The 56,419-nt window shown below is 60.9% G+C and carries 55 protein-coding genes (1 of these 55 cut by a window edge); 28 read left to right on the top strand and 27 right to left on the bottom strand.

Annotated features, from left to right (window positions below; translation table 11 throughout):
• The 5 genes in view from GSQ88_RS22260 to GSQ88_RS22240 are tightly spaced (at most 7 nt apart) and all read right to left on the bottom strand, a layout consistent with a single transcriptional unit that may run on beyond the window.
• Positions 1-505 carry the 5' portion of an ABC transporter ATP-binding protein gene (locus GSQ88_RS22260; protein WP_159009888.1) on the bottom strand. Its footprint begins 212 nt before the window's first position, so only the first 505 of its 717 coding nucleotides appear in the window; it begins with the start codon at positions 503-505; the stop codon falls past the left edge of the window.
• Positions 502-1,260 carry an ABC transporter ATP-binding protein gene (locus GSQ88_RS22255; RefSeq protein ID WP_159009887.1) on the bottom strand — a complete coding sequence of 253 codons (759 nt, stop codon included), beginning with the start codon at positions 1,258-1,260 and terminating at the stop codon, positions 502-504. The genes GSQ88_RS22260 and GSQ88_RS22255 overlap by 4 nt, the downstream gene beginning before the upstream one ends.
• Positions 1,257-2,210, bottom strand: coding sequence for a branched-chain amino acid ABC transporter permease (locus GSQ88_RS22250; protein ID WP_159009886.1), 954 nt, complete (start codon positions 2,208-2,210; stop codon positions 1,257-1,259). The genes GSQ88_RS22255 and GSQ88_RS22250 overlap by 4 nt, the downstream gene beginning before the upstream one ends.
• A complete protein-coding gene (locus GSQ88_RS22245; RefSeq protein ID WP_159009885.1) occupies positions 2,207-3,106 on the bottom strand; it encodes a branched-chain amino acid ABC transporter permease in 900 nt (299 codons plus the stop codon). Before GSQ88_RS22245 ends, GSQ88_RS22250 begins: the two co-directional genes overlap by 4 nt.
• Positions 3,107-3,113: 7 nt before the next feature.
• Entirely contained in the window at positions 3,114-4,370 is a 1,257-nt protein-coding gene (locus GSQ88_RS22240; RefSeq protein ID WP_159009884.1) for an ABC transporter substrate-binding protein, read from the bottom strand.
• 181 nt (positions 4,371-4,551) lie between these two features.
• Here GSQ88_RS22240 and GSQ88_RS22235 point away from each other — a divergent pair, with 181 nt between their 5' ends.
• From GSQ88_RS22235 to GSQ88_RS22215, 5 genes are all read left to right on the top strand, one after another.
• A complete protein-coding gene (locus tag GSQ88_RS22235) occupies positions 4,552-6,048 on the top strand; it encodes an AMP-binding protein (RefSeq protein WP_159009883.1) in 1,497 nt (498 codons plus the stop codon).
• Positions 6,045-6,704: a TetR/AcrR family transcriptional regulator gene (locus tag GSQ88_RS22230; RefSeq protein ID WP_159009882.1), complete on the top strand. Its 660-nt coding sequence runs from the start codon at positions 6,045-6,047 to the stop codon at positions 6,702-6,704. The genes GSQ88_RS22235 and GSQ88_RS22230 overlap by 4 nt, the downstream gene beginning before the upstream one ends.
• Positions 6,694-7,467, top strand: coding sequence for an SDR family NAD(P)-dependent oxidoreductase (locus tag GSQ88_RS22225; RefSeq protein ID WP_159009881.1), 774 nt, complete (start codon positions 6,694-6,696; stop codon positions 7,465-7,467). Before GSQ88_RS22230 ends, GSQ88_RS22225 begins: the two co-directional genes overlap by 11 nt.
• A 15-nt stretch (positions 7,468-7,482) precedes the next feature.
• Positions 7,483-9,393, top strand: a complete 1,911-nt coding sequence (locus GSQ88_RS22220; RefSeq protein ID WP_159009880.1) for a flavin-containing monooxygenase — start codon at positions 7,483-7,485, stop codon at positions 9,391-9,393.
• Between the two features lie 87 nt (positions 9,394-9,480).
• Entirely contained in the window at positions 9,481-10,110 is a 630-nt protein-coding gene (locus tag GSQ88_RS22215) for a 2-hydroxychromene-2-carboxylate isomerase (RefSeq protein ID WP_159009879.1), read from the top strand.
• 50 nt (positions 10,111-10,160) lie between these two features.
• On the opposite strand, the gene GSQ88_RS22210 is transcribed toward GSQ88_RS22215, so the two are convergent.
• The 4 genes from GSQ88_RS22210 to GSQ88_RS22190 form a co-directional block, all read right to left on the bottom strand.
• Positions 10,161-11,177 carry an NAD-dependent epimerase gene (locus tag GSQ88_RS22210; RefSeq protein WP_159009878.1) on the bottom strand — a complete coding sequence of 339 codons (1,017 nt, stop codon included), beginning with the start codon at positions 11,175-11,177 and terminating at the stop codon, positions 10,161-10,163.
• Positions 11,178-11,311: 134 nt separating this feature from the next.
• Positions 11,312-12,631 carry a UDP-glucose dehydrogenase family protein gene (locus tag GSQ88_RS22205; protein WP_159009877.1) on the bottom strand — a complete coding sequence of 440 codons (1,320 nt, stop codon included), beginning with the start codon at positions 12,629-12,631 and terminating at the stop codon, positions 11,312-11,314.
• Positions 12,632-12,710: 79 nt separating this feature from the next.
• Positions 12,711-13,505, bottom strand: a complete 795-nt coding sequence (locus GSQ88_RS22200; RefSeq protein WP_159009876.1) for an FkbM family methyltransferase — start codon at positions 13,503-13,505, stop codon at positions 12,711-12,713.
• A 335-nt stretch (positions 13,506-13,840) separates the two neighbouring features.
• A complete protein-coding gene (locus GSQ88_RS22190; protein WP_159009874.1) occupies positions 13,841-14,650 on the bottom strand; it encodes a sugar transferase in 810 nt (269 codons plus the stop codon).
• A 496-nt stretch (positions 14,651-15,146) separates the two neighbouring features.
• On the opposite strand from GSQ88_RS22190, the gene GSQ88_RS22185 reads away from it, so the two are divergent.
• From GSQ88_RS22185 to GSQ88_RS22120, 14 genes are all read left to right on the top strand, one after another.
• Positions 15,147-15,356 (top strand): hypothetical protein, encoded by a 210-nt coding sequence (locus GSQ88_RS22185; RefSeq protein WP_159009873.1) that lies wholly within the window; start codon positions 15,147-15,149, stop codon positions 15,354-15,356.
• Positions 15,357-15,494: 138 nt separating this feature from the next.
• On the top strand, positions 15,495-16,229 hold the full coding sequence (locus GSQ88_RS22180; protein ID WP_159009957.1) for a metallophosphoesterase family protein: 735 nt from the start codon (positions 15,495-15,497) through the stop codon (positions 16,227-16,229).
• Between the two features lie 120 nt (positions 16,230-16,349).
• Positions 16,350-16,949 (top strand): polysaccharide biosynthesis/export family protein, encoded by a 600-nt coding sequence (locus GSQ88_RS22175; protein WP_159009872.1) that lies wholly within the window; start codon positions 16,350-16,352, stop codon positions 16,947-16,949.
• 58 nt (positions 16,950-17,007) lie between these two features.
• Entirely contained in the window at positions 17,008-18,093 is a 1,086-nt protein-coding gene (locus GSQ88_RS22170) for a glycosyltransferase (RefSeq protein WP_159009871.1), read from the top strand.
• A gap of 84 nt (positions 18,094-18,177) precedes the next feature.
• The gene (locus tag GSQ88_RS22165) at positions 18,178-19,230 is read left to right on the top strand and encodes an acyltransferase family protein (RefSeq protein ID WP_502706758.1); all 1,053 of its coding nucleotides are present in this window, start codon (positions 18,178-18,180) and stop codon (positions 19,228-19,230) included.
• Positions 19,231-19,233: 3 nt separating this feature from the next.
• Positions 19,234-20,667, top strand: a complete 1,434-nt coding sequence (locus GSQ88_RS22160; RefSeq protein ID WP_159009869.1) for a lipopolysaccharide biosynthesis protein — start codon at positions 19,234-19,236, stop codon at positions 20,665-20,667.
• 297 nt (positions 20,668-20,964) lie between these two features.
• Complete coding sequence (locus GSQ88_RS22155) at positions 20,965-21,819, top strand: WecB/TagA/CpsF family glycosyltransferase (RefSeq protein WP_246784915.1); 855 nt, start codon at positions 20,965-20,967, stop codon at positions 21,817-21,819.
• Positions 21,816-23,096, top strand: coding sequence for a glycosyltransferase (locus GSQ88_RS22150; protein WP_159009868.1), 1,281 nt, complete (start codon positions 21,816-21,818; stop codon positions 23,094-23,096). The genes GSQ88_RS22155 and GSQ88_RS22150 overlap by 4 nt, the downstream gene beginning before the upstream one ends.
• Before the next feature lie 9 nt (positions 23,097-23,105).
• Entirely contained in the window at positions 23,106-24,317 is a 1,212-nt protein-coding gene (locus GSQ88_RS22145; RefSeq protein WP_159009867.1) for a glycosyltransferase family 4 protein, read from the top strand.
• Positions 24,314-24,721 (top strand): hypothetical protein, encoded by a 408-nt coding sequence (locus GSQ88_RS22140; protein ID WP_174248080.1) that lies wholly within the window; start codon positions 24,314-24,316, stop codon positions 24,719-24,721. Before GSQ88_RS22145 ends, GSQ88_RS22140 begins: the two co-directional genes overlap by 4 nt.
• Positions 24,722-24,871: 150 nt before the next feature.
• Positions 24,872-25,612, top strand: coding sequence for a class I SAM-dependent methyltransferase (locus GSQ88_RS22135; protein WP_159009866.1), 741 nt, complete (start codon positions 24,872-24,874; stop codon positions 25,610-25,612).
• A 519-nt stretch (positions 25,613-26,131) separates the two neighbouring features.
• Positions 26,132-27,559, top strand: a complete 1,428-nt coding sequence (locus tag GSQ88_RS22130; RefSeq protein WP_246784914.1) for an outer membrane beta-barrel protein — start codon at positions 26,132-26,134, stop codon at positions 27,557-27,559.
• Positions 27,540-29,858 carry a GumC family protein gene (locus GSQ88_RS22125; protein ID WP_159009865.1) on the top strand — a complete coding sequence of 773 codons (2,319 nt, stop codon included), beginning with the start codon at positions 27,540-27,542 and terminating at the stop codon, positions 29,856-29,858. The genes GSQ88_RS22130 and GSQ88_RS22125 overlap by 20 nt, the downstream gene beginning before the upstream one ends.
• A complete protein-coding gene (locus tag GSQ88_RS22120; protein ID WP_246784912.1) occupies positions 29,855-31,276 on the top strand; it encodes a VpsF family polysaccharide biosynthesis protein in 1,422 nt (473 codons plus the stop codon). Before GSQ88_RS22125 ends, GSQ88_RS22120 begins: the two co-directional genes overlap by 4 nt.
• 1 nt (position 31,277) lies before the next feature.
• Here GSQ88_RS22120 and GSQ88_RS22115 read toward each other — a convergent pair whose 3' ends face one another.
• Positions 31,278-32,402, bottom strand: coding sequence for an endo-1,4-beta-xylanase (locus GSQ88_RS22115; RefSeq protein ID WP_159009864.1), 1,125 nt, complete (start codon positions 32,400-32,402; stop codon positions 31,278-31,280).
• 90 nt (positions 32,403-32,492) lie between these two features.
• Between GSQ88_RS22115 and GSQ88_RS22110 the strand changes: the two genes are divergently transcribed.
• The 3 genes from GSQ88_RS22110 (at position 32,493) to GSQ88_RS22100 (ending at position 35,462) form a co-directional block, all read left to right on the top strand.
• Positions 32,493-33,479, top strand: a complete 987-nt coding sequence (locus GSQ88_RS22110; RefSeq protein ID WP_210253862.1) for a class I SAM-dependent methyltransferase — start codon at positions 32,493-32,495, stop codon at positions 33,477-33,479.
• 257 nt (positions 33,480-33,736) lie between these two features.
• Positions 33,737-34,528, top strand: coding sequence for an alpha/beta fold hydrolase (locus tag GSQ88_RS22105; RefSeq protein ID WP_159009862.1), 792 nt, complete (start codon positions 33,737-33,739; stop codon positions 34,526-34,528).
• A 40-nt stretch (positions 34,529-34,568) separates the two neighbouring features.
• On the top strand, positions 34,569-35,462 hold the full coding sequence (locus tag GSQ88_RS22100) for an MBL fold metallo-hydrolase (RefSeq protein ID WP_159009861.1): 894 nt from the start codon (positions 34,569-34,571) through the stop codon (positions 35,460-35,462).
• 186 nt (positions 35,463-35,648) lie between these two features.
• Here the strand turns inward: GSQ88_RS22100 and GSQ88_RS22095 are convergent, their stop codons facing one another.
• The 4 genes from GSQ88_RS22095 to GSQ88_RS22080 form a co-directional block, all read right to left on the bottom strand.
• On the bottom strand, positions 35,649-36,620 hold the full coding sequence (locus GSQ88_RS22095) for a HEAT repeat domain-containing protein (protein ID WP_159009860.1): 972 nt from the start codon (positions 36,618-36,620) through the stop codon (positions 35,649-35,651).
• Between the two features lie 2 nt (positions 36,621-36,622).
• Positions 36,623-36,856, bottom strand: a complete 234-nt coding sequence (locus GSQ88_RS22090; RefSeq protein WP_159009859.1) for a 4Fe-4S dicluster domain-containing protein — start codon at positions 36,854-36,856, stop codon at positions 36,623-36,625.
• Between the two features lie 47 nt (positions 36,857-36,903).
• The gene (locus GSQ88_RS22085) at positions 36,904-38,646 is read right to left on the bottom strand and encodes a fumarate reductase/succinate dehydrogenase flavoprotein subunit (RefSeq protein WP_159009953.1); all 1,743 of its coding nucleotides are present in this window, start codon (positions 38,644-38,646) and stop codon (positions 36,904-36,906) included.
• Positions 38,647-38,811: 165 nt separating this feature from the next.
• Positions 38,812-39,585 carry a ferredoxin--NADP reductase gene (locus GSQ88_RS22080; protein ID WP_159009858.1) on the bottom strand — a complete coding sequence of 258 codons (774 nt, stop codon included), beginning with the start codon at positions 39,583-39,585 and terminating at the stop codon, positions 38,812-38,814.
• A 324-nt stretch (positions 39,586-39,909) separates the two neighbouring features.
• Here GSQ88_RS22080 and GSQ88_RS22075 point away from each other — a divergent pair, with 324 nt between their 5' ends.
• The 5 genes from GSQ88_RS22075 (at position 39,910) to GSQ88_RS22055 (ending at position 44,613) form a co-directional block, all read left to right on the top strand.
• Positions 39,910-40,209, top strand: a complete 300-nt coding sequence (locus GSQ88_RS22075; RefSeq protein WP_246784925.1) for a gamma-butyrobetaine hydroxylase-like domain-containing protein — start codon at positions 39,910-39,912, stop codon at positions 40,207-40,209.
• Between the two features lie 112 nt (positions 40,210-40,321).
• Positions 40,322-41,098 carry a Crp/Fnr family transcriptional regulator gene (locus tag GSQ88_RS22070; protein WP_159009857.1) on the top strand — a complete coding sequence of 259 codons (777 nt, stop codon included), beginning with the start codon at positions 40,322-40,324 and terminating at the stop codon, positions 41,096-41,098.
• Positions 41,099-41,378: 280 nt separating this feature from the next.
• On the top strand, positions 41,379-42,800 hold the full coding sequence (locus GSQ88_RS22065) for an ABC transporter substrate-binding protein (protein WP_174248079.1): 1,422 nt from the start codon (positions 41,379-41,381) through the stop codon (positions 42,798-42,800).
• A 92-nt stretch (positions 42,801-42,892) separates the two neighbouring features.
• Entirely contained in the window at positions 42,893-43,723 is an 831-nt protein-coding gene (locus tag GSQ88_RS22060; protein ID WP_246784923.1) for an ABC transporter permease, read from the top strand.
• Complete coding sequence (locus GSQ88_RS22055; protein ID WP_159009855.1) at positions 43,720-44,613, top strand: ABC transporter ATP-binding protein; 894 nt, start codon at positions 43,720-43,722, stop codon at positions 44,611-44,613. Before GSQ88_RS22060 ends, GSQ88_RS22055 begins: the two co-directional genes overlap by 4 nt.
• 18 nt (positions 44,614-44,631) lie before the next feature.
• On the opposite strand, the gene GSQ88_RS22050 is transcribed toward GSQ88_RS22055, so the two are convergent.
• From GSQ88_RS22050 to GSQ88_RS22035, 4 genes are all read right to left on the bottom strand, one after another.
• The gene (locus GSQ88_RS22050; RefSeq protein WP_159009854.1) at positions 44,632-45,333 is read right to left on the bottom strand and encodes a hypothetical protein; all 702 of its coding nucleotides are present in this window, start codon (positions 45,331-45,333) and stop codon (positions 44,632-44,634) included.
• 141 nt (positions 45,334-45,474) lie between these two features.
• Positions 45,475-47,517 (bottom strand): phospholipase C, encoded by a 2,043-nt coding sequence (locus GSQ88_RS22045; RefSeq protein WP_159009853.1) that lies wholly within the window; start codon positions 47,515-47,517, stop codon positions 45,475-45,477.
• Positions 47,518-47,823: 306 nt separating this feature from the next.
• Positions 47,824-49,200, bottom strand: coding sequence for a cytochrome c peroxidase (locus tag GSQ88_RS22040; RefSeq protein WP_159009852.1), 1,377 nt, complete (start codon positions 49,198-49,200; stop codon positions 47,824-47,826).
• Positions 49,197-49,982 (bottom strand): EfeM/EfeO family lipoprotein, encoded by a 786-nt coding sequence (locus GSQ88_RS22035; protein ID WP_159009851.1) that lies wholly within the window; start codon positions 49,980-49,982, stop codon positions 49,197-49,199. The genes GSQ88_RS22040 and GSQ88_RS22035 overlap by 4 nt, the downstream gene beginning before the upstream one ends.
• 336 nt (positions 49,983-50,318) lie before the next feature.
• Between GSQ88_RS22035 and GSQ88_RS22030 the strand changes: the two genes are divergently transcribed.
• Positions 50,319-50,810 carry a prepilin peptidase gene (locus GSQ88_RS22030; RefSeq protein WP_159009850.1) on the top strand — a complete coding sequence of 164 codons (492 nt, stop codon included), beginning with the start codon at positions 50,319-50,321 and terminating at the stop codon, positions 50,808-50,810.
• Positions 50,811-50,925: 115 nt separating this feature from the next.
• Here the strand turns inward: GSQ88_RS22030 and GSQ88_RS22020 are convergent, their stop codons facing one another.
• The 9 genes from GSQ88_RS22020 to GSQ88_RS35770 all read right to left on the bottom strand — a co-directional run.
• On the bottom strand, positions 50,926-51,540 hold the full coding sequence (locus GSQ88_RS22020; protein WP_159009849.1) for a hypothetical protein: 615 nt from the start codon (positions 51,538-51,540) through the stop codon (positions 50,926-50,928).
• Entirely contained in the window at positions 51,537-52,055 is a 519-nt protein-coding gene (gene gspM, locus GSQ88_RS22015) for a type II secretion system protein GspM (protein ID WP_159009848.1), read from the bottom strand. Before gspM ends, GSQ88_RS22020 begins: the two co-directional genes overlap by 4 nt.
• Before the next feature lie 41 nt (positions 52,056-52,096).
• Entirely contained in the window at positions 52,097-53,176 is a 1,080-nt protein-coding gene (locus tag GSQ88_RS22010) for a PilN domain-containing protein (protein ID WP_159009847.1), read from the bottom strand.
• A complete protein-coding gene (locus GSQ88_RS22005) occupies positions 53,173-54,090 on the bottom strand; it encodes a type II secretion system minor pseudopilin (protein ID WP_159009846.1) in 918 nt (305 codons plus the stop codon). The genes GSQ88_RS22010 and GSQ88_RS22005 overlap by 4 nt, the downstream gene beginning before the upstream one ends.
• A complete protein-coding gene (locus tag GSQ88_RS22000; protein ID WP_159009845.1) occupies positions 54,087-54,836 on the bottom strand; it encodes a PulJ/GspJ family protein in 750 nt (249 codons plus the stop codon). Before GSQ88_RS22000 ends, GSQ88_RS22005 begins: the two co-directional genes overlap by 4 nt.
• Positions 54,833-55,237: a prepilin-type N-terminal cleavage/methylation domain-containing protein gene (locus GSQ88_RS21995; protein ID WP_159009844.1), complete on the bottom strand. Its 405-nt coding sequence runs from the start codon at positions 55,235-55,237 to the stop codon at positions 54,833-54,835. The genes GSQ88_RS22000 and GSQ88_RS21995 overlap by 4 nt, the downstream gene beginning before the upstream one ends.
• Positions 55,218-55,682, bottom strand: coding sequence for a prepilin-type N-terminal cleavage/methylation domain-containing protein (locus GSQ88_RS21990; protein ID WP_159009843.1), 465 nt, complete (start codon positions 55,680-55,682; stop codon positions 55,218-55,220). Before GSQ88_RS21990 ends, GSQ88_RS21995 begins: the two co-directional genes overlap by 20 nt.
• A complete protein-coding gene (gspG, locus tag GSQ88_RS21985; protein WP_159009842.1) occupies positions 55,675-56,181 on the bottom strand; it encodes a type II secretion system major pseudopilin GspG in 507 nt (168 codons plus the stop codon). The genes GSQ88_RS21990 and gspG overlap by 8 nt, the downstream gene beginning before the upstream one ends.
• Positions 56,182-56,199: 18 nt before the next feature.
• A partial coding sequence (locus GSQ88_RS35770) for a type II secretion system F family protein (RefSeq protein WP_246784911.1) occupies positions 56,200-56,419 on the bottom strand: 220 nt, incomplete at its 5' end.

Raw genomic sequence — 56,419 nt, 5'->3', positions numbered from 1 at the left:
GCCCTTCGCTCGGCTCGTCCAGCAGCAGCAACGCCGGATTTCCCATCAGCGTGCGCGCGATCGCCAGCATCTGTTGCTCGCCGCCCGATAGCCGGCCCGCGATCCGGTTGCGCAACGGCTCCAGCAAGGGAAATACATCATAGACGCGCTTGATCGACCACTCATCCTCGCCGCCGACGCCCTTCTTTCGGCCGATCACGAGATTGTCCTCGACCGTGTGGTCCGGAAAGATCTGGCGATCCTCGGGCACAAAACCGAGACCGGCGCGGGCGATGTGATGCGGCGCCAATCCGGAGACGACGCGCCCATGCAGCATGACCTTGCCGCGCCGCGCCGGCGCAAGGCCCATGATCGCCTTCATCGTGGTCGATTTGCCGGCGCCGTTGCGGCCGAGCAGCGCCATGGTCTCACCTGCTCGCACCGAAAGCCCAACGCCGAACAGGATCTGGCTGGTGCCGTAATAGACGTCGAGATCCTCGACCTGAACGACTGCTTGCGGGCTCATGCAGCCTCGCCGGAATGCTCGGCGCCGAGATATGCCTCGATCACCGCGGGATTGTTGCGGATCTCGGCAGGTGTGCCTTCGGCCAGGACGCGGCCGTAGCATAGAACGCGAATGGTACTGGCGATCTGGAAGACGATGTCCATATCGTGCTCGATGAAGACCAGCGTGAGCTTTCCCCGCTCCCACAGGCCGCGCACGCGTTCGATCATGCGCCAGCGTTCATCAGGGCCCATGCCGGCCGTCGGTTCGTCGAGCAACAGCACCTTGGGTTCAAGCGCGAGTGCGATGGCGATATCGAGCAGTTTCTGGTCACCATGGGAGAGGATCGCAGCCTCGACGTTCGAAACCTTGTTCAATCCCACCAGTTCCATCACCTCTTCGGCGCGCTCGCGTACCCCGGGTGGTGGAAAGCGTCGGGAGATATTGCCCCACTGTCCGACATGGGCGGTGACGGTGGCCATCAGGTTCTCCGCCACCGTCATGGTCGGAAAGCAGCTTGCCACCTGAAAGGCCCGCCCGATGCCCCGGCGCATCCGTTCGGCCTTGGAAAGACGCAAGACATCCTGGCCTTCGAGCAACACCTCGCCGGAGTCGGCCGGGAACGCGCCACTGATCAGGTTGAAGAAGGTGCTTTTGCCGGCGCCGTTCGGACCGATCACCGCCGAAAGGGATCCCGACGGAAAGGTCAGCGACACATCGTCCATCGCCTTGATGCCACCGAAGGCCTTGGTGAGATTTTTGATCTCGAGTTTCATCGCGCGCGTCCGGGCCAGGCCAGTCTGAGGAAATCGAGCACGCCGCGGCGCAGGCCGACGGCGAAGGCCAGGATAACGATCCCCAGCACCAGCCCGTAATATTCCGTGAAGCGCGTCACCACATCGTTCAGCGCGAGCAGTATCATCGCGCCCAGGACGGGTCCGAGGAAGCTGTTGATGCCGCCCAGCATCACGGCAAAGATCGCCTGCCCGGAATTCGGCCAGTCGGCGAGTTCGGGATAGGCGCCCGAAACGAAAAGCGCGGCCAGCACGCCGCCGAGACCTGCGAAGGCGCCGGCGATCGTGAAGGCCCGGAGCCGGGCTTGCCACAGCACGACGCCGAGGAAGCTCACCCGATTCTCGTTGTCGCGGATCATGCGCAGGGTCTGGCCAAACGGGCTGGTCGTGATGTGGCGCAACGCCAGCAGGCCGAGCACCGCGACGACCGTGCAGAACTGGTAGAGATGAAGCTGCGAGGCCAGCTCGAAGCCGAAGATCTCGCGGCGCGGAATGCCGCCGCGCAGGCCCTGGTCGCCGCCGGTGAGGCTCTGCCAGGAGATGATAATGCTGAAGAACAGCATCTGCACCGCGAGCGTGATGAAGGCGAAGTAGTCCGTGCTGAGGCGTACGCAGATGGCGCCGACGCAGAGCGCGGCAAAGGTCGTGAACAGCACCGCGAGCACGGCAGCGACCGGTAGCGAGAGGTCGGTCATCTGCATCGTAAGCGCGAAGGCATAGGCGCCGAGGCCATAGAACATGCCGTGACCGAACGAGACCATGCCCGTGTTGCCAACCAATAAATTGAGCGAGGTCGCAAACAGCGCCATCGCGCTCAAGCGGATGACGAAGTCCTCGAAGGCTGGACTGCGATGAAACAGCGGGATCGCCAGCACGACGATCACGGCAATCGCCGCAATCACCGCGTCACGCCATGCAGGGTGCGCCTTCATGACCGGCGTCCGAACAAGCCCTGCGGGCGCAGCAGCAGGATGATGATCATCATGATGTAGATCAGTCCGTCGGTGAATTGCGGGAAACCGATCGTACCGAAGCCACGAACGAGACCGATCAAGAGTGCGGCGACCAGCGCTCCCGCAATCGAGCCCATGCCGCCAATCACCGTAACGATGAAGCTCTCGATCAAGACCGAGAATCCCATGCCGGGCGAAAGCGAACGCACCGGAGCCGCGAGCGCGCCCGCCAGCCCGGCGAGCCCGCCACCTACGGCAAAGACGATCGCAAAAAGCAGCGTCGTATTGACGCCGAGCGCCGAAACCATCTGGGGATTGATCGCGGCGGCGCGCACCGTCTTGCCGATGCGCGTCATCGAGAGGCCGAGACTGAGCACAATAGCGATCAGCGCCGTGATACCGATCAACGCGATGTAAAACGGCGGTACCACACCGCCCGCGATGAAGAGCGGCGGCACCTGGAAGGCCGGCGGCATTCCCATGGCGTGGAATTCCGGCCCCCAGACGATCTTCACGACGTCGTCAAAGATCAGCACCACGGCGTAGCAGACCAGAAGCTGCATCAGCACGTTGGAGCCGTAGACGCGGCTGATCAGGAAGCGTTCGAACAGCACGCCGAACAGCGCGGTCGCGAGCGTTCCCGACAGCACCGCTAAAGCGTAGCTGTCGGTCACATTGAGCGTTGTATAGGCGACGTACCCGCCCAGCATGTAGAAGGTGCCGTGGGCGAAGTTCACGATCTTCAGCACGCCGAAGATCAGGGTCACGCCGGCGGCGACGAGGAACAGCAGCATGCCGACGATCAGCCCGCTGGTGGCCTGGGTGACCACGCAGGCAGAGGTCGTGAGGCAAACGCCAAGCGCAGTGAGGTCCATCTGAGGCTCAGATGTACTTCTGCTGCTTCTTCCACTCCGTCTCAAGTTCAATGATCTTGCCCCAGTCCGCGGGCTTGATATCCACCATGAACGGCTCCTTCGGCGTGGTCTGGCCCCAGCCGATGGCGTAGTTGATCGTCGTGTGATCATCGCGCATCGTGATGGTGCCGTCGGCGCCGAACGGCGTATTGATCTTCAAGCCCGTGAGCGCGGCGGACAGCGCCTTGGCTTCGAGCGTATTGGCCTTCTTGATGCCCGCCTCGTAGAACTGCATTGCGACCGTGCACTGCCACGACCAGGTGGTTGGCCGCTCGTTCCATCTCTTGTGATAGGCTTCGCCCCATTCCTTGTTGGCTGGCGTATCGGGGAATGTCTCGAGATAGCGCGTCGCCGACTGAATGCCGGCAGGCAGATTCTTGATGGCGGCCATGACGGGATAGTCCACGTTGGGCGTCGCGACAGTCATCTGTGAAAACAATGCATAGACGTTGGCCTGGTTCACGAACGCCGAGAGATCGCCGGCGTAGAGCAACGTGAACAGGGCTTGCGGCTTGGCCTGGATCAGTTTGGTGATGACTTCGGTGAAGTCGGGTTGGCCGAGCTTCGGCCAGGCGTCGGTGACGACCTCGATGTCTGGATTGAACTGCTTGAGGAATTGCAAATATTGCGCGGTGGTATCGCGGCCATAGGCGTAATCCGGCGAGCAGGTCGCCCATTTGTTGAGCTTCCTGGCTTTGGAGAAATCCGCCAGATAGATGCTGCCGGCGACGGCGTCGTGCACGCCCTGGCGCGCGACACGGAAGGCGGTCGGTGCCCGGATCTTGGGATCGGCGGTCAGCGCCGAAGTCTCGCTGTTGGTGTGGATGCAGACGACGTTGCCGAGGTCGCGGATGACTTCCTGGACTGCAAAGGCGCCCGACGAAGCTTCGGAATCGACCAGCAGCTCGCAACCCGAGCTGTTCACCAGCTCGCGCGCGATGCGTGCGGACTCCTGGGGCTGGCCCTTCGAATCGCGGAAGAGGAATTCGATCTGACGGCCGAGAAAGCCGCCGGCCGCATTGATACGATCCTGCTCCATCATCAGCGCGTTACGCGAGGAGTTCCCGAGCAGCGCGATCGGCCCTGACAGGATGCTTTGCATACCGATACGCAAAATATTGGCGTCGGCGCGCGCCACCCATGGCGCGGCGAACGTCGCCGCGCCGGCGCCCATCAGCGCCAATGTCGATCGGCGGCTGAGGCCCGGTTTGCGGGTTGTCGTCATCTTCCCCTCCCTATCGGGTTCGCGTTCCCAAAATCCCTGTCGGAGATCGTTGCGTCTCCGTGACGATGAGAGTTCCAGAAAAAACGGGATGACGTCAAGGCAAATATGAATTACGAGTCAGAATTCATATTGCCTGTTTTGAAGGCTTTCGAGGCGAATCTAGCGCGGATTCCGGCGGGTTATGATCAATCTTTCAAGCTTCATCGCCTTTCATGCGCGCCGGACTCCGCACCGATGTGCGCTGAAATATCGCGGCGAAGACATCTCTTATGCCGCTTTCAACGCCCGGATCGGCAAGGTCGGCGGATGGCTCGCCTCGCGCGGCATCGGCCCCGGCGACGTGGTCGCGGTGCTGATGAAGAACAGCGCAGCATTCGTCGAACTGGTATTTGCCGTCAGCCATATCGGCGCGGTGTTGCTGCCGATCAATTACCGGCTCTCCGGCGACGAAGTCGGTTACATCGTCGGCAATTCCGATGCGCGCCTTCTGATCGCCGACGAAGAGTTCGCCGCGATCGCGGCCGGCGCGGCACCGATCGTATTGCTCGACGAAGCCGCGCAAGCCAGTGCCGTCAATCTCGCGCCGGACATCGCGCCCGTACCGATGCACCCGCGCAAACCTCGCGACCTGATGCGATTGATGTACACCTCGGGTACCACCGATCGCCCCAAGGGAGTGATGCTCAGCTACGAGAACATGTACTGGAAATCCGCCGACCAGACCCTGGCGCTGGGGCTGAATGCCGAGACGCGCCTGCTGGTGGTCGGTCCGCTCTACCATGTCGGAGCGCTCGACCTGCCGGGCATCGCGGTGCTCTGGCATGGCGGCATGCTGGCCATTCATCGCAATTTCGATTGCGAGCAGGCGCTCGCAACGATCGAGACGGAGAAGCTCAATGCCGCGTGGTTCGCGCCGGTCATGACGACGGCCATTCTCACCTCCCCCAACCGGGACCGCTACGACGTGTCGAGCTTTCGCTGGGCAATCGGCGGCGGCGAGAGGACGCCGGAGGCGCGCATTCGCGCCTTCTCCGAGTTCTTTGGGAACGCCCGCTATATCGACGGCTATGGCCTGACCGAAAGCTGCGGCGGCGACACCTTGATGGAACGCGGCCGCGAGATCGAAAAGATCGGCTCGACCGGCCGTGCCCTCGCCCATGTCGAGATCGAGATCCGCGACGAACAAGGCAACCGGTTGTCACCCGGCGAGAACGGCGAGATCTGCCTGCGCGGACCCAAGGTCACGCAAGGGTACTGGAGAGATCCGGAGAAGACCGCGGCCGCCTTTTCCGGCGACTGGTTTCGTACCGGCGATGTCGGGTACCTCGACGAGGAAGGCTTCCTGTACCTGACCGACCGCAAGAACGACATGATCATCTCCGGCGGCGAGAACATCGCATCTTCCGAGGTCGAGCGCGTGATCTATGAAATGGCCGAAGTACACGAGGTCGCCGTGGTCGGCATGCCCGACGAGCGATGGGGCGAAACGCCGGTTGCGGTGGTGGTGCTGGCGGAGGGCGCCGCGCTGACATTGCTGGACCTCACCGACCATTGCCGAGGGCGACTTGGCGCCTTCAAGGTGCCGAAGCGGTTGATCATTCGCGACAGCCTGCCGCGCAATCCGTCGGGCAAGGTGCTCAAGCGCGTGTTGCGCAGCGAAGTCGAGGCCAACGCATGACCGAGGCGCCCGAGACCACAGCCGGCAAACTGACAAAACTCAACCGCGCCGAACGCAACGCCTGGACCAAGCGCAGGATATTCGATGCCGCGACCAGGATCGTCGGCAAATATGGTTACGCCGAAGCCTCGGTCGCCCGTATCACCGAACAGGCCGGCGTCGCACAAGGCACGTTCTACAATCATTTCGAAAATCGCCAGGAGCTGCTCGATCAGTTGCTGCCGAAGATCGGGCGCGACATGGTGCGTTTCATCCACGAGCGCACCGGCACCGCCGACGCGGCGCGGCAGGAGATCGAACGGTTCGGCGCATTTTTCGATTTTATCCGCGAGGTCCCGGAGTTCCTGCGTATTCTCAACGAGGCCGAATTTTTTGCACCGAGCGGCTATCAAAAACACCTCGACAATATCTCCACGGCCTATGTGCGGATCCTTAAGCGCGCCCGGCATGCCGGCATGATCGATGATTTCAGCGATGCCGAATTCGAGGCCATCGTTCACATCCTGATGGGCGCGCGGGGCTATCTCAGCCGCCGCTATTCCTACGCCGACGGCGCCGTCACCGCGGTTCCCGACCACGTCGTATCGGCTTACCGGAAGCTGATGACGCGCGGACTGTTCAACTCGCCTGGCAAGGACAAAGACCATGAACGTTGACGGCATCGTACTGGTGACCGGCGGCAGCCGTGGCATAGGTGCTGCGACGGCCACCCTGCTCGCGCATCAGGGTCAGCGCGTGGTGATCGTCGATATCGCACCGGAGCCGTTGGCGGGGACGCAAGCAATCCTGTGGCCCGCACCCTTCGATGTCGCGAGCGAAGGCGCGGTCGTGAGTGGCATCGCCGATATCGAGCGCGCCCATGGACGGATCACCGGCCTGGTCAACGCCGCCGGTGTGTTCGGCAAAATGCACGCCGCCGCGCGCGTGCGCATGGACAATTGGGATCGCGAAATCAACATCGATTTGCGCGGCACGTTTCTGATGGCTCGCAGCGTCGGCGAGCGAATGGCCCAACGAGGCGCTGGTGCAATCGTCAACGTTGCTTCGGTAGCCGGAATGACCTCCGGCCCGATCCACGCCTACACCGCCGCCAAGGCCGGCGTTATCCAGATCACGCAAACGCTCGCGGCGGAATGGGGCCGCGCCGGCGTAAGGGTCAATGCGGTGTCGCCAGGATTCACGCGCACGGTCGCGCTGGAGGCAGGAATAGCGTCAGGCGCGCTGAACAGGGATCGCCTGGTCCGCAACACCGCGATGAACCGGCTGGTCGAACCTGTCGAAGTCGCGCACGCCATCGCTTGGCTGCTCGCGCCCGCAAGCAGTGCCGTGACTGGAATTAATCTGCCGGTCGATGCCGGGTTTATCGCGGGCTCGACGTGGGACGCCTATGGCGGATGGCCGGAAACTCCGGATGCATAATTGGAACAGCAGAGCATGAACATCGCGACACCGCGCAAGAAACTCGATCTCTCTTCAGCGATCGCCGAAGGCGATATCCGGGTGTTGCTGATGGTGCTGGTCCACATGACCGGCGACGAGCGCTGGCTGGAACCGCCTTACCGGCCGAAGCGCGATGTCCGCCTGATCCCCAATCCCCAAGCCGGCGTGGTCCGGGAAATCCAGGACGAAATCCGCGCAGCCGTGCTCGAATTATTCGCCAATGGCGAGCCCAGACCCGTGATCACCGATCCCGGCAACGAGCTGATGCTGAAGATGATGCGTGCCTGCCTCGGCGAAAACGTCGCGCCCGAATACGCGCCATTGATGCGCGAGGAAATGGCATTCACGCCGCGGGAGGCGCAATGGAGCCGCGGCACGGAGAACAAGGTTGCGAGCGCGCAGCAGGTCCTGATCGTCGGCGCCGGTGTTTGCGCCATTGCGCTTGGCGTGTCGCTCGGCCGGTTGGGTATCCCCTACACCATTGTCGAAAAGAACGCCGAACTCGGCGGCACCTGGTACGTCAATCGCTATCCGGGCTGCGGCGTCGACACGCCGAACCATTCCTATTCTTTCTCGTTCGGCGCGAGGAACCCGTGGACCCGTTACTTCGCCCAGCGCCAGGAACTGCTCGATTACCTCAAAAAGGTCGCGCTCGAACATGACGTGCGCAGCCACATCCGCTTCAACACCCAACTGACATCGTCGCGCTGGGACGAGACCAGCCGGCGCTGGATTTCGACGCTGAAGACCGATAGCGGCACCGAACAATTCGAATCTTCGGTGCTCGTCAGTGCGATCGGGCAGCTCAACGATCCCTCGCGGGCTCGCTTCAATGGCGAAGAGGACTTCAAAGGACAAATTCTGCACTCCGCGCTGTGGTCGGAGGACATTGAGCTCGACGGCAAGCATGTCGCCGTCATCGGCACCGGCGCCACCGCCATGCAGCTCGTGCCCTCGATCGCCGATCGGGTTGCCTCGCTCACCATTTACCAACGATCCGCGCAGTGGTCGCGCCCGGTCGCGGGTTACTCCGATCCGATCAGCGAAGGCGCGCAGTGGCTGCTCGCGCATGTGCCGTTCTACGTGCAGTGGTATCGCTTCAATATGTTCTGGCGTTATGGCGATGGACTTCTGCCGTTCCTGCGCAAGGACCCGGACTGGCCGCATCCCGATCGCGCCGTCAACAAGGGCAACGACCGGCATCGCGATGAACTCACGGACTTCATCCTGTCCGAACTGAACGGCCGCCCCGACCTGATCGAGAAATGCGTGCCGAGCTACCCGCCCTACGGCAAGCGCATCCTGCTCGACAATGGCTGGTTCAGGACGCTGACCAGACCGAACGTTGAACTGATCACCACTCCAATCGACCACTTCACACGAGAAGGCATTGTCGCGTCGGACGGCAAGCCGCGGCCCGCCGATATCATCGTTGTCTCGACCGGCTTCAAGGTCACGGAGATGGCGGCGCGCCTCAACATCACCGGACGCGACGGCAAGCCTCTCGCCGAGGCCTGGGCCAATGACAACCCGACCGCCTATCTCGGCCTCACCGTGCCGGGCTTTCCAAATTTCTTCACCATGCTCGGGCCGAACACCGGCCCGGCGCATGGCGGCAGCGTGATCTTCCAGTCGGAGTGCCAGTCGCGCTACATCACCGCCTGTCTTGTCGAGATGATCGAGCGCGACATCGCGGCGATCGACGTTCGCCAGGATGCCCACGACAGATATATCCGCGAGGTCGACGCCGAGCATGAGCAGTTGATCTGGACCCACCCGGGGATGTCGACCTACTATCGCAACAAGCAGGGCCGGGTGTTTTCGGCGATGCCTTGGCGGTTCGTAGACTACTGGCGAATGACGCACGACCCCGATTTCGACCAGTATCGCCAGACCGAGGCCTAGAGGATCGCGGCGATATCAAAACAGGCGACCATGGAAGTGAAAACGCTCTCACGAGAGAGCCCGCGACCGGAACGACAAGGAGCAGCGATGCAAAAGCCGCGCGTACGCGTCTATACCGACTACAAGAGCCCGTATGCCTTCGTCGCCAATAAGCGGCTTTTCGAATTGGAAGAAGACCACGGCGTCGAACTCGAATGGCTGCCCTACACGCTGCGCATCGCCGAATTCATGGGCTCGGTGGAAGAACGTACGCCGCATTTCTGGCGCAAGGTGCGTTACGCCTATATGGACGCACGGCGCTATGCCAATGCGCAAGGGCTCACCATGAAGGGGCCGCGGCGCATCTACGATGCGTTCTATTCCAGCGCCGGCATGCTGTTCGCACAGCGGCACGGGCTGTTCCGGCCCTACCATGACACGGTGTTCAGACGCTTCTGGAGCCACGATCTGGAAATCGACGAACTGCCGGATATTTCAGGCGTGATTGCCGCGATCGGCGGATCGGCCGGCGATTTCGAGGCCTATGTGCAGGGACCGGCGCGCCCGGAGCATGATCGCATCATCGACGAAGCCGAGGCACTCGGTGTGTTCGGCGTGCCGACCATGGTGTTCAACGGCGAATTGTTCTGGGGCAACGACCGCATCGACCTGTTGATCGAGCGCATCAAGAATCCCGAAAGCATCACGACCGCGTTGGGAAGCCGACATCGGAAGTGAGCGCGCTAACGCACTCCAGTTTCGAAACGAATCTTTCGCGGCAAAGACGATCACAGGTTGCGATAACCCTGATACCACGCGACAAATTTTCCAATTCCCTCTTCGATCGACGTGGCCGGCCGGAAACCGACATCGCGGACGAGGTCATCGACGTCGGCATAGGTTGCCGGAACGTCGCCGGGTTGCATCGGCAGCAATTCCTTTTTCGCCTTGCAGCCCAGCTTCTGTTCAAGGATAGCCACCACGCGCATCAACTCTTCCGGCTTGTTGTTGCCGACGTTGTAGATACGCCATGGCGCGGCGCTTGACCCCGGGTCAGGAGCGTCACCCGACCAATCAGGGTTGCCGCGCGGCACATGATCGATGAGGCGCACCAGGGCTTCCGTCACATCGTCGACATAGGTGAAGTCGCGCTGCATCCGGCCCTGGTTGAAGAGCTTGATCGGGCGGCCCTCGACGATCGCGCTGGCGAAGATGAACATCGCCATATCGGGCCGATACCACGGACCGTAGACCGTAAAGAACCGCAAACCGGTACAGGGAATGCCGTAGAGATGGCTATAGGCGTGGGCCATCAATTCGTTCGCCTTCTTGCTGGCCGCATAAAGGCTGATCGGATGGTCGACGTTGTCATGCACCGAGAACGGCAGTTTAGTGTTGGCGCCATAGACCGAGGACGATGATGCAAACAGCAGGTGCTGGCAGCCATGATGCCGGCACCCCTCCAGAATGTTGGCGAAGCCGGCTAGATTGGCGTCGACATAGGCGTGCGGGTTTTGCAGCGAGTACCTTACGCCGGCCTGGGCGGCGAGATGAATCACCACCGCAAAGCGATGTTGCACGAACAACGCCTCGATGGCCGCCCGATCGGCAAGGTCCCGCTTTTCGAAATGAAATCGAGGATCATTGCCGAGGATATTGAGCCGGGCCTGCTTCAGGCTTGGGTCATAATAGCTGTTGAGATTGTCGAGCCCGACAACGCGCCGACCCATCTGGAGCAGGCGCTGCGCCACGTGGAATCCGATGAACCCGGCGGCTCCCGTGACCAATATGGCCTGATCTGGCATTTGTCCTCAGTTCCTCGACGACGACCGAGACCGCTAGAGCGGGATGACTTATCTTCGAATCGTCATCCCGCTCTAGTCTATTGTTTGAGCATGATCTTTTCGGAAAACCGGTTTCCACTTTTCCGGATCATGCTCTAGTATGCCGGCGATTTTGGCCGGCCAACTCCGCAATACAGAAATCCCGCGCGCTCCACCTCCTCGGGCGAATAGATATTGCGGAGATCCACAATCACTGGACACACCATGATGGACGCCATCTCCTTGAGGTCCAGCGCCCGGAATTGCTCCCATTCGGTCACGATGACGATCGCGTGGCACCCCCGGGCGCAATCATAAGCGTTCTCGCAGAAGGCGACGTTCTCCAGCACCTTCCTTGCCTGCTCCATCCCGACCGGATCGAACACCCGCACCACGGCTCCCATATCCTGCAGCGCGGTTATCAGCGGGATCGACGGCGCATCGCGGATGTCATCGGTATCGGGCTTGAAGGTGACGCCGAGCACGGCGATGGACTTTCCTCGCAGATTTCCGCCAAATGCATTGGCCACCTTGCGCGCCATCGCGCGCTTGCGCTGATCGTTCACCGCGACAACGGTCTCGACGATCCGCATCGGTGCCTCGTTGTCCTGGCCTGTCTTGATCAGCGCCAGGGCGTCTTTCGGAAAGCACGAGCCGCCGAATCCGGGTCCCGCATGCAGAAACTTCTGGCCGATACGATTATCGAGACCGATTCCCCGCGCAACCTCCTGAACATTGGCGCCGACCTTCTCGGCCAGATCGGCGATTTCGTTGATAAAGGCGATCTTGGTCGCCAGGAACGAATTAGCGGCATATTTTGTCAGTTCGGCGGTGCGGCGATCGGTGTAAAGGATCGGCGACGTATTGAGATGAAGCGGCCGATAGACTTCCGCCATCACGCCCCTGGCGTGCGCATCGTCCGTCCCGATGACGATCCGGTCCGGATGCTTGAAGTCCCGGATCGCAGCGCCTTCACGCAGAAATTCCGGATTTGAGACCACCGCGACCCTGGCATCAGGATTCTCGTCGCGAATGATGCGCTCGACCTCGTCGCCGGTACCGACAGGAACCGTGGATTTGGTCACGATCACCGCGAACTCCGAAAGGGCCGCGGCGATTTCACGCGCGGCCGCATAGACGTAGGAAAGGTCAGCATGGCCGTCGCCGCGACGCGACGGCGTGCCTACGGCAATGAAAATAACGGTGGCGCCCTTCACCGCCGATTTTAGATCGGTCACAAATGCGAGGCGCTCCTGTCTCACATTCCTTGCAACGAGTTCGGCCAGACCGGGTTCGTAAATCGGTATTTCCCCACGATTAAGAGCCACGATCTTCTGCTCGTCGCTATCGACGCAGACGACATGATGCCCAAAATCGGAAAAACAAGCCCCCGACACCAGCCCGACATAGCCGGCGCCAATCATTGCAATACGCATCGATGATCCCGTCTGACAAATTCCGCGGCTCTGACGCCGCCCCGATTACCGCGCTTTTCAAGCCGCCGACGGCCGTGGACTAGCTCTTCAACATCGACTCTCCGTCGAGATGCGGCGGGAAGAAAAAGAAATTGTTGACATAGGATCTTCCCTCCTTGCGGCCACCGTTCGACAGCAGCGTGCTGATGTCCTGCAAATCCTCAGGACGAAACTGGTCGACCGGAGTCACTTCGTCGTTTTTCAGGAAGTAGCCTCGATAGGCCTTATCGCGAAAAAATTCGAACACGGAACGGGTCGCTCCAGCGCGGTGTCGCTCTTCCGCCTCGACCAGAAACACCGGCTGACAGCGATCGAGAAGCTCGACGGCGCCGTTCAGGACGTTCAACTCATGGCCTTCCACGTCGATCTTGACGAAGGCGACGTCCTGCTGAACGACCGCATCCAGCCGCGCGGTGGGCACATGGGCAGAGATGACGTCTCCGGCCGATGCTTCAAGCTGCGGCTCGAGCGACGCCAGTCCGAAAGCGAAACGACCATCGCTGTCCCGGGGAATGAACAATTCGGCATCGCCGACATGATCGGACAGCGCTACTTCATGAATGCTGACATTTGCCGCTGACGTCCGCCGCAGGATATTCGCCATCTGCAATGACGGCTCGAACGCATGGACCTGCCTCGACAGGCGCGCCAATTGACGGGTGTAAAGGCCACAATGCGCTCCGACATCGACGGTCACGCTGTCCTTGGGCACAATCTTGTCCAAATACGCCAGCTCCCGCTCCGCCGATTTCGGAAAATGCATGAAGTGCCATTGCAGCCAGATCGATGGAAATGTGTCCTTCAGCAGCGCCTTGGTCCGTTGCCTGGCATTCATCGTCGTCATCCTTGGTTGGCGCGTTAAAAGACTTTGTGGTTGTTATGCGGCGCCCTCGCGTGGGTCCAAAAAGCGCCACCGGATCGTCAGTTCAGACCTGAACACGGATGATATCGCCCTCGCGGGGACCCGCCCCGGACAGGACGTCGATCAAACCGAGCCAAACCTTTCCTGCTGCAGCAGCGGCTTCTGGCCGAGCAGTGAAAGCCGTTGCTTGGGGTACGCCTCACGGGACGGCGGCCACAGCCGCGAACCGACAGCAGAAAAGGGATTATGCGCGCGTGCGCCTGCTCCATTATATTGTCCCCCGACGGATTGCATCTCTAATAGCTGCTCTAGAAGCCGCTGCCGGACAGGAATTCCCTGCGAACGGTGCGCGCGATGATCCTGATATCCATCCACAACGACCATTTCTCGATGTAGTCGAGATCGTAGTCGATCCGCGAGATGGCCCGGGACGACTCGACGGTGCTGCCCCGGCATCCGCTCACCTGCGCAAGCCCGGTTATTCCCGGTCGTGCCGTATGACGTTGAAAATAATACGGCACGAGATCCTCGTAAGGCAGCTGCGCGGCGAGCATCCCGGGCACGTGCGGACGAGGTCCGACCAGCGACATATCGCCCTTGATGACATTGATAAGCTGCGGAATTTCATCGAGGCTGGTTTTTCGAAGTATCCTGCCGACCCGCGTCACTCTCGGATCGCCCTGTATCGTCTGCCTGACCCCGGCAGCATCGCCGAGATCCATGCGCATCGTGCGGAACTTGTAGATCTTGAAGAACCGGTTGCGATACCCGTAGCGGTATTGGTGGAACAGCACCGGCCCCGGCGACGTGATCTTGATGGCAATGGCGAACGCGATCAGCAGCGGCGCCAAAAACAGCAGCGCCGCCATTGCCGTCACAACGTCGAAAAGTCGCTTTCCCAGCGACGCAGAGGGCTCGGTTGCCACGGCGCGGCGCGAGCGCCGGCCCCGGTAAGCGCTGGAACTACTGCCAGCGCATTCGACCGGTCGCACCGATATGTAACGCCGCTCCTTCCAGAGCGGCGTTACGTTGTCACGATCGAAACGGCTATGATCGAGAAGTTCCCGATCAAGACGATTCCGGTCAAAACGGCTAGTCGCAGTAATCGTGGAGGCCATTGCTCTCGCTCTTCGCTGGAACCGTTGGATGCCACACACCGAAACGCTGCACATTTACGCGCGAAGGCAACAGCCCTCGCGCCACGGTGGAAACTTCGCGGACGCGAAGTTTCTCCCGCTTGAAAACGCGTAGCGAACTCACTGCACTAAAACTTTCCTATGTTCGTGCGCAAAATACGGCGGCGAAATGGGAAACGATGCTGACGCGTTGCTGACGCGATTTGTGAAATTTGTGCGATGCGCAAAATTGTCTTGTTGCAGAGCAGCTTGAGTTGCGTTGCCAATTTATTGCACTGTGTTCTTCACGGCACTGCCATGCAAAAAAGTATTGAGCTCGAACACGCTACAATTGGAATCGATTTCGGAATCGAACGGATGCATCATTCGATGCGTTAGCTCGCGAAGGCATTTTGAACCATCTTCTTCATTAGAAGCCAGAGCATGCCGCGTATTTCTTCGCACAGATGCTCGAATCAACGGCGTCGCGAGTTCTTTCATGATCGTCAGATCGCCAAGGATCGAAAAGCAGGCAGCGAAGGAACCGCGATTTGCCTCGACGGAGACATCGATGATCGCTGAACATGCAGCGGCGCATCGGCCGGAACAGCCCAAGCTTATCGACCGCAAGCTCAGGAACCGCCTCATTCTGGCGAACGCGATCGCGTGGATCGCCATCTTCGTCGCTGTTCGTCTGATTTTCTTCTAGAACACTTCAAATATATCACCTCTTGCGCTCGCGTGCCGCAATGTGATGAAGAATGCGGCGCCTCTATTTGGCTGGTCACCACGCGATGCCGATCGCAATTTGACCAGACTGGAGTTCCATGATCGAACTCGGTCAACAATGCGCGCACGTTCCGCAATCCAATCGCAGCCGAAAGCGGCCACCTTGCCGGCGGATACACGCGTCTACTGCGTCGGCGACATTCACGGTCGTGCCGACCTCCTGATGGAAACACTCGGACGCATCGACGACGACCAGCGACGCCGGCCAATTCGATACGCGATCGAGGTTTATCTCGGCGATTATATCGATCGCGGACCGGATTCCAGGGATGTCATCGATTTGCTCGCTGTGCGGCTGGTACGAAATCGTGCGATTTGCCTGCGCGGTAATCATGAGGCGCTGCTGGAAGCGTTTCTCGCAGGTTCCGTCGAACTCGAGACATGGCTACCAGTCGGCGCATTGCCGACGCTTGCATCCTATGGTGCTTCTCCGCGTTCGCGAACTGGCTCCGCTGCCGAATTGCGGCGATCGCTCGCCGACGCATTTCCGCGCACACACCGACTGTTCCTGCAATGTCTACGCAACAGCTTTTGTTGTGGAGACTTTATGTTCGTCCACGCCGGCGTTCGACCTGATGTCCCGATCGATGCACAAGATCCGCGCGATCTGCTCTGGATACGTGATGAATTCCTCGGTTCCACGAGGCACCATGGCAAATTTATTGTGCACGGACACACGCCGGTTCCGCATCCGGACTTTCACGACAATCGAATCAACATCGATACCGGAGCTTGGCGCAGCGGAACGCTGACCTGCATCGCGATCGAAGGCACGCAGATTCTGGTGTTGTAAGACTCTGTCCAACTCGGAAAACGGCCGTCACATTCTTTTGCCGTTATTGTTCGACTATCATTCGCGACTGGCGTCTGACCGATGAAGAACGAGTCAGACGTTTTCGTACGGGATGTCGTCATGATTCACGGATTGATCCGCGCCGCCGGCTTAGCGTTGTTCCTTGCGATCGCCGGGACGTCTGCGGGGTTGCCGACGGCGGCGTTAGCGCAATCCCACGCCTCGACGCAGTCGCAACAGTCCGCGCCGGTATCATCTACCGAGGAGTATGTGCTTGGGCCGAATGACAGGGTTCGCCTGAAGGTCTATGGCGAAACCGATATCACCGGCGAATATGAAGTCGACAATAACGGTTTTGTCTCTATTCCCCTCGCCGGGCACATCAGGGCCGGCGGATTGACGACGCGACAGCTCGAGCGAGCGATATCGTCAGCCTTGTCCAAGGGAATTGTGCGCGATCCGCGCGTGAACGTTGAGGTCGCCTCGTATCGCAACTTTTATATTCTTGGCGAGGTCAAGAAGGGCGGCGAGTATCCCTATCGCCTCGGCCTGACCGTGATGGACGCGGTCGCAACCGCCGGCGGTTTCACCTATCGCGCCAATGAGAACAAAGCATATCTCCGGCGATCGGGCAGCAGCACTGAAGAGGCCTACTCGCTCGATGCGTCGGTTCCGATCTATCCCGGCGATAACATTCGCATTCCTGAACGCTACTTCTAGAGCATCGTTACCTCTGAAGTGTCGTTCCAGTGGTTTACCTCGAGACCAGGGCGGTCGCATGGCCATCTATGTCGATCACACCCATCTCGGACGCCACGTCACCGGCCTCGAGCGTATCACGCTTGAACTGTTTTCGCCCGCGGCGCTCGCACCGCTGGACATTATACCTGTCACCGCGCGGGGCACGCGCCAGATGGTAACGGCGCAAACCCTTGGGCTGCCGATGCGCCTGGCCGCGACGTCCTCGATCCTCCTGTGCCCCGGCTTTCCGCCGAGTCCGCTGCTGCGGCCGTTCGCGTCACGCGTCCTGCCCTATATCCATGACGATTTCCTGCTGTCGCGTCGAGCCGAATTGAACCCGCGGGCCCGGCTCTACATGGCCGCCCCCTTCAAGCTCGCGCTGCGCCATTACCCTCGCTTTCTCGCAAATTCCAACGACACCAAGCGCAAGCTGAGAGCGCATTGCCGGCCCGAAGCCGAGATCACGCTGTATCGGCCGCCGGTTCGCAATGTATTCGATCTTCATCCGAACGGTCGCGCTGAACGTAGCGCCCGGCCGTCGCCGTTGCGCGTGGTAGCCCTCGGGACCGTGGAACCGCGCAAGAATTTTGTCGCCGCGGCCAGCATAGTCAGCGCCTTGCGCGCACGAGGCTTCGCCGATGCGACGCTGGACATCGTGGGGCGGCACGGTTGGGGCAATGACTGGGAAGCCCTTGAGGCGATCCCCGGGGTGACGCTTCACGGATACCAGCCGGATGGGCGGGTCAGACAGATCCTCGATGATGCCGATGTCTTCATCTGTACGTCCCACGACGAGGGCCTGGGCTTGCCGCTGCTCGAAGTTCAATATGCCGGACTTCCCGTCGTAGCCCCGGATGCCCCCATTTTCCATGAAGTGCTCGGGGCCTCCGGCATCTTCATCGACCCATCCAAACCGGCGAATGCCGCCGACAAACTGACCGACCTGTTATCCCGTAGCGACTGGCGTTCGCGCTATATCGCGCTCGCGGACGACAACCTTCCGCGCTGGAACTCGTCGGCCGCCTCCGACCACGACGCCGTGATCGGACTGATCGCCCGGCTTGCCGGACGACCGGCATCGGCACGGACGGCACTTCATGACGACACGATCGAGACGCACTGAGGCGACGGGGACTTCTCGGGAGACCCCCGACCGCATTTGCGTCGGATCGCCGGCGCGCCAAGACATCGAGGTTCGGGACGCCCATTGCGAGACAGCGGAGACATTGCGAGCCATCCGAACCAACTGAGGGCACAGCCGGGAGCACCGGACCGCGATCGCGGCATCGATACCATGCGCGGCATCGCCATTTTGATGGTGATCGGGATTCACTCGCTGCAGCAACCGCTTGGCGCGACGTGGCAAACGGTGACCGACGCCGCGCTACGGCCATGCGTGCCGATTTTCCTGTTCGCATCGGGATATCTCACCGGGCTCTCCGGACGCGTTCCGCTGGGTAGGCGGCTGAAAGCGGCGCTGATTCCCTACGCCATCGCCTTTGTCGCGGCTTGCATCTACATGGCATTGCATAATGCGGCGATGGACCTTCGCCTCACCACGACGATCGCGAGGTTCCTGCTCGCTTACGTGTTTGTCTATTATTACGTCTTCGTCTATGTCGGCTGCACGGTTTGCCTGTGGCTGATCTTCCGCATGTCCGGCACTGGCTCGCCGCAATCAGAACAAAAATGTGGCATCCTTCTGATACTCTTGATTGTGTTCGGTTTGATCGTCGGAAGCTATCTTGATCCGCTGCTGTCACGCCGGGGCTTGTCGGAATCCTTGATTGAGGAAATCCGCATGCGCGACATCCCGTTTTGGCTCACTTTCGCGGGATTGGGTGTATTAGCCGCCTCATCCGGCATGGTTTCCGCCTTGCGTGAAATGCGACTGGCGATGGTGATGGGAACCTTGGTGGCCTACATCATCTATGCCGCGGTTCGTCTGTTCGGTCTTGGTGATGCCGCGGACTACGACTCAATCGCTTTTTTCGGCTACGCCGCGATGTTCTGCGCGGCGTTGTTTGCCCTCGACATTCAGCTGCCTTTTCTCGCCGCGCTGGGTTCGGGAAGTTATTTTATCTATCTCTGGCACATCTTTGTCGTCATGATTTTGCGTGACCACATGGCTTTGCGCCAGTTTGGACCCCTTGTGGACACGGCGATTACCTACGCGGTGACTTCAGCCATCGTCATTCTCGCCTTGCTGTCTGTCCGGCGGTTCTCCCCGCCGCGCTTTGCCCGATGGCTGGGAGCCTGACGCATGCTCCTGCGCCATACTGTGCTCTATTTGCCCGCGCAGATCGTGGGTCCGATGTTCCAGCTGATCGCGATGATCGTGTGGACCCACGTCGTCGACGAACACACGCTAGGCGTCATCACCCTGGTCACCGCCGCGCATGAGTTGCTGCAAATCGCCTTTCTCGCCTGGTGGTCACAATATGCTCTGCGATTCTTCGGGCGGTATCAGGCGGGAGACGACGCGCAACGCTTCTATCGCACCGAGAACAGCGTTCTTCTGCTTTCGCTGATCGTCCAGACCATCGCCGTTATCGCGATCTTGCTGCTGGTGATAGCGCCCGATGCAAAAAGTGGACTGCTCACAGCGACCATCGCCTACGTCATCACGCGTTCACTCAATCTGTATATCGGCGAGCGCGCCCGCGTCAGCCACCATATCTGGATTTATACGATCCAGCAGATCGTCGGACCGTCAGTAGGGTTTTTCGTCGGCCTGCTCTTGATCAAGCTGTTCGGCCAGTCGGCCGAATTTCCACTCGCTGGCTATGCCGCCGCCCAACTTGTCGCGATCGTCATTGTCCTGCCAAAACTCGACTATGGCCGCAGGCTCTGGCCGATCGATCGCGAGATCATCGATCATGCGCTGCTCTACGGCATTCCGATCGTCATCGGAGGCGCACTCAGCTGGATCGGTCTTAATGCCTCGCGTTTCATCATCAACGATATGCTCGGCGTCGCCGCCGCGGGCCTGTTCGCGGTCGGCTATGGCCTAGGCCAGCGCGCCGCCGCGGTCGCGGCGATGCTGGTGACGGCCGCGGCCTTCCCTCTCGCGGTCAAGAGCATGGAACAAGCCGGTAGCAAAGCCGCGATGCGCCAGCTTTCAGACAACAGCGCTCTCCTGATCGCCATCCTCGCGCCAAGCGTCGTTGGTATCTTCATGCTTCGCACAGAGATCGTGCATCTGCTGATCGCGGCGGCATTTCAGCCGGTGACGCTCGCTATTCTTCCGCTCTCTATTCTGGCCGGTTCCATACGGAACCTGCGCGCTCATTTCGGCGACCAGGTCTTTCTACTGCACAGTCGTACGCGACTCATGGTTGTCGTCGCCGCGATTGATGCAACCTTCACTGTCGCTCTCAGCGCCGTCTGCATCCGGTATTGGGGCCTTGTCGGCGCCGCGGGCGCCACTGTCGTGGCCGCGCTGGCGGCAACGTTGGTCAGTTTCGCCATCGGCTTCTCGCAGTTCAACCTCACTCTGCCGATCCGGCATCTCGCCCGAATCGGGCTAGCGACCATCACAATGACAGCGCTGCTCAGCCAGATGCCGGAAGCATCAACGTCGATTATTCTGGCTGCACACATCGCGGCTGGCGCCGCGGCGTACATCACCGCACTTGCCGTTCAGTACGCGCCGCTGCTGAGAACAATGTTGCGTCCGCAGCAGCCGCAATCTTGAGCGCGCGCGAGACGATCACGCTTTCGTCGCATTCTCCTTATCGGTCCGCATAGAATTGCAGCAAGCGTTCACCGGCGCGCGCGACACATTTTTTTCATAAGCGGAAAATAATGCGCGGCACGCGAGACATACGCGCGCATCGCTCGACATAGATTCATGCATACAGATTTTCGTTTTGCGAACACGCGCATCAACGTTATGTCGCGAAGCGTCCTTTCTTGAGTCGCAATGGTGCGATCTCCTCTCGACGTTCGTCGGGGAAAATAATTCGATACATCGACGCTCATCATCGACACGATGGGCACGCTGTTGGAATTTTGTGCATGCGTACCTCGATCGCCCTGCCACCTGGAGATCGGAATGTTGAACGTGCACACGAAACAACCAAATCTCACTGTCAACGGAGTCACTATCAACGTTCCTTCGATCACGAATGCGGTCGCTTCAATCGTATCGGCGGCACAACGCGGCGAAAACTTCAGTGTTTGCACGCTCAATCTCGACCATGTTGTGAAACTGCAACAGCGCCCCGATTTCAGGGCGGCGTATCATCGTGCCAAATTTGTCACCGCCGATGGCTTTCCGATCGTGATACTGAGCCGGCTGCTGGGAACACGGATCGAGCGCACGACCGGCGCCGATCTCGTCGAACCGCTCTGCCGAGAGGCCGGCAAAAACCGCCTGCCGATATTCCTGCTCGGTTCGGACGATCATACGCTTGCCACGACGGCACGACGCCTGGCCAAACGCTTCAAGGGGCTGAAGGTCGCCGGTTACTATGCGCCCGGCTCCAATTTCGATCCTTATTCCAAGGACGCGGACATCGCGATCGGCAACATCCGCGCTTCCGGCGCAAGATTGTGCTTCATCGCCCTCGGCGCTCCGCGTCAGGAACTTTTCGCAGCGCGCTGCCTTGATGAACTCGATGGAACCGGAATGCTCTGCATCGGAGCGGCGCTGGATTTCATTGCGGGAACTCAAGCGCGCGCGCCGTCGGTAGCGCAAAAATACGGCCTCGAATGGGCGTGGCGAATGTTGCGTGAGCCGCGGCGGCTCGGTCCGCGCTACGCGCGCTGTGCGGCGGTGGTTCCCGGATTGGTGGCGCGCACGATTCCACAGATTTTCAACGCACGGATGAGGAAAGCAGCATGACTTCCACAGTGACACTGGCGCAGCGGGCGCGGAATGCCAATCTAGCCCGCCCCCGGTATCAGATTTGCCTGATTCACCCGTTTGATCCGCGCGGCGAAAAGGTTGGCGGGCTGGAGACCTACATTCGTGACTTCATCACCTTCCATCCGACAGACACCGATCTTCTCTTCATCGGGGTGGATGCCACGGGCGATCTGCGCCTCGGAGAAATCCACAAATTGACCTTCCGGGGACGCAGCTTCGACTTCCTTCCCATTCTGCACTACTCCGACCAACAGGCGCGTGAGGCGGCGCGCAGCATCCGCACCTCCCTGACCGGACAGTTCTTTTTGGCGCTGCTGCGCCATTTTGGCCCGATCGCAAAGTTGATCCGCTCCCGAAAATGTTCGGTCGATCTGCGTCGCGTGGAATTTTCGTGGTTGCCCGCGGTGTTGCGACAACCGTTTATCCAGATGCTGCACGGCGAGGGAGCATCACCTAATCTGCAGATGGACTCACTGCTGCGAAAATATTCATTTGTCCATAATACGGGCGAACGTTTTGCTGTCGCGATGAGCGAAAAGTTCCTTTGCGTCAATCCGTTCATCACGGAGCGGTTGCAACGGACCTATCCGCGCCGCAAGGACAAGATCGACACGCTCTGGACCTGGGTCAACACCGACATTTTCAAGCCACAGCCGTTGCCCAGCAGCACGTCGCCGTTCCAGGTGGTGTTTGCCGGCAGACTGGATGAATTCAAGGACCCGCCGCTGATGTTCCGCGCGATCGATCGTCTGCGGCGAAAGCTGGGCGGCGGTGTCATGTTCCACTACATTGGAACGAGCGATCCGCACCGCTTCGCTGAATTCGCTGCTATCGAGGACATCACCGTTCGCCACGGCTTCAAGGATGCCGCGGGAATGGCAGCGACGCTGGCCGGCGCGCACGCCGGCATTCTTACTTCGGGGTTCGAGGGCATGCCGCGCTTCGTCCTTGAGACCCTGGCGGTCGGCCGGCCCGTTGTCGCGATCCATCTACCTCAGCTCGAGCCGGTCATTCACGACGGCATCAGTGGTTATCTCGTGGCGCGAGCCGGCACGGTCGATGAGATGGCTGAAGCTCTCGCGCAACGGTTCCTTGATGTCCGCGATGCGATTGACGCGGACAGGATGGATCCGGTGGCAATTGCCGCCGCAATCAAGCCATTCACGCCGGGAACACAGCTCGCACGCGTCTTCCGGTATCATCAGCAAATTCAGGATGCGCGCGGCTTGGCCATGGCGCCATTGGCGCATTGAGGTGACAGCGTGAACATCCTGTTGCTCACCAGTGAATTCTCGCCTGCCAAGGGCGGAATTGGCACCTATGCGCGCGAGATCGCGTGCGCGGCCACCGGACTCGGCGCCAGCGTGACGGTGGTCGCTCCAGATTACGCACAGGATACCGCGACCGAGGACCACGCCTTGCCGTTCGAGATCAGCCGGTTTCGCGGCGGTTTACATTCGATGCGGGATCTTCCGGCCAAAATCCTGCTTGCACGCAGCAAGGCCCGGAAGGAAGCGTTCGACGTCATTCATGCCGCCGATTGGCCGTTCTTTATCCCGGTCGCGCTGTCACGGCGACGGACGCAAGCGCGCCTCCTGATGACGGTCCACGGCACCGAAATCAACGAAACGCAGACATTGCTCAAGCGCCTGGCGATCCACGGCACCGGCGTATTCGGAGCTCGGACCGAGGTCGCCGCCAACAGCCATTATACCCAGGGACTGTTCCGCGAACGCTTTTCCATCGACCCAGGTCGTATCAACGCCATACCGCTGGGCGTTTCGGACTTCTGGTTCCGCCAAAATAGTGGCCGCGCCGCCACGCGTGAAGTCTATGGGCTCGCGCCCGACCGAATGGTCATGGTGACTGTTGCACGGATCACACGACGCAAAGGACACCAACTTACGCTCGCCGCGCTGGCGCGCGTTCCGGACGATCTGCGAAGGCAGATCACATGGCTCGTGATCGGCCCGCATGGCGAGGCCGACTATGTGGAAGACTTCCGTCGCCAGATCGAAGCCTCGGATTGCGACATCCGCCTGCTCGGCGCGCTGTCGAACGAACAAATTCGCGACATCTACGGCGCCGCGGATTTCTTTTGCCTCACCGGCGTGCCCGACTCGTCGGGCCGGGTCGAAGGTTTCGGATTGGTCTATCTGGAAGCCGCGGCTGGCGGCCTTCCCTGCGTCGCGACCGCGGTCGGCGGCGTACCGGACGCGGTCACGGCAGACGACACCGGACTTCTGGTTCCACCGTCCGTCGAGGCCGTCACCGAGGCCATCGCCGAATTGGCATCGGATCACGATACGCGCGCGATCCTCGCAGCCGGCGCGTCGGCGCATGCACGTTCTTTATCGTGGGAGCGTTGCGCGGCGAAGACCTACGGGCTGACCCGGCCGGGCAACCCGATACGCGCCCCGATAGCCGGCGTTGCTCTTGATCGGGCGGCACAGCGCGGCGCGGCCACCGCATGAGCCGGCTGCTCGCCATCGCCGTCCTGCTGGCGCTCGCCAGCGCGCCCGCACGCGCTGAAAATTGCAGCAAAAGCCGCGAATATTTGCTTGGTGGTCTGGGCGGCGATCTGGCACTTCCGCCGCAAGCTTACGAGAATTTGTTCAAGGTCTGCATCGCGACATCAGCAATGGCCAATGTCAAGGATGCATATATTTTGAACGACGGCGGCATTGCCGTGGTTCCCAAGCAGGACAACGTCGCGGCTACCGCAGCGACGCTGTCGCAATTCTGTGACAGCAATCCCAAGGCCACGCTGCGCTTTCTTACTCGTAAGGATACGCTATTTGCAAATACCTTGGGCAGCATTGTGCAGATGTCGTCGACATCATCGACGTCCTGTCAAAAAATAAAAGGCACCTTTTGAAGTCGACCCGGACCGATATCAGATCGTCAAATTGCAGCCTTCTTGCTGCTACAAAAGCGATAGAGCTTTCCGGCGCTGTCCTCGTTTCGACAGTACTCGTTCATACCGCGCAGTAAGAATTCCAGCACCGCCTTTGAAGGGAGTTTCGGCATGCCATTTGCAATCGCAGGACGCCGGCAATATTCAGTTTCAGATATCCCCAACTACCTCAAAGCACGTAGCCTCGGCGCAAAAGCCGACGCCTCGATCGATCAACTGAAATTCCAGGCAGTCATCGACCGGCATAAATCGGAAGGTTACGACAGCTACAAATATTTCGACAAGCGCATGTGGCTCCGGTCGAAGATGATGCGCGCCATCGAGTTGGGCCTCGACAAGTCGGAGACTGGCTCGGTTCTGGACCTGGGATGCGGCGCGGGCTACTTTCTCTATTGCTGTAAATTCCTTGGTCACCAGGTCCATGGGATCGATCAGCCCGGCTACGATTTCTATACCGATATGTTTGAGTGCCTTGGCCTGTCGCGAACCAGCGAGCGCATAGAAGCCTATACGCCGCTGTCGCCGCTCCAGACCCGATTTGACGTCGTTACCGCGCATCAGATCTGTTTCAACGGGCACCGGACGAACCGCCTATGGGGTGTGAATGAGTGGCAGTTCCTTCTCGACGATCTCAAGGCCAACGTGCTGACCGACGGCGGCATTATTGCGCTCGAATTCAACGAGGAGCCATCGATCGGCTTCTATACGACGGAATTGCGAAGCTTCTTCGAATCGAAGTCGGCCCGCATTTTTCGCGGCCGCGTGATCATCTCAAGCGACAAGCTCCGCTTGCCGGCCTATCGAAACAACCTCGCGACCAGCTTTCGGTCAGAAGCCGTCGGCAGCATGTGATTGTTGAGAACCGTGACATATCGGCGACGTCTGCGGTTGCACAACAACCGCGCAACGCTGGCCTGAGTCTAGCCTGACACTTGCTCGCAATTCGAGCAGCGACACCGCAAACATCCGGCCCTTGCAACCAGGCATAGAGACGTTTGCCCTGAAGGCGAAGACTCCAATGCTAATGGTTGCATCCGAGGTCGGCATCGCAAACTTTCCGCACGACGCGGCGCCTTATCGAATTCGCAAACACTCCGATCTCTCATCGTGTGTTCTAAGCCCGCTGCCATAGTGTCGTCGCTTTGCACGGGCTAATTTTGCAGTGCAGAAACTTTTTCCCTGGATCTGCGTTGCAAACAGGGAACCAGCGTTCTGATCTGACGACATCACAAGCTCCTCTAAGGTGTTGATGGTGGTCGTGGCGCGGCTGCCGATTTTGTCAACAGGCGAAGACGGTTTTGCAGGCGACGATCGAACTCTCGTATCGATCGATCGACGCCGGCAAGCTTGGCTTCCTGCAAGAGGCGAATGATGAAACTCAGGCTGGCATTCGCACGGTTCGACACGATTGCCGAGCGCTGCGGTATTGTCGGCGCGACAGAAACGATCGGGCGGCACGGACTTAAGATCGCTTCAGGGCCGGCAACGATGATCGTGCTCGGCCTGGCATCGCCCGCCAGCGCACAGGCAATTCCGCCGATCAGCGATCCGGTCGCGCCACCTTGGAACGCATCGCGGGTTTTCGAGCCGACGTCGTTGCCGAATTTGACTGATCCGGACAGCCGCGAGGAGGTAGCTCCGGAGGACATGCCGGTGAAAGCCCGGCAGCAGCCCGGATACGAGCCCGTCGGAATTCGCGCGGACTCCTGGATGTTCACGCCGGCGTTGATTGCCGGCGGCTTCTACGACAGCAACGTATTTTCTTCAAACACGATAAAGAAGTCGGACCTCGCGGCCGTGGTCGAGCCGACGCTGGATGCGCACACGCTTTGGGAGCGGCACGGCATAGATCTCAAGCTGGACGTGCAACAGACGACCTATGATCAGAATTCGAGCCTCAATCAGACCAATGCGAGCTTGAAGGGCAACGCGTGGTTCGATATCGCGCACGACGTGGCTGTTCTGACCAGTTTTCAGGTGGCTCATTTGAACGAGGGCGTCGGAACGCTCAGTTCACCGTCCAACGCCGTGCAGCCGACACCCTACGATCTGTTCTCCGGCGATATCACGCTTCGCAAGGAGTTCAATCGATTAACCGCCTCGATTGGAACTGGCGTCGATTCCTACCAGTTCGGAAATACCCGGGCCCAAGACGGCACCATCATCAGCCAGGATGGCCGCGACGGCCAGATCTATACCGTTCACAGCCGGATCGACTACGCCTTCTCATCGACGCTGGGCTGGTTCAGCGCGGCCGAGGGCAATCAGCGCGACCTGCGCGGAACCCCAGGCGAGTCACTGGACTCGCAGGGCTATCGGGTGCTGACCGGCCTCACCTTCGGATTGACCAACCTGATCAAGGGCGAATTCGGCTTCGGGTATGTGGAGCAGCGGTTCGTCGATCCGACCATCGGCACCATCGCGGGTCCGTCCTATCGCGCCTCGCTGACCTGGAGCCCGACCCGCTTGCTCGACATCCACTACAAGGCCGAGCAACTCGTGACGGAAACCGCCGACACCGGCTCCACCGGGGTGCTCGCCAACGCCCAACAGCTCGGCTTCGATTACGAACTGCTCCGTAACGTCGTGATCTCGGTTGCCGGCGGCTACGAGACCGACCGCTTCTACGGCCAGCTGCGCAAGGATGACGTCATCAGCACCGATGCTCGCGTCAAATACATGTTCAACCGCTTCGCCGCTGTCTCGCTCTATCATCAGTACATCCTCCGCAGCAGCAACATCTCAACCTTCAGCTACGACAAAAACGTGGTAGGCATCAATGTTACAGCGCAGTTCTGAGCAGCTCTATCACGTGCCGGAGGAACCGATCGGAACGGCCGCCGAAGGCTGGAAATATCCGAGCGTCGACCTCCGCGAACTGGCGCGGATCCTGCGCCGCCGCTGGAAGGTGGTCGCGCTGCCGCCGCTGGTGCTGCTCGGGCTCGCGCTGATCTATGTCATCGCCGCCACCACTTTATATACCGCGACCGCGACGGTTTTCGTCGATCCCCACCGGGCCAGCGTCGCCGAGACAAACCAGTCGGCAATGCCGACCGTGACGACCGACGATGCGACCGTCGAGAGCCAGGTGCTGCTGATCCAGTCGGTCTCGATCCTGCAACGCGTCGTCGATAAACTGGAGCTCACCAAAGATCCGGAGTTCACCCCGACGCCCGGTCTTCTCGACCCCGTGAAGCGGCTGTTCGCGAGCAGCACGCGGGTTGCTGGCGCGAGCCCCGAGGATGCGGCGCGGGCACGCTCGGTCGACATTCTCCAACGCCGCATGAAGGTGGTTCGGCAAGGCACCACCTTCCTGATCGATATCAACGTCAACGCGGAATCACCATCGAAGGCCGCGACGATCGCCAATGCCGTTGCCGACGGCTATTTCGACGAGCAGGTGCGCGCCAAGAACGACGCAACGCGGGTTGCGGCCGGCTGGTTCAACGGTCAGATCGATGCATTGAAGTCGCGCGTTGTCGCATCCGAGCAGGCGGTCGAGGATTTTCGGGCCGCCAACAACCTCGCGGTATCACAGGGTGTGACCGTCAACGATCAGCAGATCACCGATCTCAATAATCAATTGGTCACGGCCCGCGTGCAGACCGCGGAGGCGCGCGCGAAATTCGAGCAAGTTCAGGAGCTCGGCAAGGCCGGCGGCGATCCGGGCGGCATCAACGCCGCGGTCTCGTCGGACACGGTCTCCAAGCTGCGGGCCCAATATGCCGACATCGCCAAGAGCGAAGCCGACCTTTCGAGCCGATACGGGCCGCGCCATCCGCTGGTCGCCAACGTGCACGCCCAATTGCGCGATACCCAGCGCCTGATCAACGAGGAACTCCAGCGCATCGTGCAGAGTACACGGCACGATTACGCCGTCGCCGCCTCGCGCGAAGCCTCGCTACAGGACAGCCTGGACAAGCTCAGCGGCGTATCGAGTTCCTCCGGCCCGGCCCAGGTGCGCTTGCATCAGTTGCAGCGGGAGGCCGAGGCGAACCGAACCCTCTATGAGTCCTATCTGGCCCGCGCCAAGGAAACCACGGCGCAAGAGAGCCTGGAAATGCCGGACTCGCACATCGTGACCAAGGCCAGCATGCCGCTGCAGCCATCTGCTCCCAAGAGCACGCTGATCATGGGACTGGCGCTGCTGCTCGGCCTTGGCGCTGGCGCTATTTCAGCATTTCTTGTCGACTATCTCGATAGCCGCATCAAGACGCTCGAGCAGGCGGAGCAGGTTTCGGGTATCGCGGCGCTGGCCGCCCTGCCCCGGATCAACAGCCGTGAACTGGCCGGCCGGGCCAAGCGCGGACGCAGCGAACTCGGCAGCTACGATCCCAAGGCCGCCGGTTTGCTGCCGCCATCGTTGCAGCCACCGCTGATGCGCTACGCGATCGACGAACCGGGTACGTTTTTTGCCGAAGCGATCCGGGCGATCCGTCTCTCGATTCAGCGCTCGCTGCGGGTGGAGCCGACCAAAGTTGTACTGATTACGTCGGCGCTCGAAGGCGAAGGCAAGACGACGCTCGCGGTCAATCTCGCCCAATCGCTCGCCACCTTGGGAATCAACACGCTTCTGGTTGACGGAGATCTTCGCAACCCGGGACTGACGCGTGCGCTGTGTCCGCATGCCGAGGCCGGCCTGTTGCATGTCGCCACCGGACAAGTACCGCTGGGACACGCCCGCCTGGTCGATCGCAGCACCGGGCTGTCGATACTCCCGTCACCCGAGGTCGCGGGCGACAATGTCGACGCGATTACCGAACTGATGTTCTCCGAGCAGATCGCGGATCTGCTCGATCACCTGCGCCAACACTACGAAGTCATTATTATTGATTCTCCGCCGCTGGTTCCCCTGGTCGATGGGCGCGCCCTGGCCGAACTCGCCGACCGCATCGTGCTCGCGGTGGCCTGGGATCAAACCCCCCGGGAGGTCGTCTCCCACACCATCGACCTGCTCTCGCCGGTCTATGACCGGTTGCTCGGAACGGTGCTGACCCATGTCGATCTCAGCCAACTGCGATTCTATGACTATTACCGCAGTTCGGCCTATCTCAAGCCCTATGGCGCGGCCAAGCTGAGTCCGGGACCGGCGCAGTGACGATACGCAGGCCGATCAGCCAGTCTGCATCGATCGTGAAGCTATCGCCGCAGCGCGACGGCCATTCCGCGACGGCCCGATATCATCGACCCGCGCCCATTCGCCGCGCCGCCGCTGCCAGCAACGCCACCGGCGTCATCGACCTGATGATCATCGGGCTGATGCTGCTGGCCGTGGTCTCCGTATTCGTGGTTCCTCCCGCGTTGCTGACCGACTGGAAGATCCACTATCTCAGTGCGGGCGGCAATTTCTACGAAAAGCTGCACCCCGCAACCTACGCCACGTTCATGGCGTGGCTTTTGTTGCTGATGCGAAACGGCGATCCGGTAGGCGACATCAACCGGGCGTTCTCCGAAGCCAGGCTGCTGCTGCTCTATATGTTCTGCTGGTTCGCTCTGCTGGTCCAGATGTTCGTGCTGGAGCGCCCCTTCACCGTCATCGTCGATACGTTCCTGACGCCGGTCGTGCTTTGCCTGGTGATCTGGCGTCTTCCCACCGCGCAGCGCAGGCCGCTGATCTGGGCGATCCATTGCACGGTTCTGCTCAATATCGTGCTTGGCTATTATGAATATTTTTCCGGCCATCGGCTGATTCCGTTGACGCTCGGCGGTGACGGCGTGGTGGTGCTCAGCGAATGGCGTTCCTCCGCCCTGCTCGGCCACCCCCTTGATGCGTCGGGCGTTGTCGCAGCCTATGTTCTCGCGCTTATTGTCCGACCCGCGCTTTGCCCGCCGATCGTTGTGCGATTGCCATTGATCGTCTTTAGCCTGGCATCGCTGATGGCATTCGGCGGACGCACATCGCTGATGACCGTGCTCGCGATCATCGGCTGCCTCGCGATGCTCGAGATTTTGCGGCTGATCCGCGGCAAGCGGATCTCGCTCCCGGCGGCGGTTGCCGGCATCAGCCTGTTGTTCGTCGCCGGCGCGGCGGTCTTCGCGGCGCTCGACTCCGGCATCTTCGACAAGATGCTGCTGCGCTTTTCGTCAGACAAGGGCAGTACGCTGGCGCGTTATGCCACTTTCGACCTGCTGTCGCATTTCGACTGGCACGAACTGGTGCTGGGTCCCAGTCCCGCGCGGGTCACCGCACTGCAGGGCCAGCTTGGCCTCAACTACGGCATCGAGAATTTCTGGATTTCCTGCATCGTTCAGTTCGGCATCGTTCACACCGCCCTGCTCACGATCGGGCTGATCGGCTTTATGACCGAGATCCTGCGCCGCGCGAGTGGCGGGGCATGGACGATCATGCTGCTGATTCTCGCGGTTGCCGCGAGTTCGGTGAGCTTCTCCTCGAAGAATATCCAGCTCGCGCAATTCGTCATTCTGGTTACGCTTTTGCTGCCCCGCGAACCCCGCCGCGTCAGCGCTCCCGTAGCCCACGGTTCTCAGGGCCTCTATCGACCAAGCCACGCCTGACCTAGCGAACCTGACCGCTGGTAGCTGGCCGCCGCGCGCCCTCGAAACTTTCCGCGATCGCATACCACATCGGCTTGCGCTGAAACTGCTCGTCATAGGGCAGCGGCCGGGGAAGTCGCGTCGTCGTTGGGTTCTTTTGCAACGCCACGCCCTTGTAGAAGGTGTATTTGTCGGCCAGTTCCCAGGTAATCAGCGCCTTGACCGCCGGATGGCTCAGCGTCGTCTGCAGGAATTGCCGCGCCGTTTTGGCGACCGCCTCGTCGCGCGCCTTGATATCTTGCGGAAAGACGTCATCGCAGACATCGAATTCCGTGATGTAGATGTCAACGCCCAGCGCCGCCAGCTCATGCAGGAAATCGTTGAACCGGGCCGGATCGTGCGGATATTGCGGTTGCAGATGTCCTTGCAGACCGACCACGTCCAGCTTGACCCCGGCATTCTTCAGATCGCTGACTAGCTGCAGAAGACCGCGACGCACCGCGAGTCCGACTTCGTCGTCGCGTTCGGTTTGCGCTTCGTTGAGAACCAGTTTGGTCTTGCCGTCGACCTTCGCGGCACGCTCAAAGGCGCGACGAATGTAGTCGGTACCACCAAACGCATCGTACCAGGGACCCAGCCGAAAGCCGCCAGGTGCCTTGTGGCCAGGCCAGAATGGCTCGTTGACGACATCCCAGGATTGCAGCTTGCCGGAATAGCGGGCGACGACTTCTTCGATATAGGCATCGAAATACGCCCGCCGCTCGGCGGCAGACATCACCTTGATCCAGGCCGGCACCCATTCGTTCCAGATCAGGCAATGACCGCGCATCGCAATGCCGTGCGAATTGCAAAATGCCAGCAACTTGTCCCCGGCTTCGAACTGCTTGGGGCCCGGTAGCGCCGCGATCCTTCCCATCTTGAGCGCGACATCCGTGGTGATCAGCTTGGTCTGGCTGACGTAGAGCTCGCGATATGCCGGATCGCTATCGATCACCTCCGCCGCCGCGGAACCGAATACAAACCCATTCGCAGCCGCAACGGTACTAAGGCTCGTCGGCGGAGCCGCCGCGTTGACCGGAGTATGGCTGGCGACAATCCCGGCGGCGCCCATCTGCAACAAACGACGGCGTGAAACAGCAGCATTCATGATGGTCCATCCCTATTTGTGATTTCGCCATCGATCGGCTTGATCGGATCGCCTGCCCCCGATCATTGTTCGCACGAAAATGTTTTGAGTGTGTCGCAGACGATCGAAATGCTCGCGCACCAAAATTTTGGCCGCGACGGCGTGTCGTTGCACCTCGATCGATCACGTCCTGCTGAAAAAATCATCTGGCGATCGGACGTCATCATCGGCAGGTCGCGGTTTTGCCAAGTTGAGAACACACAAACTCTTTTGAATATGTTCTCTGCTCTCCGTGGCCTCTCGATCGGACAGCAACGCGAACATCACACGCATTTGGTTGCGCAGGAGTGTGGCATGCGGATTTCAAAGGCAGTTACCGACACCGCGCTGCTGTTCAAGAAACGTTCGCCGCGACTATATCGATCGATCCGCGATAATATGCCACCGGGCCTGCGCTCGCTCATCAATGAACAGATGACCGTGGATAGTCTCGGCACCGGCGATGCCAAGGAGGTTTTCACCAATATCTTCAAGAAGAACTGGTGGAACAATGACGAGAGCCGGAGCGGCTGGGGTGCGGAACTCAAGCGAACGGAGTCCATCCGGATCAACCTTGCCGATTTCGCCCGCCGCCACGCCCTCGGCTCGCTGCTCGATGCCCCCTGTGGCGACTACAACTGGATGCAGCACGTGGAGTGGCCGGCGGGTTTCAGATACGTCGGCGCGGACATCGTCCACGACCTCATCATCGAGAACCGCGCCAACCATCCCGGTATCGAGTTCATGGAACTCGACGTGCTGAAAGATCCCCTCCCACGCGTCGATGCATGGCTTGCGCGCGATCTCATGATCCATTTTCCCGACAAGGCGATCTGGACCGCCCTGGAACAATTTCGCCGCTCGCAGATCAGCTATCTGCTGGCGACGAGCTACCTCAATGCGCGAGAAAACACCGACATAAAATTCGGCCAGGTCCGCCACATCAACCTGTGTGCGGCACCCTTCAGCCTGCCGCCGCCGCTGGAAATCCTGCGCGAGGACGACGATCCGGTCACCGGCCGGGTCATCGCCGTCTGGCGACGATCGGACATCCAATAGGCCGCGGAAGCAGCGAATGTTGATATCCAGGGAAGACGAGCCTTAGCGGCCGCCGGCCGGCGCAGCGTTTCCGTTCTGTCAACACCTGGTCGTGCAATCCCCTCGCGCTTGGCCACGGGCTTTGAAGGCCCTTTTGATTCGCCTTCGCTCTTTCAAACCCCCGAAACACCCGGTATCAGCTATTTCGATCGGTAAGTGGCCTCCAAAGCCACTGACAATGAACAATAAAATCAGACCGAGCGGACCGGGAGTGCAACGTGGATTTCACCGAAGTAAACGGCGTCGCGATACGCTACGAGCTCAGCGGCTCGGGTGACCGCACGCTGGTGCTGGCGCACGAAATGGGCGGCTCGCTCGAAAGCTGGGACGAGGTCGCGCCGCGGCTCGCGGCCACGCGCCGCGTGTTGCGTTATGATGCCCGCGGAGCCGGACTGTCGCAAAAAGTACGCGGCGAACTCACCCTCGATACGATGGCCGACGATATCGCCGCACTGCTCGATACCCTCTCAATATCGGGCAAGGTCGCCGTCGCAGGTGTTGCCGTCGGCGGAGCGGTCGCGCTGCATTTCGCAGCCCGATACGCCGAACGCACCAGCGCGGTGGTGGCCGGTAGCCCCGCTACCGGTATCGCAGCGGAACGCCGAATCCCGGCGCTCGAACGTTTAGCCAGGATCGAGGCGGACGGCATGGCCTTCGCAGTCAAGGATTCGATGCGAAACGGCTATGCGCCAGAGCTTCGCGGTGACATCAAACGCTTCGAGCGATTTCGCGCCCGGTGGCTCGGCAACGATCCCTCGAGCTATGCGGCGATCTGGCGAATGCTGGCGAACGCCGACATGCAGGCGGAACTGACCCGATTGAGCCGTCCGGTGCTCGTGATCGGCGGCAGCCTCGATCGCGTACGCCCGGCAGCGGTCGTGGAAGCCATCGCCAAATCGATCCCCGGTGCCCGCTACGTCGAAATCCGCACCGGACACTACATGGCCGTGCAAACGCCTGACCTGATGGTGGATTGCATCGACGAATTCTTGAGATCGGTCGACGCCTGATCAACTTCGCCTCCCCTCAATTGCAACAAGGCCTTTTCATATGAATCCGCAACCCGCACAGATTGCCGGTGTCTATCACCGCAGGATCGGCGATATCGTCGTCACCGCCATCAGCGACGGCTATCTCGACAGCACGCTTGATGTCATGCGCAATGTCGACCTTGAAAAGGCGCGGCAGATCCTGCGTGACGCCTTCCGGCCAGCCCGACGCACCAGCGTCAATACCTTCCTGGTCCATTCCAAAGGACGCCTCGCGATCATCGACACTGGATCGGGCAATTATCTGCAGCCCAGCGCCGGCTTCGTTCAACGCAACCTCGCCGCGGCCGGGATCGATGCCAAGTCGATCGATACGGTGTTGCTCACCCACATGCACCCGGATCACTCCGCGGGACTGACCGACATGTCGAACGGCGCACTGCTGTTTCCGAATGCGGAACTGGTGATGCACGAGAATGAGCTGGCGTACTGGTTCGACGACGGCGAGATGGCGAAGGCCGATCCGCGATCGGCCAAGCTCTATTTTGAGGCCGGCCGCGAGCAGGTCGCGCCCTACAAGAACCGGACGCGCTTGTTTAGAGATAGTGAAGTGTTTCCTGGCGTCACGGCAGTACCGAGCCTTGGGCATACGCCGGGCCACACGGCATATCTGATCGCATCGGGCAACGATCAGTTGATGATCTGGGGCGACACCGTGCATGTGCCGGAAGTGCAAACCGCGTTTCCCGAGGCCGGCATGGCCTTCGACACTGATCTCGCCGCGGCGGCCGCCGCGCGCAAACGCATGTTCGACCGCGTCTCCACCGACGGCATCCTGATCGCCGGGATGCATCTACATTTCCCCGCGTTCGCCCGGTTGCGACGACACGGCGACGCCTACGCGCTGTACCCCGAGGCCTGGGTTCACACGCTGGATGCCCCACCACCGCGCTGACTGTTATCGTGGCGGCTGCTACAGCATGATGGGTTGGAGTTGAACATATTCGCCGTCAGCGCCAGCACGGCACATCCGGCTGTTCTGGAGGGGTCAGACACAAAATCGCGAAAACAACCCCATGCAAAGTAGGACGGCGCACGAAAAAGGGCCCGGCGCCGCGACCCGACCTAATCTCACCCCGCTCTAGGCTTTGGCCTTTCGCGCGGCAATCTGCTGCAACGCCCAGCGCGCGTTCTTCCGCACCTCGGGGTCGGGATCGTTGGCCACCAACGCCAGAAACGGCTCCGCTTCCGGATTGGCAATCTCGCCCAGCGCCGCGGCCGCCTCCTTGCGCAAATTGGCCTGCTCATGGACGATGCAGCCGCCGATCGGCCGCACCGCGCGATCGACCTTCATCTTGCCGAGACTTCTGATGGCCTTGAGCCGTACCTGCCAGAACTCATCCGACAATGCCTCGATCAACGGATCCACCGCGATCAAGCCGTTGGCATTCAAGCCCAACGTTTCCGCGGACATCTCGCGCACCATCCAGTCGTCGTCCTTCAGCGCGCGCGTAATCGATTCCGCCGCGGGCTTCATCTGGGAAAACGCCAGCGCGCTCACGGCCGCGCGCCTGACGTGGGCGTCGGCATCGCCGGTCGACGCGGTCAATGCCGGAATGGACTCTTCCAGCTTCAGAAAGCCGATCACCCCGATCGCCTGCACGCGAACCGCCGCGTCGGCGTCGCGCAAGGCCTCCAGCGCCGGCTTTAGCGTATCCTTGCGCCGTAACTCCTTGAGCGCCCGCAGCGCGCCCATGCGGACAAACGCATGACCATGCTGGACCAGCGGCAGGATCGCATCGGCGCAGGCCGGATCCTTCAGTTCGGCCAAGCTGTCGGCGGCTGCAGAGGCCACGATACGTTCGGGGTCGACCAGCAGTTTCACCAAAGCCGTCGCGGAGTCCGGCCCATCGAATTCCCCAAGTGCCATCGCAACCTGCTGACGCACGCCGGCATCGGGATCGGTAACCATCTTGCCGAGATGGCCGACCGCGGCGGGATCGCCGGAATGGCCGAGCGCAATGATCGCGACGCGGCGCTCTCCGGGGTCGGCGGCCTGAAGGCGCTCGTCGGCGTCCTCGAGGTCGTCATAGGATTCGAATGGGCTCGACATGGCTACCTCAACAAATAGGGAATATTGACGGTGACCGCTCCGGTCGGGCAATCGGCCTCACATGGCATGCAGTACCAGCACTCGTCATAGGCCATGAAGGCCTTGCCGGTGAGGTCGCTGATGCGCAACACATCGAGCGGACAAACATCGACGCAAACGGTACAGCCCTTGTCCGCGATGCATTTGGCGTCGTCGACGACGACCGGAACCGATGTCTGATAACTGGCGAGAGGCATATCTCAATCTCCTGTTGTCGGGTTTCGCCAAGATTCGCAAGGAAACGTCAGGCGCTGGCGCGGATACGCTGCTTGTCATAGAGGTCCTTTTCGTCATCGGCGATCGGAACCACGTAAGGCTGCACATCACGCTTCTCGCTGGTCATCTTGCCGTTCTGCTTGCTCAGCAGGGTGTGGCAGAACCAGTTCTCGTTGTCCTTCTCCGGGAAATCGGTTCGCAAGTGATACAGACCCCAGCGGCTTTCCTCCCGATATAGCGAGGCGTGGGCCGCCATGTCGGCGCAGTCGAGGATCGATTGGGTTTCGAGCGCGCGGAGCAATTCGTGCGAGTTGCGCGCGATCATCCGTTGCTCCATGTCCTCGCGGACTTCCGACAGCCGGCGCGCGCCGAGCTCGAACTTGCGGGTGACCTTCGGCGGCTGCAGATAATCATTCACCAGCCGGCGTGCCTTGTACTCGATCTGGTTCGGCGGAATGCCGTCCTCCCGCTTGGTCGGGGCCATCACCCGGTCGCGCTCCTTGGCGACATCGGCGGCGTCGAACGCCGCAAAGTCGTGGTTATCGGCAAACTCCATCGCGTCGATGCCGGCAACCGAACCATTGGTGAAAGCGCCAAGCATATAATTGTGCGGTACGCTCGCCATGTCGCCGGCGGCGTAGAGGCCCGGCACTGTGGTGCGCGCAAACTCGTCGACGAAGACGCCGGAGGCGCTGTGCCCCGAACAAAAGCCGATCTCGGAGATATGCATCTCGATCGATTCCTTTCGATAATCAGTCCCCCGCCCCTGCTGGAACAGGCCACGGGTCGGGCGCTCGACCTTGTGCAAGGTCGATTCGATCTCCTCGATGGTCTTTTCGTGCAGGTGGCTCAATTGCAGGAACACCGGGCCCTTGCCGGAGAGCAGTTCGTTGTAGAATTCGAGCATCATCTGGCCCGACCAGTAATCGCATTCGATGAACCGCGAACCCTCGTTGTTCGCGGTGAAGGCGCCGAATGGCCCCGCGACATAGGCGCAGGCCGGCCCGTTATAATCCTTGATCAGCGGATTGATCTGGAAGCATTCGAGGTTCGCGAGCTTAGCCCCCGCATGATAGGCCATCGCGTAACCGTCACCGGAATTAGCGGCGTTCTCATAGGTGCCGAACATATAGCCTGAGGTCGGCAATCCGAGACGACCCGCGGCCCCCATGCACAGGATGACGGCCTTGGCCTTGATCACCAGGATTTCCGCCGTGCGGGTGTTGACGCTGATCGCGCCCGCGACCCGCCCGTCGCTCGCGGTCAACAGCCTTGTTGCCATGTAACGATTCGAAATCAGGATCCGGGCGCGGCGCAACTGACGATACAGCGCCTTCTTGACCGTCTCGCCATTCGGCATCGGCAGCACGTAGGTGCCGATGTGATGCACCTTCTTGACCGCGTAATCGCCATTCTCGTTCTTGAGGAAGCGAATGCCGAAACTGTCGAGCTCCTCGATAATCTTGTAGCAATTCTGCGCGTATTTATAGACCGCCTTCTGGTCGACGATGCCGTCATTGGCGATGGTGATTTCCTTGGTGTATTGCTCGGGCGTGGCGTAGCCGGGAATCACGGCGTTGTTCAGCCCGTCCATCCCCATCGAAATCGCGCCGGAGCGTTTGACGTTGGCCTTCTCCAGCAGGACGACGTTGGCTTTCGGATTTTTCAGCTTCGCCTTGAGCGCGGCCATCGGTCCGGCGGTGCCGCCGCCGATCACCAGCACGTCGCAGGAAACCTCCGAAAGTCCGTCGACGATCTCATCCATGGCCATCATGTGCTCCTGTCCTGCCGGCGCATTCGCCGCCGCACCCGCAAGGTTTGTTCAGATCACGACCCGGCGATAGCAATTAGTTGTCGCCGGAGACGGAATGCCAATGTTTGATCCATTTTCCCGAGTCAAAGCCGGGTTCTGATCAACAAAGAGGCAATAAAGACCTTATCGTTCGACAAAGGCCTTCTCGATGACGAAGTGACCGGGCTCACTGTGATTGCCTTCGGCAAAGCCACGCGAGGTGAACATCGAACGGAGCTCCTCGAGCATGCCGGGGCTTCCGCACATCATCACGCGATCGGTCTCGATATCGAGGCCGGAAAGTCCGATGTCGTCAAACAGCTGGTTTGAGGCGATCAGATCGGTGATACGGCCGCGATTACGGAACGGCTCGCGGGTCACGGTCGGATAATAGATCAGCTTGTCTGCGATCAGCGGCCCGAACAATTCATCTTCGCGAAGCTTCTCGACCAGCGCTTCGCCATAGGCCAGTTCGGAGACCTGGCGGCAGCCATGGGCAAGGATGATGGTCTCATAGGCGTCATAGACATCGGGATCCTTGATCAGGCTTGCAAAGGGTGCCAGTCCGGTGCCGGTCGACAGCAGCAACAGCCGCTTGCCAGGAATAAGGTTTCCAGCAATCAGCGTCCCCGTGGCCTTGCGGCCTACCAGGATCGTATCGCCTTCCCTGATCCTCTGAAGACGCGACGTCAGCGGTCCGTCGGCGACCTTGATGCTGAAGAATTCAAGCGCCTCCTCGTGATTGGCGCTCGCCATGCTGTAAGCGCGCAGCAGCGGCCGTCCCTCCACTTCCAGCCCGATCATCGCAAACTGGCCGTTCTGGAAACGAAATCCGGGATCACGTGTCGCGGTAAAGCTGAACAGGGAATCGGTCCAGTGTTTCACCGACAGAACCGTTTCCTTCTGAAAAGCGCTCATCCTTCGTCTCTCCTTCGCTCGATCGATCCCAAAAGCGCATGGCGTGCGCAACGATCAACGTTTCGGCGAGGGACGGATTCCGTACAATGCTGAACATCGATTTCCGGTCGATTAGTTTCTAATTTCGTCAACGGATGTGTCGCAGCCATATCCGGCGTTGCGTGACACGCGTCCACGAAAGGTCTATCAGGAAAGCAGCATGGTAAAAGCGACGCAGAATACTTTGAAATGAAATGCTGATCGTGGACGCTGCTCGGCAATTAGTTGCTATCCAATCGACCGGTGACACCGTAAATATTCCCCGAGAGGAGAGTGGCCGTGACAATGACTGCGATGGTTGCGCCGACATTGGTCGATTACGAGGTGAGCGCGGATCTGGCATCACTTTCGATGACGACATCGGCGGGCGGCCGCATCACGTTGACCGCGGAGAAACTGCGCTTGTCCTGCAAATGCGCGCATTGCATCCGGGCGCGGTTCGACGAGCGCTTTCCGAGCCGGTTTCCGGGCATTGCGATCGTCGAGGTGGGCGACCTCGGCTACGGGCTGAACATCGCTTTCTCGGATGGCCACAATCGTGGAATCTACCCCAAGAGCTATCTGTTCGATCTGACCAACCATTGATTTTATTAGACTTTTTGGCGTCATCGTGGGGCGATGGCAGGCTTTCGAGGCCGGCGGTCTGGCACGAACATTGCTGTGTTTTAGACCGGTTATAATGGTCCGGAGGCCGGCAATGTTGCAACAGGTGGCAGGCGTAGCGCGCGACGGCATGCCCTCGGCAGTTGGATCGACCGCCAATTCGTCCCTGCTTCTCAGCGAAAGCCAACAATCGATCGGCGGTCCGCCGCCGCTGATGGAAAAGCTGACGCCGCGGGAACGCGAAATCGTTCTCAAGCAAGGGCGCCGCAAGGTGCTCAATCGCGGCCAGACGCTGTTCAATCAGGGCGCCAAGCATGACGGCATCTATCTGATCGAGAGCGGCCGCATCCGCGTGTTCTACACGTCGCCGCTCGGGCGCGAGATCACACTAGCCTACTGGCGCGCCGGTAATTTTGTCGGCGGGCCCGAGGTATTTGGCGGCGGTTTCCATCAATGGAGCGGGATCGCGTCGAGCAACGCCAGCGTCGTGCATCTCCCCGGCAAGGAATTGCGCACCCTCGCGAGCGAGATTCCCAATCTGGCGATTGGCTTGATCGAAGGCTTGAGCTTCAAGGGCAAGTGTTACTCCGCATTGGCGCAGATGTTGGGGACACGCTCGATCACGCAGCGGTTAGCGCACCTTCTGCTGCATCTGATGAACCTCTACGGCGTCGCGGAGCCGGAGGGCATCGCGATCGCCGCGGCTTTTACCCATGCCGATCTCGCTCACATGGTGGGCGCCACCCGGCAATGGGTCACTATCAGCCTGAAGCGGATGCAGGAAAAGCAGATCGTGCTGACCAAGCGGTCCCAGATCGTGATTTGCCGGCCGGACGTGCTTGAGGAAATGCGCGGCCAAGCCTCGGACTAAGAAATCTTGGACTAAGAGATCTTGGACTAAGAGACCTTGGACTGAAAGGCCTTGGATTGAAGGGTTGATCTGATCGAAGGACTGGAACGCCTCGGATTGGATAGGCCCGGATCAAAGTCGATGCACATGCAATTGGCTCTGTGCATCAAATCTGCCCAACGACTATGCAACCGGTCTTTCCCGGCAACTAATCCACCATGACCGCCAGTCCCCGTTTGCCCGGAGCGCTCGGTCGACCAATCATGGCAAGCGCAGAACATCCAACCGAATGAGGACGAGAATGGTCCGCTCCGCTCCCGCGCTCTCGACCGCGATGTCCATCGCCGCTCTCACCCTGATACTCGCGCAGCCGGCCAAGGCGGAAACCGTCACCATCGGCATCGGCACCCAGGACACCACCACCAACACCGCGACCACCGGCGTGGTGATCCGGCAACTGCATTTATTTGAAAAGTACCTGCCAACCGACGGCAAATACGCCAACATCAAGTTCGAATTCGAATGGCAGAATTTTACGTCGGGACCGCCCGTTACCAACGCCATGATGGCGAACAAGCTGCAATTCGGCGCGATGGGAGATTATCCGCTCATCGTCAACGGCTTCACCTTCGAAAACAATCCTGAAAGCAAGAGCCGGCTGATCGCGGTAGCGGCCTATAATCTGTCGGGCTCGGGCAACGGCATCGTCGTCAACAAGGATTCGCCCTACTACGAACTCGCCGACCTCAAGGGCAAGCTGGTCAGCGTTCCCTTTGGCTCGGCCGCGCACGGCATGGTGCTGAAGGCGATGCAGGATCGCGGCTATCCAGCCGACTTCTTCCAGCTCGTCAGCCAGAGCCCCGAGGTCGGCTCGACCAATCTGCAGGAGAACAAAATCGACGCGCACGCCGATTTCGTGCCGTTCGCGGAGTTGCTGCCGTTCCGTGGCTTCGCCCGCAAGATTTTCGACGGCGTCGAGACCAATTTTCCGACCTGGCACGGCGTCGTCGTCCGCACCGATTTCGCGGAGAAGTATCCCGAAGTCGTGGTCGCCTACATCAAGGCGGTCATCGCCGCCAACCAGTGGCTGCGCGCCGATCCCAAAGCCGCCGCCGAGAAAATCCAGCAGTGGACCGGGACCAACAAGGAGGTCGTCTACATCTTCCTGGGCCCGGGCGGCAACATGACCACCGATCCGACCATCAAGCCCGCTCTGATCGATGCCGCCGCAGCCGACGTCAAGGTGCTGCAGAATCTCGGACGAATGAAGGAGTTCGATCCCAAAAAATGGGTCGATGATTCCTTCATCCGGAAAGCCTATGCCGACATGAAGCTCGACTATGATGCGGAACTGGCCAGCACCAGGAATTATGAAATCTCCGGTGACGACAAGTTCTGCAAGAAGCCAATTTTGGAGCCGCGCAAGGCCGGCGAAATATGGGTCGACGACGAGGGCATCCTGCCATTCTCCAGCGCGATGTGTACGCTCGGCGCCTATGCCGACTACAAGGCCAAGGGCAAGAAGATCGATGTCGCCTATGTCTTCGACAGCGCGCGCGGCATCAAGTTGTTCGCCGACCAGGCCTTCTTCGCCGTCGGCGGTGGCGACATCGCGCCGTTCCTGCTGAAGAAGGATGCCGAGGCTTACGCCGCCACGAACGGCGGCAAGGTTCTGGGTTTCGATGACGCCGTGAAGGCGGCCATCAGCGGAGGCAAAACGTGAGCAGCCCCGCTTTGGCGCGTGATCCGGTGGAACCCAATCTGGTGGAATCCACGACCGTCGTACCTCCCAAGATCGAAGCAAAACAGCCGACAATCACCACGCCTTCGCCGCAAGGCGCCGCGATTGGCGCCCTCGCGGCGCGTTGGTACCGGCTCAACAAGGACAAGCTCCAGGCCACGCTGATCGGCACGCTCTCGCTGGTCGCCTTCCTGATCGCTTGGCACCTGCTGACGAAATACCGCGTGGTGTTCTTTGTCCGCTTCACCAACGTGCCCTCGCCGCTTGCCGTCTACGACAGCTTTACACGGGCGATCCACGATCCAAAGTTTTTCCTGCATGTTGCGTTGAGCTGCCGCCGTATCCTCGTCGGTTTCTCGCTGGCGGCTGTGGTCGCAATACCGCTCGGGCTGGTGATGGGCCGCTTCAAGCGGATTCACGAAATGGTGTTTCCTGTTGCCGAGGTGCTGCGTCCGATCCCCGCGATCGCCTGGGTGCCGATGGCGATCATGCTGTGGCCGACCAACGAGCAGAGCATCGTGTTCATCACGTTTCTCGGATCGTTCTTCCCGATCCTGGTGAACACATTGCACGGTATGTCGCTGGTCGATCCGGTACTGGTTCGCGCGGCGCGATGCCTTGGGGCGCGGGAAGCCTCGATCTTCCGCGAAGTGTATTTTCCGGCGTCACTTCCGCATATCTTCACCGGGCTGACCGTCGGTATGGGCGTGGCCTGGGTATCGCTGATCGCCGCCGAGATGATCTCCGGCCAATACGGTATCGGCTATTTCACCTGGGAAGCCTATTCGCTGGTCCAGTATCCCGACATCGCGCTTGGCATGATCGCGATCGGCCTGCTCGGCCTGGCATCGAGCCTGCTGATACGGGCCATGGGACGGTTCGTCATGCCGTGGGGGAGAACATGAACCAGATCGCACTCAACACCGCCGAGACCAGCGCCGGCAAAGGCAAAGGACGCATCGACGTCAGGAACTTCTCGTTGAGCTACGAGACCATCGATGGGTCGGTCGAAGCGGTCTCCGACACCCAAATCCACGTCAATCCCGGCGAATTCGTCTCGATCGTAGGGCCGTCCGGTTGCGGAAAGTCAACGCTGCTGAACGCGGTCGCGGGCTTCCTGAAACCCACCACCGGCATCGTCACCGTCGATGGCGAAGCGGTCAAGGGGCCGAGCGCCGACCGTGGCATGGTGTTCCAGCAATATTCGCTGTTTCCGTGGAAGACGGTTCGGGAAAATGTCGAATTCGGAATGAAAATGCGCGGCATGGATCGTTCGAAACGCGAACGCGCGGCCCGCACTTTGCTGGGGCTTGCCGGACTGGAAGCTTTCGAGAAGCATTATCCCGACCGGCTCTCCGGCGGCATGAAGCAGCGCGTCGGAATCGTCAGGGCGCTCGCGACCGGTCCGAAAGTGCTGCTGCTTGACGAACCGTTCGGCGCCCTGGATGCCCAGACCCGCGTCATCATGCAGCAGATCCTTACCAACATGTGGCAGCGGCTGAAGATCTCGGTACTGTTCGTGACCCACGATATCGATGAGGCGATCTTCCTGTCCGATCGCGTCTACTGCATGACGGCGCGGCCGGGTTCGATCAAGGCTGAAATCCCGATTCCGCTGGAGCGGCCGCGTCAGCAATCCATGATGATGTCGTCCGAATTCCTGGGCTTGCGACGAGGTTTGATGTCCCTGATCCGCGAAGAGAGCCTAAAGGCCATGGGCGGTGAAATCACCGACCTCGGCATGCAGGGACTAAGCATCGAGCTGAACGGGCAGTCGTTGGCCGACGTACTCTAACGCGAACGCGCCGCCTTGCTAATCCTTCGAGTCCTTTTGCCCGGCAACCCACACGTCGCTCTGCTTGATCCGCTTGATCAAAGCCTGGGGATCGAATTTCCGGAAGCCCGATGCAACCTCGAACAATTGCGCAGGCTGCGGCTCGTCTCGAATGTCTTCGACGGTGATCACCGCGCCGTCCTGGGTTTTGATTCGCAGCGGAAATTTTAACGCGGCGTCGATCCAGCCGACCAGTTCGCGCCCCGTGGTCGAGGCTGCATCGAAAGTGATGACGCGTCGGCCACCGATCGTCTCCTCGCCGGCACGTTCGCAGCGCCAATCGCCGTGGTCCGCCGATCCGGCCAGTTTCGCCATGGCCTGCCACTGCCGGCAGGGGTCGTCGGGATCGACCGGCACGAACATCCGGGTGAGCCGGCTCGATTGCCGGGCGTCCATGAAAACCCGCGCCGCGAGCCGCACGAAATAGGCCGCAGGCGTTGCGCCGTCGACCAGGAAGAATCCATCCGCAAGCTCCGGCGTTTCCAACCGCACTTTGCCGTCACGGACATGCAGCTTGCCCGCGGGCTCTGCCGCCGCACCTTCGTGCCGTACGATGACGAGATCGGCGGAAAATTGCTGCGCATGCGCCGTCGCGAAGCCGCACAGCAACGTACCGGTAACGCTCAGCAGGCTCAGCCATTTCAGGCCGGACAGCGAGAGATCGATCAGGGCTTTGGTCATCATCAAGATCCGCTACAGCAAGCTCACCGCATCGGGCGGTGCAAAAAAGCGGCGCCGACCAGGCCATCAGGCCGGATCGGCGCCGCCTCAACGAAGTCGGATCACGATCATGTCGCGATCCCCGGAGAGATCATCAAGAGATCACTCGGTGTAGGGCTGAGTAACCGCTTTGCTGAAGTCGAACGCGTCGAACAGATCGGCGAGCGCCGGGCTGTTGGTCGGCACGTACGGATTGTTCTTCGTCGCGAGCGGGTTGGGCAGGTTATCGCGGCTGCGGTTCGTGAGCGGCTCCAGGTTCCAGTTACGCTCGATGAACTTCATCAGCGAAACGTGATCGCCGTAGTTATGATAGACTTTTCCACCCGTCGAATACGGCGAGAGGATCAGCAGCGGGATACGCGGTCCGTCGCCGAAGAAGTCGATCGACTGGATGAAACCCGAGTCCCAATAACCACCGGCCTCGTCCCAGGTGACGAACACGGCGGTCTCCGCCTTCAACTGCGGATTGGCGTCGAGCGCAGTGAGGACGTTGAGCACGTAGCCTTCGAACAGGTCGACCTTCGAGCTCGAAGGATGGCCGTCGAGCAGACCGTCGGGCTTGCCGAACGACACCGCAGGCAGGGTGTTGTCCTGGATCGCCGTGATCAGATCAGCAGTATCCTTGACATGGGCCGTCCGGATCGCCGGGTCGGCCATGATCGAGGTCGCATACTGGAACGGATTGCAGATCTGGCAGTAGGCCACGCCGAGCGCGTGCGCCGGATCGGCAACCGCCGCCGCCGACAGGTTCGGGCTGGTCGGATTGGCGGCAACCGCTTCATTCGAGAGCGCTACGGCGTCGTTAAACGCGCCACCGTAGTAGGCCCACGAAATCTGCTTCGCCATCAGGGCGTCGCCGATGGTCTTGACCGGTGACGGCGGGAGATTGCCGGCACCCGACAGCGCACCGTTCGGCAGATAGCCGGGGTTGGTGTTGTCGAGCATATAGTAGTGGTTGGGCTGGCAGTTCGGCTCCGCCGCGTAGGGCAGATTCTCCAGATAGTTCACGATCGGCTTGACGCCGGGTTGGGAAATATCCGCGCACGCGCTGAAGGAGTTATCGGCGGTGTACGTGTTGACGGTGCCCGAGACCGGATTCGGGTTCGCAATCTGGTTCGCCGGCGGCGTGATCGGATTGCCGTGGCCGTCGCTCCAGAAACCAGCGTCGCCGGTGCCGAGCATGAAGTGGTTGGCACCGGTGCCACCATGAAACGACTGATGGAAGTTGTCGCTCAGGGTGAAGCGGTCAGCCAATTCCTTCAGGATCGGAGCCTGCTCCTGCTCCGCATTGTAGAAGCCCATCGAATTGCCGAGGCTCTTGCCGTTCGAGTAGGTCGCCATCACGAAGGGGAACAGATCGCCCTTGCAGCCCGAGCTGTTGGTCTTGGTCGCAGTGGCGACGCTGCAATCCTCTTGCTGCCAATCCTGGTAGAAGCGGTGCGTGGTATCGCCGGTATAGTCGTCGTCGGAGAGTTGGGGTCCTTGCAGCGGGAATGGGCCCGCCAGGGTTCCGGCGCCGGGAACCCGGGTGTCGAGAGTGCCGCCCGGCAGCGCGGTGAAGCCGGTGGTCAGGATGTCGAGGCTGGCCGGATCGATATCCTTCTCGACGCTCGCTTCCGCGATCGTCTTGAACGGAGCGCCGGTGTCGCTCTGCGCGACCGGGGCGCCGTTGGTGTTCGGCTGCGGCATGGTGTTGGTCGGGCTATAGGGCGACTTCGAGATCGCGGGAGCGCCGATGTAGTACGACGTCTGCGCTGCGACCGAGAACTGCTGCGCCTGCGCGAAGTTCGGACCCGGCGTGCCGTCCTCGTTGACGATGCCCTTCGAGAGCAGGTTGGAGATGGTCTGGCCCTGGCCCTTCGGCTTGTAGACACCGAAGGTGTGATCAAGGCCGCGATTTTCGCCGATCAGGACGATCACGTGCTTGATCGGGGTAGCGGTCTTCACCGCCTCTGCCGAATTGCTGCCGCCGGCGGGCTTGTGGGCGTCCGCGAGCAGATTGGTGAAACGATTGGGATGCGCGCGCAAATCCCAGCTGCTGACGCCGATATTGCCGGCTGCGAGAGCCACAGTCGCAACCGCCATCGTCGAGACGATGCACAGCGCGGTCGTGGTCCGCCATCTTAGATTCAAGTTTGGTTTCATATGTCGACCCCAAGGTTAAGTTAACGTCGCATCACTTAGTGGGGCAACATGACGCAGGCATATCGATGCTGTGAATGCGTCAAAGAATTTCAGAATGATTCCAGATTTTTCTGTTGAGAGTTTTTGCGCGCGAATTATTCGACGTATTTAAAAATCAATTTTCGAATTTCATCCGCGCGTCACCTGTGCTGCAAATCAAATCGCATTGTCGTCGCGAAATCGATTCACGAACAATCCGCCGCTCGCTCAAATCAAAATATTTTCGGTGAACGATTCCTGCCCGACGCAAGACTCTTCTACACGCCGCTATCGCGGCATGTGCTTTGACTGCATCACCTGACGCAGCGCCGCGTAGTGCGAATCATGCACCTTCGGATTGAACAGCGACCACGGCTCGGCCCCCGCGAGCAGCGAAGGCACCGCGGCGGCCATCAGATAGCGATAATTCCTGTAGTCGGCAGCCGCCTCGGTGGTCCGGCCGTCAGCGACGGCCATGTCGATCCGCCGCAAGGTAAGCACCAGCTCCTTGAGCGCATTACGCGCGAGAACCCGCTGCTGCTCGCCACCCGTGACGCTGGTGTTCTTGCGGTCGGGATATTGCTCGGTCAATTCCCGCAATTCGCTGCCGATGGTGTCGACCGCCAGCGAAACGATATCCTTGTCGCCGGCCGGTATAGCGGTTCCGAGCACGGTTGTGAAATCATTGATCTCTTTCAACGATGCGCCGGCGCCATCATGCTCGTAAGGCTGCGTGCCATCGCCCACCGCGGTGAGATAGGCCACGAGATCCTGCCGATCCTGCGCCGACAGGCCGAGATCGAACACCCGATCGAAGTGCGCCACCACCTGGTCGTAGCTGTCGAAGCGGCCGTCATGGAAATACGGCGCGTTGAAATCCGCATTGCGCAAGGTCGGCGTCTTGAAAAGTCCCCCCGAGCCAACGTCATGTTGCTGGTGATCGCTGAAGAGGCCGGACGGCGCGTGGCAGCCGGCACAGCTCAGGCTCGGATCGTGCGGGAACGGTTTGGCGAACAGCGCTTCGCCGCGACGCTCCGATTCGCTGACCTTGCCGACCAGCCGGCCACCCGGGCCAAGACTGGAATTGGGCAGGAAGTCGATGTCCTGAATATAGGCGACGATCGCATCGAGGATCACCGGCGACGGTTCCGGCCCGGCAAACTCGTTGACGATGACGTTATGAACGAAATCGCGCAACGATGGCATCCGGCCGTCGAAACCATAGGGCGCAAGATAGCGGGCGCCGCGCAGGCTGGGGATCCTGACCGGATCGAGCAGGAGATCGTCCGCCTTCGGGTTGAACAACGGACCGGTGGTGTCGAAATTGCCCGGGCGCGTCGACATCTTCGGCATGAAGAACTTGGCGTTGCCGGCGCCGTTGACGTGACAGGTACCGCAGCTGATGGCAGCCTGCCGCGCTACCCCGCCGAGAATCCCGGGCGAACTGAAGGCCAGATCGCCGAGATTGATCATATACGACTTGGCGCCGTCGAGTTCGGAACGGAACACTTCGCGCGGCTTGTCGAGCGCGTCCTCGTTGAGCTCTGTCTTCGGCGGCAGGGTCGTTTGATCGCCATCGACCGGAAAGGCCACGACGCGCCCGCTCGGACCCGCGAGCAGAATTCCGAGCGCCAGCAGCATAATCCAGAAGCGACGGGCCATCATTGCGACTTCGCCTCCAGCGTGGCGCGTTGCAGTCCTAGTTTGACCGATGCGCCTTGCAGCATGATCACCAGTTCCTCGCTGGTGCGCCGCAGTCCGGGAATATCGATGCTGGGCAGGTCTCGCGCCGCGACGATCACCTTGAGCCGCTCGATCCGTGCGGCGATGCCATCAGCCAGCTTGGCGTCGGCGGCTCCGAGCGCGGTGGCGAAAATCGTGCGATAGGCAAAGTCGATCCCGGCGACGTTGTTGCGCATGTCGTCGAGCGAGGTGCCGCTGATGCGGGATTCGCCGCCGTCGGCCTTGCTCTCGCCGACCTCATAGGCCAGCCGCACGATGCCGTCGAGCAGGCCTTGCGGCGCGAGCGCCATGTTGCGAAGCTTGCCGTGAAGACTGTCGAGGTGCTGGACCAGCGCGTCCATGTCATCCGCGACATCGGTGCGCCCGGCGCCGAACAACTTGGCTTCAATGGCATGGAATCCGCTGCTGGCATTGGGCCAGGCGTCGATCTCGGCGTCGAGTTCGGGAACAAAGCCCGTCGTGAAAACCTCGGAACGTTCCCAGCCGGCGCGGGCCGAAATCCAGGCCTTCTTGGCACCCGCGAGATCGCCGGCCGCGACCCGTTCACGCAGATTGCGCGCGCCCACCAGCGCCTGGCCGATGCCTTCGATCATATAGGGCCGATAATTCTCCGCCGAATCGTCGAGCGGCGTCGCAACCGCCGCGCGCGTGCCTGCCCCCAACACCAGCAATGCGAGACACAGCGTTACTTTCGCGTCGATCATTATCTCAAAGCCGCCATGTCTTAAAGTCACCGCACAACATTTCCGATTGCAGCAAGCCACAAATCGACAAGCCACAAATCGAAACGGAATATTGTCGGCTTCCAATGCCGATTTGTGACGGATGCATTTCACACAGCGATTTTCTGCTGAACAAAAAATATTTATGGAGAAAACAACTCGCAACGGAATAGAGACGCGCGAGCCACACGTTCCCGTTGCTGTCAAATATATTTTGTTCGCACAGCCGTCATATGATCAATGCGACAACGAGGCTTCGAAACACTAATAACCAACGTTCCGGACTTTTCGAAACTGTTCGGATTTCACAAGGCCCTCATGCTCGCCGACACTGATTCCTGGATTTTTCTTGGCTGCTTTGCACCGCTTGGCCTGCTTTGCGGCGCGATGGCGCTGATCGATATCCATCGCGGCATCATTCCGAACGAACTGAACCTGTCGATCGCCGGCCTCGGGTTGTTGAAAGCGCTCGTCAGCGGCGGGGTAATCGCCGCGATCGAGGCCGGATGCGACGGCGTGGTCATCGGGCTGGTGTTCTGGCTGTTGCGGCGGCTCTATTTCGCCTTGCGCAAAACCCAGGGTCTTGGTCTCGGCGACGTCAAATTCCTCGCCGCGGCGGGGCCGTGGATCGGCATCGCCGGATTGCCCTCCTTGCTGCTGGTCGCCACGTTGACGGCGCTTGTCGCCGCCGGCGGCCTGCAACTGGCCGGTCGCAACATGACACGGCGGACGTCCCTGCCGTTCGGACCCTTTTTGGCGGCCGGCCTTTTGGCGACCGTGATCCTGCAACAATATCTCGGCGCGCCCTAGAGTCCCGTTCCGATGGAATCGGAACGGGACTCTAGTCTTTTGTTTTGACGCGTTTTCTTCACGCGAACCGGTGCCCACTTCGCTCGAAAACGCTCTGAGCGCGAACGAAGTCAAATCAATATCGCGGCCTCACTGCACTCACCGGTAGCAGGCGGACTTCACTGAACTGGCCGCCGGGTTGCGGCAACGTCAGCACCGCCGACCGCTCGTCCTTCTCCATGGTCACTTCGCGGCCCCGGATCTGCCGCAGCTTCCAGCCTTGATGATCTTCACCGACTTTCAGCCGGATCGAAGCCTTGGTCGACTGGTCGATAAAGATCCCAAAACCCTCATCGATGCTGGCGATGGTGCCGACCAAAGAGAGCTGCGGCGGCTCGATCTCCTTCTTTCGTGGCGGGGGCTTGATCGACGCCGTTTCGGCAACGGCCGCGACCGGCGGCGGGCGGCGCGAAGCTGAAAAGATCGGACGCTCACGCGTCTCCGACAATTGAGCGAGCGGAATGCCCCACAGCGGATTGGCGCTCGGCGTTCGCACCGGCGCAGCCGGCGGCGCGACGACGCGTACCGTCGTGACGGGCTCGGCCGGTATGGGAGCGACCTTCGACGGCCCCGCCAACCGCGCGTCGTCGGCGAGATCGTTATCCAGCGCATCGTTGGCCGGCGTGGCCGGAACCGCGCCATGGGCCGACAACGCGAGCAGGATGAGGCTGATCGCCAGTCTGCGCGTCATTTGCTGCCTCGCCATTGCCCGGATACTTCGATCAAGACGCGCAGCCTGCCGTTTCCCGAGCCGGCCTCCGTGAGTGGCGTTTGCACGACAAGCTGATCGACGAACAAAAACGGCATGCCTGCCTCGAGATCGTAGAGCAGTTGCTGCAATTTTGGCTGATCGATTTCGAAGCTGGCGATCGTGCTGAGAAATCCGGCCCTGGTTTGCGATCCCTGCAGGTCGAGCTGGGTCGACAGCACGTTGCCGCCGAATTTCGCCACCGCGCCGGCCACCCGCTGCAACAGCGCAGCACCCGCCACCGTGACGGTCGCGCCCTCCAGATAGGCCGAGCCCGTCGGCATCGTGACATCGCCGGCGGCACCGCCGGGAGCAGCCGGTCTGCGGCCCTCGATCTGTTCGAGCATGGCGGAGGCTTCGGCGACCTCGCCGCGCTGCCCGACGACATCGACGATCGACGTCACGATCACGAACAGCAGGGCCGCCACAAGGCCGACATAGATAGCCGCTGCCAGCATTGGCGAAGCGGTGATGACTTTTCTCGATGACGCGAATGTATTCAAGTTCCGGATCCAAAATACGCGCTGATATGCGCTTCGATGTGAAAGCGTTCGCCCGACTCGTTCGCCGCGCGCGTGGTCGGCGCAAAAAATGTGGCGCGGCTGAACTGCGGCGACTGTTCCATCAGCCGGATCAGGGACGGTGCGTCCTGCGTCATACCCACGACCTGGACCTTGTCGCCCTCGATCCGCAGCTCCGTCACATAGGTGGTGTCGGGCAATACGCGCGAGATCGCCTCCAGCACCATGACGCTCGACGGCGTGGTCTGCTTGCGTTTGGCGAGCAGCCCTATCGCCGATCCTGTCGCATTCGGATCAAGGCGCAGCGCGGCGCGGCGTTGCGAAATCTGCCGCTGCAACTCGCTCTGCTCCGACTGCATCGAATTCTCGAGATAGGCCGCAACCAATAGCAACGCCGCGGCGGCAGCGCCGGTCGCCAGCAGAATGCCGCGCAGCAGGCGTGGCAGGCTGATGATCGACCCGATCGCGCTTTGCAGCGACTTGTCGAATAGCTTGATCCGGGCCGCTGGGCTCGCCCCGGTCGAAGCCGAGCTGTAGATCGCAACCGAACCCGCACCCAGCGACTGAACAAACTGCAGTAGAGGTTCGACCTTCGACTTCGATGTCGCGGCGAATGTGACCTCGATTCGTTCGTTCACCCCTGTCACCGGCGAGCTCCAGCCGAACAATGCGTCATGCACCGTCCACGGCGTCAGGCGGTCGATCTGAGCCCGGATCATGCCGCCGAGGAAATCACTCGCCTGAGCCGGAAAGTCGAGCGGACACACCATCACGTAGCCGGATGGCAGCTGCACCTCGATGTGGCTGCCGCGAAAGACCGCCACCCAATCCGCCGGCAATGCCGGACTGGGCTTGCCGCGATCGAGCCGAAACGAGATGTCTGATATTGCCGGAGCGTGTTTCGACGCGATGGCCTTGGCCGTGAGTGTGCCGTCGTCATTTTGGTCCAGCAAAATCCGGCGCGAGCGCACCAGGCGGCCGGCGACGGCATCGGCGGCGCAGGTCACCGAGGCGATCCAGGCGCCGAACAGTTCCTTGAACTCGGAGATCATCGTCATTGTGGCCCCCTGCGTCGCTGCACGATGCTGCGCGGCGCCACATCATCCTGCCAGGACAGCACACGGTAAGGCTCGACCTTGTCGCCGAGCGCGATCACCACTTCCGAAGCGCTGCTGCGGCCATCGTTGAAGTTGACCGTCGCCTCGATCCGGTAACACGGGCTCTTGGCCGTCGTCGCATCGGTCGCGGGTGCATCCGTCGCTGCCGGCATATCGCTCGACAGCCCGGCTTTCGGTTGGTCCGACCCTTTGTCGGGCAATGCGGCAAGGACCTCGGGAGCCGCAATCTCCGGATCGACGCCAGACGTTCCGTTGAACACCGTTACGAATGGCAAGGCGCGGTCGACCAGCGCCGGCGGCAGGCCAACCACCAACCCAAGCTCGCTGACATGCGCGAACAACGCCTGTCGCGGCGAATAGCTCAGTCCCGCCGCATGGTAGAGCGCTTCCTCGTCATTGGTGGCGCCGGGCGTCAGGCGGGTCCGCCAGCCGATAACGCGGTCGGCGTCTTCATTCGCGGCCTCTTTCTTGGCGCCAAAGCCGGCGAACAGGCCGGCGAGCATTTCCTTGGGCGCGTAGTTCAGGTCGATACGGGCGGCTTCGGACGTGAAGTTGACGAGAACGTCCGCATCATTCATCCGGAAGTGGAACGATCCGCGCGGCGGTCGCGCCTTGTCGCCCGCGAGCGCCAGTTGGTAGCCGGTAAGTTCGAGACTGGCGGATACCAGCGCCTCGGTCTTCAGCTCGCTGTCGTTGACCGCCAGCGCTTGTGCGGAGGCGGACAAATAGAGCGAGAAAATCACCGCCAGCGCCGAAAGCGCCATCAAAATCCAGAGCACGGCGACGATCACGACGCCCTGCTCCGAGCAAGATGCTTGCTCCGAGCAAGATGCGGTGGCGCGATGGCGGATCATGGCGTTGTCCCCTGCCCGGTCGCCCCGGCCTGAAGGCCTCCCGGCCCATTGGGCGAAACGCCAGCCTTGTCATCTTTCTTGTCGTCACATTTGCCGTCCGCTTTGGTGCAATCGCTTGGCACCTGGACATGGACCGGCGCAATCGTCGAGACCGAGAGGACGCGTTCGGTCCCGGCGTCGCGAACCGTCAGCCTGATCATCGCCGGCAGCTTTTCGGCTCCTCGCCATGTGGTTTTCCAGATTCGATCCGGGCCGGCATAGGCGAACGACAACCGGAACGGCTTGCGCAGCAGCACCACCGGATCGCCGAAATGCATTTGTTCCGACAGCGAGGACTCCGTCGGCAACGGCACAAAACGCGTTCGCGAACGTACCATCACGAACTCCTTGCGTTCGGTGGTCTCGCCGAGCCGCACCACATCCAGTCCCGCTCCGGCATTCGGTCCGAGCGCCGTGCGCACAAACGTCACCGACAGTTCCGATCCCTCGAACAGCGGGTGGCGCGTATCGTGATTGGCCGGAACATATTCCGCCGCGGCGAGATCGGCCGCGATCCGTTGCAGCGCGATGCCGATGACTTCGTTGCGCTGGATACGGTCGACGCCGCGATTCCAGTTCGGCAACCACTCCGCCGTGATGCTGGCGAGCGCCGACAGCACCAGCCCCATCAGCGCCAGCGCGACAATGGTTTCGATCAGCGTGAAGCCGGCTTCGCCGGCGCGGCGCTGGGTGGTCGCGGCGCTCATTCGGAAGGCCTCGGCATCAGGCGAACGGTGCGAATATCGGACACCGCGCCGGTCGGGGATCTGACCCGGACCCTGACCAGTTCGGGAACCCAGAGCACATCGGCATCCTTCACGGTCCAGCCGCCGCCGAGCGGCGTGACGTCGATGGTCCAGCGGTAATCGTCGGTCTGTCCCGACACCGCGCCCGGACGAAGCTCCGCCCGCGATGGAATAGCCGCCGTCATCACCATCCGCGTAGCCTGCGTCAACGCGACGTGCTGTTCCATCAACCGCACCCCGCGCGAATTGGTCGCCATCAGCGAGCCGATCGCAACGACCGAAACAGCCACCAGCGCCAGCGCGATAAGCACCTCGATAAGGGTGAATCCGGCCTCGCCGCTATCAATTGGCTGAGCTGTCACGGGGAGTAACCTCGATCCTTCCGGTCAGCCAGTTGACGCGAATTTCATAGCCCACATCGAAGCGCGTCAGCGTGATGGCGCCGCCACATGAGGTGCCGTTGGCGAAAAAACTGATGGTCGACAGCGCCGCCTGCCGGCCGCAGGTCTGCGGCAGCAGCGCATCGAAACGCACGTCGTCGGGAATTTGGACCGCGGCCCGCGATGCGCCGGAACGGATCGCGCGCGCTTCCGCATCGACCAGCGTGGCGACGCTGGCCTGGCGCCGGATCGCGGCGTTGCGATCGGTCTTCAGCAGCGCCGCGGTTTGCAGCGCGTAAGCCTGCAGCCGTGAGCGCGACGTCTGATGCGGAATGAACGGCAACAGCACGGCCGCCAGCAGCGCGATGATGGCCAGCACGCACACCATCTCGAGCAGGGTAAAGCCGCGTTGCCCGCAATCACTCATTTTTCGCGGTCGTGTTGTCGAGCGTGATGTCGGCGGCGACGCCGCTGCCGCCTTCCTGGCCGTCGGATCCATAGGAGATAATGTCATACGGAGCATGCTCGCCGGGCGAGCGGTAGACATAGCCATGGCTCCAGGGATCGTTGGGAACGTTGCCGCCCCTCAAATAAGGCCCGTTCCAGGCGCTGACACCCGGGGTCTGCTTGACCAGGGCCGCCAGTCCTTCGGCGCTGGAGGGAAACCGGCCGGCGTCGAGATAGAACAGGTCGAGCGCACTGGCAAAGCTCTGCAACTGGATCTTCGCCGCCTTGACCTTGGATTCGCTGAGATAGTTGAGCACGCGCGGCCCGATCAGGCCCATGATCAGGCCGATGATGGTGATCACCACCAGCATCTCGACCAGCGTGAACCCTTGCTCGCCATTGTTCTTCGCACGCCTGTCCAGCTCCGGTGCGTCTTGGCGCGCAACGAACAATCCGCTGATGACTTTGAGCGATATCATGATGAACCAGCCTTTGACCTAGTTGACGAGTTGGGTGACCGACAGCAGCGCGGTCATGACCGACACGATCAACCCGCCGACGACCGTGCTGATGGTGACGATGGCGAGCGGGCCGACGATGCCGACGACACGGTCGAGGCTGCGCTGTAATTTTGCTTCGTAGAATTCGGCGACCCGGCCGGCCAGTGGCGGCAATTGCCCGGTCTCCTCACCGAGACGCAGCATGCGGACCGCCATC

This window comes from Bradyrhizobium sp. S69 (assembly GCF_009766005.1).
GTDB lineage: Bacteria > Pseudomonadota > Alphaproteobacteria > Rhizobiales > Xanthobacteraceae > Bradyrhizobium.
This window is presented reverse-complemented; position numbering and strand designations above follow the sequence as displayed.

Bases quoted from the DNA above. Each gene is read 5' to 3' on its own strand.
- GSQ88_RS22255 (WP_159009887.1), bottom strand. From the start codon at position 1,260: ATGAAACTCGAGATCAAAAATCTCACCAAGGCCTTCGGTGGCATCAAG.
- GSQ88_RS22250 (WP_159009886.1), bottom strand. From the start codon at position 2,210: ATGAAGGCGCACCCTGCATGGCGTGACGCGGTGATTGCGGCGATTGCC.
- GSQ88_RS22245 (WP_159009885.1), bottom strand. From the start codon at position 3,106: ATGGACCTCACTGCGCTTGGCGTTTGCCTCACGACCTCTGCCTGCGTG.
- GSQ88_RS22240 (WP_159009884.1), bottom strand. From the start codon at position 4,370: ATGACGACAACCCGCAAACCGGGCCTCAGCCGCCGATCGACATTGGCG.
- GSQ88_RS22235 (WP_159009883.1), top strand. From the start codon at position 4,552: ATGATCAATCTTTCAAGCTTCATCGCCTTTCATGCGCGCCGGACTCCG.
- GSQ88_RS22230 (WP_159009882.1), top strand. From the start codon at position 6,045: ATGACCGAGGCGCCCGAGACCACAGCCGGCAAACTGACAAAACTCAAC.
- GSQ88_RS22225 (WP_159009881.1), top strand. From the start codon at position 6,694: ATGAACGTTGACGGCATCGTACTGGTGACCGGCGGCAGCCGTGGCATA.
- GSQ88_RS22220 (WP_159009880.1), top strand. From the start codon at position 7,483: ATGAACATCGCGACACCGCGCAAGAAACTCGATCTCTCTTCAGCGATC.
- GSQ88_RS22215 (WP_159009879.1), top strand. From the start codon at position 9,481: ATGCAAAAGCCGCGCGTACGCGTCTATACCGACTACAAGAGCCCGTAT.
- GSQ88_RS22210 (WP_159009878.1), bottom strand. From the start codon at position 11,177: ATGCCAGATCAGGCCATATTGGTCACGGGAGCCGCCGGGTTCATCGGA.
- GSQ88_RS22205 (WP_159009877.1), bottom strand. From the start codon at position 12,631: ATGCGTATTGCAATGATTGGCGCCGGCTATGTCGGGCTGGTGTCGGGG.
- GSQ88_RS22200 (WP_159009876.1), bottom strand. From the start codon at position 13,505: ATGAATGCCAGGCAACGGACCAAGGCGCTGCTGAAGGACACATTTCCA.
- GSQ88_RS22190 (WP_159009874.1), bottom strand. From the start codon at position 14,650: ATGGCCTCCACGATTACTGCGACTAGCCGTTTTGACCGGAATCGTCTT.
- GSQ88_RS22185 (WP_159009873.1), top strand. From the start codon at position 15,147: ATGATCGTCAGATCGCCAAGGATCGAAAAGCAGGCAGCGAAGGAACCG.
- GSQ88_RS22180 (WP_159009957.1), top strand. From the start codon at position 15,495: ATGCGCGCACGTTCCGCAATCCAATCGCAGCCGAAAGCGGCCACCTTG.
- GSQ88_RS22175 (WP_159009872.1), top strand. From the start codon at position 16,350: ATGATTCACGGATTGATCCGCGCCGCCGGCTTAGCGTTGTTCCTTGCG.
- GSQ88_RS22170 (WP_159009871.1), top strand. From the start codon at position 17,008: ATGGCCATCTATGTCGATCACACCCATCTCGGACGCCACGTCACCGGC.
- GSQ88_RS22160 (WP_159009869.1), top strand. From the start codon at position 19,234: ATGCTCCTGCGCCATACTGTGCTCTATTTGCCCGCGCAGATCGTGGGT.
- GSQ88_RS22155 (WP_246784915.1), top strand. From the start codon at position 20,965: ATGGGCACGCTGTTGGAATTTTGTGCATGCGTACCTCGATCGCCCTGC.
- GSQ88_RS22150 (WP_159009868.1), top strand. From the start codon at position 21,816: ATGACTTCCACAGTGACACTGGCGCAGCGGGCGCGGAATGCCAATCTA.
- GSQ88_RS22140 (WP_174248080.1), top strand. From the start codon at position 24,314: ATGAGCCGGCTGCTCGCCATCGCCGTCCTGCTGGCGCTCGCCAGCGCG.
- GSQ88_RS22135 (WP_159009866.1), top strand. From the start codon at position 24,872: ATGCCATTTGCAATCGCAGGACGCCGGCAATATTCAGTTTCAGATATC.
- GSQ88_RS22130 (WP_246784914.1), top strand. From the start codon at position 26,132: ATGAAACTCAGGCTGGCATTCGCACGGTTCGACACGATTGCCGAGCGC.
- GSQ88_RS22125 (WP_159009865.1), top strand. From the start codon at position 27,540: ATGTTACAGCGCAGTTCTGAGCAGCTCTATCACGTGCCGGAGGAACCG.
- GSQ88_RS22115 (WP_159009864.1), bottom strand. From the start codon at position 32,402: ATGAATGCTGCTGTTTCACGCCGTCGTTTGTTGCAGATGGGCGCCGCC.
- GSQ88_RS22100 (WP_159009861.1), top strand. From the start codon at position 34,569: ATGAATCCGCAACCCGCACAGATTGCCGGTGTCTATCACCGCAGGATC.
- GSQ88_RS22095 (WP_159009860.1), bottom strand. From the start codon at position 36,620: ATGTCGAGCCCATTCGAATCCTATGACGACCTCGAGGACGCCGACGAG.
- GSQ88_RS22090 (WP_159009859.1), bottom strand. From the start codon at position 36,856: ATGCCTCTCGCCAGTTATCAGACATCGGTTCCGGTCGTCGTCGACGAC.
- GSQ88_RS22085 (WP_159009953.1), bottom strand. From the start codon at position 38,646: ATGGCCATGGATGAGATCGTCGACGGACTTTCGGAGGTTTCCTGCGAC.
- GSQ88_RS22080 (WP_159009858.1), bottom strand. From the start codon at position 39,585: ATGAGCGCTTTTCAGAAGGAAACGGTTCTGTCGGTGAAACACTGGACC.
- GSQ88_RS22075 (WP_246784925.1), top strand. From the start codon at position 39,910: ATGACTGCGATGGTTGCGCCGACATTGGTCGATTACGAGGTGAGCGCG.
- GSQ88_RS22070 (WP_159009857.1), top strand. From the start codon at position 40,322: ATGTTGCAACAGGTGGCAGGCGTAGCGCGCGACGGCATGCCCTCGGCA.
- GSQ88_RS22065 (WP_174248079.1), top strand. From the start codon at position 41,379: ATGGTCCGCTCCGCTCCCGCGCTCTCGACCGCGATGTCCATCGCCGCT.
- GSQ88_RS22055 (WP_159009855.1), top strand. From the start codon at position 43,720: ATGAACCAGATCGCACTCAACACCGCCGAGACCAGCGCCGGCAAAGGC.
- GSQ88_RS22050 (WP_159009854.1), bottom strand. From the start codon at position 45,333: ATGACCAAAGCCCTGATCGATCTCTCGCTGTCCGGCCTGAAATGGCTG.
- GSQ88_RS22045 (WP_159009853.1), bottom strand. From the start codon at position 47,517: ATGAAACCAAACTTGAATCTAAGATGGCGGACCACGACCGCGCTGTGC.
- GSQ88_RS22040 (WP_159009852.1), bottom strand. From the start codon at position 49,200: ATGATGGCCCGTCGCTTCTGGATTATGCTGCTGGCGCTCGGAATTCTG.
- GSQ88_RS22035 (WP_159009851.1), bottom strand. From the start codon at position 49,982: ATGATCGACGCGAAAGTAACGCTGTGTCTCGCATTGCTGGTGTTGGGG.
- GSQ88_RS22030 (WP_159009850.1), top strand. From the start codon at position 50,319: ATGCTCGCCGACACTGATTCCTGGATTTTTCTTGGCTGCTTTGCACCG.
- GSQ88_RS22020 (WP_159009849.1), bottom strand. From the start codon at position 51,540: ATGACGCGCAGACTGGCGATCAGCCTCATCCTGCTCGCGTTGTCGGCC.
- gspM (WP_159009848.1), bottom strand. From the start codon at position 52,055: ATGCTGGCAGCGGCTATCTATGTCGGCCTTGTGGCGGCCCTGCTGTTC.
- GSQ88_RS22010 (WP_159009847.1), bottom strand. From the start codon at position 53,176: ATGACGATGATCTCCGAGTTCAAGGAACTGTTCGGCGCCTGGATCGCC.
- GSQ88_RS22005 (WP_159009846.1), bottom strand. From the start codon at position 54,090: ATGATCCGCCATCGCGCCACCGCATCTTGCTCGGAGCAAGCATCTTGC.
- GSQ88_RS22000 (WP_159009845.1), bottom strand. From the start codon at position 54,836: ATGAGCGCCGCGACCACCCAGCGCCGCGCCGGCGAAGCCGGCTTCACG.
- GSQ88_RS21990 (WP_159009843.1), bottom strand. From the start codon at position 55,682: ATGAGTGATTGCGGGCAACGCGGCTTTACCCTGCTCGAGATGGTGTGC.
- gspG (WP_159009842.1), bottom strand. From the start codon at position 56,181: ATGATATCGCTCAAAGTCATCAGCGGATTGTTCGTTGCGCGCCAAGAC.